Below are 51,262 nucleotides of genomic sequence, written 5' to 3'. Positions count from 1 at the left end.
GGGGCGCGTAGCCCGCCTCGCCCGCCTGCTGGCGCTGGCGCACGGCGTAGAAGGCGTTGGTAAACAGGTTGAGCAGCACCCGGCCCACGTCCTGGCTCACGGCCTCGACCAGCGGCAGCACGGGGGCAAAGTCGGTGTGCAGCGTGGCGTTGAAGCTTTTGTCTTTGGCCCGCAGCCCGTGGTAGGCCAGGCGCAGGTACTCATCGCAGAGCGCGTTCAGGTCGGTCAGGCTGCGCTCGCCGGTGCTGGCGCGCGAGTGCTCGAGCATGCCTCGCACGATGCTCGCTGCTCGCTGCCCATGCTGCGTTATCTTTAGCATGTTCTGCTTTAAATCACCTAGCAGTTCGGCTTCGAGCGGTAAGTCTCGGGTGGGCCGGTTGCGCTCTAGGGCCAGTTCTTGGGCCAGCTCACTACTGACCTCGGCGAAGTTGTTGACGAAGTTGAGCGGGTTCTGAATCTCGTGAGCAATGCCCGCCGTGAGCTCGCCCAGGCTGGCCATCTTCTCGGCCTGTATCAGCTGGCTCTGCGTCGTTTGCAGCTCTTCTAGCGCCTGCTGTAGCTCCTGCGTTTGCTGCCGCAGGGCAGCCGTGCGGGCCAGCACCAGTTGCTCTAGCTCGGCATTGCGGGCCACGATACGCTGCTGGGCCTGCTCTTCCTCGGCCCGGCGCTGCTGCTCAATGGCCAACCGCTTCTTTTGGCTGCGCGCCACCCAAAAGAGCCCTACCATCCAAAAAAACACGAAGGTGCCGACCATGTCGATACCATCATTGTACTCTTTAAACGACCTAGGGGCCAGCTGGCGCCACACTACTGCCAGCAGCAGTGTAGCCGCGTACGGCGCTAATGCCAATGCTACTGTGCGCGCCGGGGGGTAGTCACGCAGTTGCCACACCACTTGCATGAGCTGCGCGATTACTACTAGAATAAAAACGTCGTCTATCAGGTCGCCGTCGAGGTGCAGCTTCTCACCAAATAGCAAATAGCTTACCCACACTACGGCTGCCGGAATCCAGAACCGGGCCAGGCGCCGGTCTAGTGCTGGCAGCCGCATAGGGATGTCTAAAAACCGCCGCAGCATCCACAAAGCCAGGATGGCTACCGGAGTACCGAGCAAGAGGCCGTCGTCTTCCATTTTCTGCTATAGCAACGTGTTTTTCACTAGCATGCCACTACCCTAAATAGGCAGGCGCACCGTAAACTTGGCGCCTTGCCCTTCCTGGCTCGTCACGGTGAGGCTGCCGCCGTGGCCTTGGGTGATGATGTCATGGGCCAGCGAGAGGCCCAGGCCCGTGCCCTCGCCGGCGGGCTTGGTGGTGAAGAAGGGCTGGAATATCTTCTGGCGCACGGCCTCGGCGATGCCCGTACCGTTGTCTTGCACGCTGACCTCTACCTCGTCCCCCACCCGCCGGGTGCGCACGCCCACGCTGGGCGCGTAGCCCGCCTCGCCCGCCTGCTGGCGCTGGCGCACGGCGTAGAAGGCGTTGGTAAACAGGTTGAGCAGCACCCGGCCCACGTCCTGGCTCACGGCCTCGACCAGCGGCAGCACGGGGGCAAAGTCGGTGTGCAGCGTGGCGTTGAAGCTTTTGTCTTTGGCCCGCAGCCCGTGGTAGGCCAGGCGCAGGTACTCATCGCAGAGCGCGTTCAGGTCGGTCAGGCTGCGCTCGCCGGTGCTGGCGCGCGAGTGCTCGAGCATGCCTCGCACGATGCTCGCTGCTCGCTGCCCATGCTGCGTTATCTTTTGTAGGTTTTGCGTCAGGTCGGCCAATAATTCCAACTCGAGCTCAGTATCGGGTGCAGGCTTGGTTTGCTCTTCGGCTAGCTCTTCGAGCAGCTCAGCCGATACCTCGGCGAAGTTATTGACGAAGTTGAGCGGGTTCTGAATCTCGTGGGCGATACCCGCCGTGAGCTCGCCCAGGCTGGCCATCTTCTCGGCCTGTATCAGCTGGCTCTGCGTCATTTGCAGCTCTTCTAGCGCCTGCTGCAGGGTGGCGGCCTGCTGCGTAAGAGTAGCCGAGCGCTCGGCTACTAGTCGTTCCAACTCTGCGTTTTGGGTCGCGATGAGCTGGCGGGCCTGTTCTTCTTCTTGGCGTTGCTGCTGCTCTTTGGCGAGGTTGCGTTTTTGGGAGCGGGCTACTAGTACCAAGCCGATGAGCCACAAGGTGGTAAACTTGCCCAGGCTCGTAAAAATACTGGCATATGGTGCCAGCAAGCGCAAGTCGCCTAGGTCTAGCCCAAACTTGATGAGCCGGTGCAGCAGCAGCGGGGCCAAGGCCAGCAGCACGAGCCGAGCCGGGCGGTAGCTCCACAACAGCAGCAGCGTAACTACCACCAGCGCATACACCCCCAGCATGTAAGCATCGTCGAGCAGAGGATTGCGGTAGCGAAACACCGCCGTTATCCCAAAGCCAAACAGAGCAGGTGCCCACACCCACGACAACACTCGGTTCCAACGCGGCAGCCGCTCGGCTAGGTCGAAGAACCGCCGCAGGACCAGCACTATCAGCATGCACAGCGGACCGGCCACCAGCAAGTCGAAGTTGTAGAGCGCGGACATTTCGCAAGAGCTATGGGTGAAGAACAACTGCGCGGTGCGGCGGCCGAGGAGGACATCGCCCAGCACACGCATTGGCAAGGCGAAGAACGTGCTGCCGCGCCATTCTACCAGCTAGCTCACCTAGTAAAGTTGAAGAGCGGGCCCTAGGGCTGCCCGCTCGCCGCTTAGTTGCGTGCTTGTGCCACTAGCCACAGCCGCAGCGTTTCGAGCAGGGCGGGCGCCACAATGGGCCGTGGCTCGCCATCGAGCACTATCCACTGCGTAGGCGGGGGCTGCAGCCAATGATTGACGCCCGGCAGCCGCTGGCTGCTCACGGTACGGTTGCCGCTGGCGCGCAACTCTTTCTCGAGCACCGCTTGGTGCTCGGCTGGCGGCGCCTGCTCATCGGCAAGGCCGCTCAGCAGCAGCACGGGCACTTGCACAGCCTGCAGCCCGGCCAAGGGGTCAAACGTGAGAAAGGCGCGGTGCCAGGGCATCAGGTGCGCAGCGGCGCGCAACTGCGCTACCTCTGGCAGCAGGCTTGGCTCGTCTTGACGCAGGAGGTTGGCTACCATAGCTTGTGTCTGCCCTAGGTTGGTAGAATAACGCACTAGCTCAGCCAGCGTGGCCTGGCGGCGCAGGCGAATAGCCAACTCGCTAGGCGACAGCTTAAGGGCGCGCAGAGCCGCGGCCTGCTGCGTCAGCAGCGTAGCCAGCCCAGGCTGCCCATAGCCCGCTAGGCTTACCACAAATGCCGGGGGCAGTGGCTGCGCAGCTGCTAGCAGCGCCACATTGGCGCCCTCCCCGTGCCCAATAAGCCCGAGGTGCAGCAAGTCCACCTCGGGCCGCGTGCGTAGGTAATTGAGCGCTGCCTGGGCGTCGCCCACGCGCTGCGTAGTGGTGGTGGTAGCGTTGTGACCTTCCGATTGGCCCATGCCTCGGTCGTCGAGGCGCAGCACGGCTATGCCGTGGCGGGTGAGATAATCGGCGAGTAAGCTTAGCAGTGGGTAAGTAGTTGGCTCCGACTGGTCGGCGGGGCGGCCATCTCGGTCTTGCGCCCCTAGGTCCGATAGTAACACTACTGCCGGGAAGGGCCCCGCGCCCGCTGGCACCGTGAGCGAGCCGGCCAACCTCAGTCGCGCTGCGAAATTTGAAAATATTACTTTTTCTTCGCGGTAAGGCCGGCTCAGCGACGTGACGGTGCTGGCAGCAGCAGGCAGTGGCGCGTGGCGCAGCACCAATGAGGTGTGTAGGCCCGGCTGCGTCCAGGTGCCGCGCAGCAGCAAATTGCCAGAGTCAAGGCGGGCGAGCAGACGGCTTCCCAACTGCGGCAGCAGCACCCGCACCGAATCGGTACCGGGCACCAGTTGCAGCTCGGCTGGCACCCGACTTAGCTTCTGCATGGGCACGTCGAGCGCCGCAAAATACTGGCCACCAGTTAGCGCTATTACGCTCACTGTCAACCCTAGGGCACCACCAGGCAGTGACAGCTGCCCTTGCCACAAGCCTTCGAGCGGCGGGGTAGCACTAGAGGCTAAAGCAGCCCCAGGCGGCGTAGCCGTACTCGCACTAGCAACTGCGCTTTGTGCCCAGCTGCTTGGTACTAAAGCACCCCACCACAATAGAATAGCAAGTAGGTAACTATTTTTCACTTAGCATAGAAATTCAACTCTCATAAAGCCTTCCCGAAAGGTACTTCAAATTTGCATATTATCCGATGAAATTAATGATTTCTGTCATTTATGAATCAACTGATAGAATTATTTATAGTACAAAGATAAATAATTTGACTCATTCAAGCACTTTAAGGTTATTTTTATTCGAAGTCGAGGAACTTCACAAAACATGATGCTAAATTTGTGGACTGAGCCTTTTTTTTAGCTTTTACCAATATGATAAAGCGACTACTATTCATTATATCCGTTATCGGGCTATCGCCATTTATTAGCCGTGCCCAAGAGGGTCGCATCACCGGCCGTGTGGTCGATGCTGAGACCCAGAGCCCCATTCCCTTCGCCTCGATTAACCTGCGCGAAGAGCAAACTGGTGCCCTCACCAATGAATATGGCTATTTCCAGATGGCCATGCCCACAAAGGTGACAGAAGACTCCATTATCGTGATGGCGCTCGGCTACAAGCGCACGGCGCTGTTTGTGAAGCGCGGCACTAATATGGAAGAAGTTATCCTTCAAATTCCCAAGCAACCCATTCAGCTCGCCAACATTGTAGTAGAGGCTAGCAAGGTGCGGCCGCTTACGCTGGGAGCCCACACCAATTCGCCAGGCGCAGGCATGATTCAGGGCATGCCCGGTAGTCAATATGCATTTTTGTGCAAGAATGAGAAGGCAAAAAAACTAGGCTTTATTCGTTCGGTAGCGTTTTACATTGGCGAAAACGGGTTTCCGCGCGAGCCGTTCCGGGTGCGCCTCTACAAAGCCGACGGCAACTACAACGCCCCCAACTCGGATATGCTCGGCGAGAGCGTAATTGTATCAGCGGCCCGCGGTGGCGAGTGGTTCACGGTCGACCTGACGAGCTATAACATCCCAGCACCTGAGGAGGGCTTTTACGTGGCCATGGAGTGGATTGTGAGCGGCGACAAGTTCTACACCACCAACTTTATGGATAACTACACGCCCTACGGCCAGATTCTGCGTCCCACGTTCGAGTTCAAAGACAGCCGCACCTGGAGCTATGCCATCGGCCGCGGCTGGAACTTGGTAACGCTTGCTAACGGCAACTCCCGCTTCAACGCCATGATGCGCGCTGAAGTAGACGAGTATAAATAGACCGCAACTGTAGCAGATTTAAAGAATTGCGCAGCTATACCTACTGCGCAGGGCTACTTACCCAATTTCATTTTTTGCTAAAAAAAGAAAGGCCACCTACCTAGGTGGCCTTTCTCTTTTTAAATCAGCTAGATGCGCTCGCAGTCAATTAGGAGAGTGTCTGGAGCGTAGGTACAGTATACCCAGCTAGTCAAACTGCCGGAGTCCGGCGCCTCTCGCGGTTTGGTTAACCCACTGAGTCTGTGGTCTACTTGACTTTCACCGCAATTTCGACGCGGCGGTTTTCTTGGCGGCCAGCGGCCGTGGCATTGCTAGCAGCCGGCTGCTCCTCACCAAATGCTTCGGTGCTGACATGGTCGGCGGGAAGCTTATTGGTAGTTATTAGGTAGTTTTTCACGGCTTCCGCGCGCTGCTTGCTCAGGTCACGGTTGTAGCTCTTGTCGCCTCGCGAGTCGGCAAAGCCCAGAATGCGCACGTCTTTGCCCGCGTAGCGCTGGTTAATAGAGGCCGTAATCTGCTTGAGAGCTGCGGCGGCGGACGGCTTTACCGTAGCCTTGTCCGTATCGAATAGCACTTTTTCATCGACGCCATATACCTGGTAGTCGTCATTGCCTCGCACAGATACACCCGGCAGATTTACTTCCGGAAATTTAACGTTCGATAGCTTGGCTTTGGTCAGGTCGAAAGCGTTGCTAATGGCCGAGCCGGCTTTGCTAGCAGCGCTGTCTACAGCGTCGGCCGCATTGGCAGCTGCGTCGGCGGCCGTGTTGCCCGTGCGCGCCACTACGGCCGTGTCTTGGGTAGCATCGGAGAGCGAATTTTTGTCGTCCGTCTTTTTCAGGTCGTTGCAGCTAGCGAAAGTTAGGGTAGCTGCGGCTAGAAGGCTAAGAGGTAGCTTATTCATTACAAAACGAGTAAGATGTGAAAGAATGAGCTTCACCTTACGCGCCTAGGCACTACTGCGTTGGCGGGCGCTACGTACGCACCCTACTTCTGCAATACCCCTTAACTGTTTTCGCTTCAGCTCTCACCAGCCTCTTCTACTAGCTATAGCTTGTAGTAATCAGTATACTTAATTTTATCGCTCTTCAGCTAAAAGGAGGCGTCCCAAGACCAGACCGTTTGAATAGCCTTAGTGTCCTAGGGCCGTCTTTTTACTTCACAACTTGCTCAGTTATCCAAGCCCGTACGGCATCCGAAGCGGCGGGCGAGAAGTTTGGCTTGGGCTCGCCGTTGAGGAGTGGCCACTGCGTGCGGTCAGGCTGAAACAAGTGATTAACACCCGTGAACTTGTGCGTGGTCACGCCTTTGTTATTGCGCAGCGCCCTAGTCAGCATCGCGGCGTTGGTTTCCACGTTTAGCATATCATCGGCAGTGCCATAAAGCAGCAAGACGGGGCAAGCTATCTGAGGCAGGCTTTCGAGCGGATTGAAAGACAAGAAATGCCGGTAGCGCGCGCTCACCATATCGGCCGCACTTGCTTTTGCCGCTGCGGGGTCGAGGTTCGCGTTGCTTTGCTGCATCATATTGGCCAAAATGGCCTGCGCCTGCCCATTGTCCTTGGTTTGGCGGATAATCTTAAACATTTCCTGCTGACGATTAATCGACTCCGTAATCTGAGCTTGGTCGGCGTGCAGGCTGCGCAACGCTATCTCTTGCTGCTGCGCCAAGATGACACTGCCTGGTAGTGCATACGGCGCCAAACCGACCACAAACGTAGGGGGCTCGGGCATCGTGGCTGTCAGCAGCGCCACATTGCCCCCCTCGCCGTGGCCTATTAGACCAAGGTTACTGAGCTTTACTTCGGGGCGAGTACGCATATAGCTGAGGCCGGCTTGCGCATCGCTTGCCAACTCTTCGATAGTAGGTTGAATGTCGCCGGTTGACTGGCCCACGCCGCGGTCGTCGAAGCGTAGCACGGCTATTCCGCGCCGGGTGAGGTAATCGGCCAAGCGGCTAAGCGGCGCAAAATCGCCAGCGGTGCCATTGCGGTCGTGGGGCCCGGCATCGCTGAGCAGCACAACCGCTGGGAAGGGGCCTGCGCCAGCGGGCACCGTGAGGGTACCCGCCAGTTGTAGCTTCGCATCGGTGTTGCTGAAACGTACTTCTTCTTCGCGGTAAGGGGGCGTGAGGCGTGGGGTAGCAACAGCTGTCGCGGCTTGCACCTCTGAGTGGCTCAGTACCATAGGCACTTTAAAACCCGGCTGCAGCCAGCTGCCTTGCAACTGACTACCATCGGTGGCTAGCCGGCCTACATAGGTAGCGTTGGCTTCGGTAGAGGTTAGCACCACGGTATCAGCCCGCATGGTTACGGTCACTTTCAGGCGGCTTACCTTTTGCAGGGGTACGTCGAGGGTAGCGAAATATTCGCCATTACTGAGCTTCACCAAGCGAAAGATGACTTCTAGCTTGCCACCAGGCATTTGTAGCGGTCCCTTCCACAACCCATCAAGGGGTTTCTCATCGAGCGGACGCGCTACTGCTTCATGCGACTGACCTAAGGCTAGCAATAAAGCCAAGCAGCTGTAGAAGTATAGTTTAATCACCTTCATTTTTAACTGAATAAGAAAGCACTACCCAATTACTCATCGGGTAGTAGTGCAAGTGGTGCTGAGAGGGATTAGCAGCGGTAGCCTAGCAGGAACCTTAGATATTGGTACCTGCTCGATGCGCCCGGCGGCTTGAGAACTCGTAAGGAATGCAGGGCCTATCGTATTAGGATAGCTGCTACTAAATGTTAAACTCTTATATCGTCTAGCGAATTACTACTTAATTGATTTTTCACTAATTGTATTTTTATTATAAAAAAAATTTTAATATCCTGTAACAGTTATTGCCCAAATAAAAAGGCAAAAGCTATTACATGCTGAAAAGGGCGACAAAAATACTTATAAACTGCTATAAAACACGCTTTCATAGAACATATCTTTGACTCTATTTTAAAATCAATGCTTTAGCACGCTACCTCGGGAGCTTACTAAAACATTGATTCTAGTTGACAATATTTATAAATATTATCATTTCAACGGCATCTCACACAGGTAAGCATCTTGCAGGCTCAATAGCAGCTTTTACTTATTACAAGCATTCTTATTTCCCAACGGCTAACTAGATGAGCTTAAGTAACCTGCGTGCTAATCGGCCACCTAGGGCAGGTAGCCGACCTTTTCTACTTTATCACATCAGTTAGCGAAAAGCCTTTTGTGAAGTGATTCGCGTAGCAAGCACGTTTACTCACTCACAAATACGCGCTTCACGCGCTCGCTCACGTTAGTCAGCAACTCATAGGGAATGGTGCCGATACGTGCGGCTAGCTCATTGATAGTAAGCCCTTCACCAAATAGCATAGCTACGTCGCCGGGCTGCGTTTCGGGAATATCTGTTACATCAACCATCACCATGTCCATGCATACCGAACCTACTACGGGCGCGCGGCGGCCGTGTAGCAGTACTAGTCCTGCCCCAGCGCTAAAGCGCCGGTCATAACCATCGGCGTAGCCAATGGCTAGGGTAGCTACCCGGCGCTCGTGGGCCGTGGCCACACCGCGACGGCCGTAACCCACAGTGGTATCGGCGGGCAGCGTCTTGACTTGCGACACGGTGGTACGTAGCGTACTCACGGGCAACAAGTTGCGGCTACTTTCATCACCGGCCTCCACGCCGTAGAGCCCGACACCTAAGCGCACCATATCGAACTGCGCTTCAGGAAAGCGCCGAATGCCGGCCGAATTAAGCGCGTGCTTCAACACCGAGCGCCCTAGCACGGCCTCGATGGCAGCGGCCATGCGCTGGAAGGTACTGAGCTGCTGTTGGGTAAAGTCGTCATGCGCGGGGTCGTCGGCAGCAGCTAGGTGCGTCATAATGCTAGCTACGGGCAGCTGCACGCGGTGCGCGGCCAGTTGGTCGAGCAGGGCAGGCAGGTCGTTTTCATCAAAGCCTAGTCGGCGCATACCAGTATCGAGCTTGAGGTGCAGTGGTGGTAGCGGTGCGGTGCCCGCCGTGGCTTCGTGGGCGGCTTGCAGGTAATCGTGCAGACGCTCTAGGGAGTAAATTTCAGGCTCTAGACGGTAGCGGCGCAGCTGCTCGAAGCTGTCGGGTCCTGGATTCAAAACCATGATAGGCAGACTGATACCGTTCTCGCGCAATTGCTGGCCCTCGTCAGGGTAGGCCACGGCTAGGTAGTCGGCTCGCTGAAACTGGAGTAGGCTGGCGACCTCATATGAGCCGCTGCCATAGGCAAATGCCTTTACCATAACCATGAGCTTGGTGCCGGGGTGCAGCCGCTGGCGATAATACTGTAGGTTATGCGTCAGCGCGTCTAGGTTCACTTCGAGCACCGTGCCATGCTGGAGCTGCTGCAAGGCCGCTACCACACGCTCAAACCCAAACCGCCGCGCTCCTTTAACAAGGATAGTTTCGTTCTGAAACTCACGGGGACGCAGGTCGGCCAGCAGTGCTTCGGTAGTGGGGTAAAACTGAGTAATGAGTTGGGTTTGCTCAAACTCGGCTTGTAAAACCGCACCGCCCAATTCAGCGCTCACCGCCTCCCCTACCCCAATGAGGCGCGTGACACCGTGGGCCCGCACCAACGCCAGCACGCGGGCATAAAGGGCGGGGCCGCTGAGGCCCGACTCGAGCACGTCGCTCAGAATGAGGGTGCGGCCACCGGGCCGGGCTTGGCGGCTCAAGGCATCGAGGGCGAGGGCGAGGCCGGCTAGGTCATTGTTATAAGTATCGTCGAGCAGGTAGCAACCGTGGCGGCCTTGCTTCATTTCGAGGCGCATGGCCACGGGCTGGAGGCGCAACAGGCGGCGCTGAATCTCCGCAGGGTCGAGCGCCTTGGCGGGGTCGAGCTGCCGCCACAGCAGCACGGCTAAGCAATGCAGGGCGTTCTCGACCGAGGGCTCGTCGGCAAACGGCAGGGTGAAGCGCGTGGCGGCCCGCAAGGCCAAGTGCTCGGCCGGAAAATGGGCAGTGGCGGACGTTTCGCCCAAGCGCACCCGCACAGTGGTGGTGCCGGCGGTAGTGGACTTCAAACGGAAGCGCAGCGCCGCGCCGGGCACCTCGTGGCGCGTCCAGGCCAGGGCAGGCAAGTGGCGCGCCTGCACAGCGGCGTGCACGGCCGGCTGGTCGGCACAGTACACAAGCAGCTCGAAGCCGGATTGCTCAAACAGTTGCAGCTTCTCGGTTAGCTTGTCGGTTTCAGAGGCAAAGCCCGCGTCGTGGGCCGTGCCTAGGGTCGTAAAAATGCCGTGCGTAGGGTGGATGACACGGGCCAGCCGGGCCATCTCGCCTTGCTCCGAAATACCGGCTTCGAAGATACCTAGAGTGTGCCGACCGGGCGCCAATTCCCACACACTCAAGGGCACACCTACTTGTGAGTTGTAACTTTTGGGCGAGCGGCAAATGCCTTCGTCGGGTGCCAGCAGTTGAGCCAGCCACTCCTTCACAATGGTTTTACCATTGGAGCCCGTGATGGCCCACACTGGCTGCTGAAAAGCTGCCCGGTGCTGCGCGGCCAGCGCCTGCAACGCTGCCAGCGTATCGGCCACTTGCACAAAGCCCGCGCCTACAAACGGACCTAGACTGGCTGGCGCGTGGCTCACCACAAACAGACGCACGCCCTTGGCATACAAGGCCGCCAAGTGGTGGTGGCCATCGTGGTTTGGCCCGCGCAACGCGAAAAACAACGCGCCTTCGGTGAGGCCCACGCGGCGGCTATCGAGCAGCAGCGAGGCAATGGTAACGTCGGTGGCGGGAGCTTGGAGCAGGGTGCCACCGAGCAGCGTGGGCAGGTCGAGAAAACGGATAGGCATAACGGCCGCAAAGGTCGGGCGCTCGCTTGGTACGGACGCGGCGCTCGGGGCCGACCTAGGGCCACTTGGGCAGGCTGGGCATAACTTGCCTCGGAATATTGGACCGCTCTTGCTGGCGGCTCACGCAAAAAAAACTCACCTTATGCGCCTGATAATCTGCTTACTGCTCAGCTGCCTTTGTTTCTCCCAATTAGCCGCCGGCAAAGCCCCCGCGCCGCTGCGCATTGCCACCTACAACCTGCGCATGAACAATGCGGGCGATGGACTGGACGCTTGGCCCAATCGTAAAGAAATGGTAAAGAGCCTGGTGCGCTACCACGATTTCGACGTATTTGGCACCCAAGAAGGCTTTCGCGAACAGCTCAAGGGCGTAGCTGAGCTACCGGAATATGCCTTTGTGGGCCACGGGCGCGACGATGGCAAAGAAGCCGGTGAGCACTCGGCCATTTTCTACAAAAAAGCTCGCTTGCAGCTTCTCCAAACCGGCGATTTCTGGCTCAGCCAGACGCCCGACCGCCCCGGCAAGGGCTGGGATGCTACCTGCTGCAACCGTATCTGCACCTGGGCGCAATTCAAGGACCTGCAAACTGGGCAGGCATTCTATTTTTTCAGCGTACACTTTGACCATGAGGGTGTGGAAGCCCGCCGCCAGTCGGGCCTGCTGATGGTGCAGAAAATCAAGGGAATTGCCAAAAACTCGCCCGTAGTCTGCGTAGGCGACCTCAACTCGACGCCCGACACCGAACAGGTCAAAACCATCCAGACGCTGCTCGGCGATGCCCACGCGCTTACCCAGCAGCCTGCCTATGGACCGGTGGGCACCTTCCAGGGTTTCAAGCTCGACGCGCCGCTGCAAGACCGTATCGACTACATCTTTGTGAGCAAGGGTAGCACCGTGCTCAGCTACGCGGTCCTTACAGATTCTATGCATGGGCACTACCCCTCCGACCACTTTCCGGTGCTGGCTGAGGTACTGCTGAAGTAGGTGATATTTCTGAAAATTTGTTTAGGCTGGTCTATTTTCCTATGATGCCAATTCCGCGCAAATAGTCCGCATATTCGTCATTTACCATACTATCAGTGACGTATTTATGCAATGAGGTCCCGTACTTCCTTGCAGCGAAAACTAACACTTCTTCAACAGAATTAAATTCTTCGATTACGGGATAATCGTCCGGGTCTACGGGTGTAAGCTCAACCAAATCAAGAAAATTCTCTGGCCCCTCGTCTATGACTTCATTGTAATAAAGGCTGTATTCCTTTTCCTCGCCGCCTTTGTAGATTGTTAGCCATTTAATAACAGCGTAATCCGTCAGGTCCTGACGAGATAAGAATTGCCCGACAGCCTTACCTAGGTTAAGTCTGGCTGTTAATTGAGCTTCTGAAAGGTACCGAGTCATAAGGTCACATTAGTTGCTAGGACATGCCTCTTATCAGCAAATAGCATGTCTGGTTGACTCAAAGGTAGATGGGCCCCTTCCCCGCCCCGGCGCTACCTTCGGGCCTCATTTGCCCAACTGCTAAAAGCCGCCCGATGGCCGTTTCTCCTTCGTATTCTTCTGCGCCTGCGCCGCTGTGGCAGCGGGCCTGGCCGCACGTGCTGGCCGTGCTATTCTTTGTGGTGCTGGCCGTGGCCTACTTCGCGCCCATCGTGTTCAACCACCAAACGCTGGCGCAGCACGACATCACCCAGTTTCAGGGTGGCGCGCACGAGACCCAGCAGTGGGCCGCCGAGCACGGCCACGAGCCGCTGTGGACCAACTCCATGTTTAGCGGCATGCCCACGTACCTGATTTCGGTACACTTCCCCGGCGACTTGTTTGTGTACGTGCAAAAGGCCGTGGCTCTGGGCCTGCCCGCCGTGGTGAGCAACCTGTTTGTGGCCTTGCTCTGCGGCTACGTGCTACTGGTGGCCCTAGGCGTGCGCCCGCTGGTGGCGGTGGCGGGGGCGGTAGCGCTCGGCTTTTCGAGCTATAACCTCGCCATTCTGGCTGCCGGGCATAATACCAAGTCGTGGGCGCTGGCCTACGCGCCGCTCGTCCTAGGTGGGCTTATGCTGGCGTTGCGCCGCAATAAGTGGCTGGGGGTGGCACTGTTCACGCTGGGCCTGACTCTGAACGTGCGAGCCAACCATCCGCAGATAACTTACTACCTAGGGCTGTTGGTGGTCATTTATGGCATTATCGAGCTGGTGGCGGCTGTGCGGGCCGGGCGCTTGGGCGACTACCTAGGGCGTGCCGTGCTGCTGGGCGTGGGCGCGGCGCTGGCCATCGGCGTCAGCTTCGGCCGCCTCTATACCACCTACGAATACAGCAAGTACAGCAACCGCTCGCCCTCGGAGTTGAAGGCGCTGCCGCCCGCGCCCGGTCAGCCCGCCGCGCCCAGCGCCAAGCAGCAGGACCGCGACTACGCCTTTGCCTACAGCTACGGCATCGGCGAAACCATGACGCTGCTCGTGCCCAACTTCTACGGTGGCAGCAGCGCCATGCCCCTGAGCACCAGTTCGAACATGGCCCGCGAGCTTAACACCATGGGAGCTGGCTCGGATGCGCTCGCCAGTATGCCCACTTACTGGGGCGACCAGAGCTACGTAGCCGGCCCCGTGTACGTGGGCGTGGTGGTGTGCTTCCTGTTTGTGCTGGGCTTGTTTGTGGTGGATAAGCGCACGCGGTACTGGCTGCTGGCGGGTACGCTAGTATCGTTTGTGCTGGCTTGGGGCAAGAACTTTGAGACGATTAACAACCTAATTTTCGACTACCTACCTGGCTACCGCAGCTTCCGCGCCGTGAGCATGGGCTTGGTTATCGCGCAGTTGGCCATGCCGCTGCTGGCGGCGTTGGCGCTTTCGCGCATCCTGCGTCCTCGCGAAGCTGCTCCCCTAGGTGCCGCTCCCGCGCCCACCGAGCCGCTGCACCCGGCCCTGGCTAAGGCGGCCCGGGCGGCGGCTGGTGCACCCACGGTAGTAGTCGATTCGGCCGACAACCAGTACCGCACTCGGCAGCTGCTCTATGCGGGCGCCATCACGGCAGGCTTTCTGCTACTGACGTGGCTGGTGAGCTTCAGCTTCGATTTTGCCTCGCCGCAAGATGCCAACCTTACGCAGGCCGGCTTCACGCCCCAGCTACTGAGCGCCTTGCGCGCCGACCGCGCCGATTTGCTGCGCAGCGACGTGTGGCGCGGGCTGCTCTTCGTAGGCCTCACCCTAGGTGCCCTTTACTTCTACTTGAAAGGTAAAATCCAGGCCACCGTGGCCGCGGGCTTGGTGGTGGCGCTGGTGCTGCTAGACCTCTGGACGGTGGACAAACGCTACCTAGGCGAGAAAAACTACCAGACCGAAACCATTGTGGAGAGCTTCCAGCCCTCGCCCGCCGACCAGCAGATTCTCCAAGATAAAGACTTGAGCTACCGCGTCCTCAACGTGGGTAATCCCTTTAATGAGGCGCGCACCTCGTACTTCCACAAGAGCATTGGGGGCTACCACGGCGCCAAGCTGCGCCGTTACCAGGACCTGATTGAGCGCCAGATTTCGCCCAACAATACTGGCGTGCTCAACATGCTGAACACGCGCTACGTCATCATCCCCGGCCAGCAGCAGGGCCAGGCCGAGCAAGTGCAGCGCAACCCCAGCGCCAACGGCAATGCCTGGTTTGTGCGCGAGCTGCGCGCCGTGCAGAACCCCGATGAGGAGATGGCTGCCCTCACTAGCCTCGATACCAAGCACGTGGCTGTATTCGACGCCACCAAGTTTCCGAGCGTCAAGCCGGCCACGTCTGCCGACTCGTCGGGTACCATCGCCCTCACCGATTACGCGCCCGACGCCCTCACCTACCGCTACACGGCGGCCCAGCCCAGCACGGTTGTGTTCTCCGAAATTTACTACGCCGATGGCTGGCAGGCTTTCCTAGATGGCAAAGAAGTGCCGCATTTCCGTGCCGACTTCGTGCTGCGCGCCATGCAGGTGCCGGCCGGCTCACACGAAATCAAGTTTGTGTTTGAGCCTAAAGAATATAAGATTGGCAATACCGTGTCGCTGATTTCAAGCCTAGGGGTGCTGCTGGCCGTAGTAGCGGCCGGTGTGTTCGGCACACGCCGCCAGAAAGAGCCACTGGCTTAAGCAGCCTCACGTATCCCTATCGTCTGTCATCCTGAGCTTGCGAAGGACCTTTTCACCTTAGAATTGTCTAGGTGGAGTAAGGTCCTTCGCAAGCTCAGGATGACAGTTTTAGTTTAAGCAATAATGCCGGACCAGCTTCTGCAACTCATCCCGCACCCCATTGCCACTAGCCGCGGCGTGCGCCTGCTGCTTTGGCGCGACGACCTCCTGAATCCCGATTTACCCGGCAACAAAGCCCGCAAGCTCAAATACAACTTGGTAGCAGCTCGCGAGCAGGGCCACACGCGCTTGCTCACCTTCGGCGGGGCGTACTCTAACCACCTGGCGGCCGTGGCCACGGCGGGCCGGCTGCACGGCTTCGGAACCGTGGGCCTAGTGCGCGGCGAAGAACACACGCCGCTCAACCCTACCCTAGCTCGCTGCGTGGCCGATGGCATGCAGCTGCACTACCTAGACCGCACTATCTACCGGCGGCGCGCCGAGCCAGAGTTCTTGACTGAAATCCAGCAGCAGTTCGGCCCCGGCTACCTGCTACCCGAAGGCGGTACCAACCCCCTAGCCCTGCGCGGCGTGGCCGAGCTCATTGGCGAATTGCGCCAGCACACCGACTTTGACGCGGTGGCCGTGGCCGCCGGCACGGGTGGCACGCTGGCGGGCCTGGCCCTAGGTCTGGCCGAAGCCGATTACCCCGCCCGGGCCCTAGGAATAGCCGCATTAAAAGGCGCTTCTTTTCTACAAACGGAGGTGAACTCGCTAACGCAAGCCGCCATCGGTCAGACGCTACCTAATTACGAGTTGCACCTCGACTACCACTTTGGCGGCTACGCTAAGCTGCCACCTGAACTGCGCACTTTCATCCAGCAGTTTGAAACGGAGTTTGGCGTACTGCTCGACCCCATTTACACTGGCAAACTGCTAGTTAGCGTACTGGACTTAATAGAGCGCGGACATTTTGCGCCGGGTAGCACGGTGGTGGCCGTGCACACCGGCGGCTTGCAAGCGTGGGTTGGATTTGGCCGATAGCGCCCACTTGTGCATGCAATGGCTGGGCTTACCCCAACGGCGGGCGCTGAGGGCCGTATCTAAGGGTCTATGCCACTCGCCCGTTTGCTTCGTCGTCTGTTTCCACTGGTTTTGCTTGTCGCCCTAGGGGTGTTTTTGTGGCGCAAAATCGGCTCGACGCTCACGGACCTCAACCCGCTGGCTACCCGTGAGCCGCAAGTAACCGTGACGCACAACACAGTGCTCACCCAAGTAGAGGCCCTAGGAAAGCTAGAGCTAGTGCGCTACCGCTTTAAGGATGTGGTGGAGTACAAGAAGTCGTCGAAGTACCCCTTTCTACCCGATGCCAAAGCGGCCCTCGTCGTGGGCGGCGAAGCCGTGGGCTGCCTCGACCTGCGCAAAATCAAGCCCCAGGACGTGGCTTTCGAAGGTGACTCGGTGGTGCGCGTACTGCTGCCCGCGCCCGAACTGTGCACGTTTCAAGTCAACCACAACCAAAGCCGCGTTTTCAGCACCGAGAACGGCTTTTTTCAGGATGCCGCGCTGGTCGATGAAGCCTACCGCTACGCAGAAGCGCAGGTGCGGCGCTCGGCCCTGCAATCAGGCATTCTGGCCGAAACCCAGCGCAATGCCGAGCAAATACTGGTGCCCATGCTGCGCACGCTCACTGGGCGGCGCGTCATCATTGGGCAGCGGCTGGTAGTACCCACCCCAGCCCGCAAAATGTAGCCTAACTCAAAAAGAAAGTCGGCTGTCATGCTGAGCCTGCGAAGCATCTTATCACGCTAGATTATTCCAACTGTGATAAGATGCTTCGCAGGCTCAGTATGACAGCCAACTTTTATCATAGCAAAACCTTACGCAGCCCGGAAGCCCGTGGCTTGACGCACACTGCGCTCGTTGCCGCTAGCGGGGTCGGTGTAGGTGTGGTCGCTTACCTCTACCGAGAGATGCTTACCAACCAGCTCTTTCGTGTCTAGGTCTTTGCCGTCATGCGGCTTGATGCCTACGGCCGAGTACAGCGACAGAATGATAGGGTGGCTAGCCGGCGAATTGTAAAAGCGTTGCGTCACAAAGCCATCTTCGCTTTCCATGCGGGCCGCGAAAAACGGTACGTTTTGATGTTCGCTGGTGCCTTCCTCGATGCTAGTGATGGTGACGGTATGACGGCCATCGGGGAGGAAGCCTTTTTCCTCGCCCTTTTCAACGGAAATTTTCATAGTCTCAGAAAGTTGCTGCTAGTATATTTAGTACTAACGAATTTGACAGACCTAGGTTGCCTCAGCGACCAACTTGCTTATTACTCCTGAGACTATTTAGGCTAGCTTTCGTCTGCCAGCTCACCTAGGGCTTCCTGAATTAGGTCCGATTCGTAGCCTTTTTGCGTGAGGTATGCCATGAGTTTCATCTTGCGCTTTTGAGGGTGGCTTTCCTTTTCGCGAGCGGCGCGCTGGCCCAGCAGCTGCTTCAGCTTATCGTAGTATTCGTCGCCGTCAAGCTCCTTCAGGCCGCTCTTGATGCAATACTCGCTCAAGCCTTTAGCCTTCATTTCCATCTTGATACGGCGGCGCCCCCAGCCGTTGGTGCGGTGCTTACCGCGGGCGTATGCCTGGGCGTAGCGCTCCTCGTCGAGCAGTTTTTCGCGACCTAGGCGAATGATGATTTCACCGGCTTCGTCTTCGTCGAGACCATAGCTTTTGAGCTTATCAGCCACCTCTTTTTGAGTGCGCTCCTGGTAGGCGCAGAAGGCGGCTATCTTGGGCAGGGCCTCGGCAGGCGTATAGCTTTTGGGGGCTTTGTCAGGGTTTTTAAACATAGAAAAGGCAAAGAGCCGCTGCGAAGTACGGAAACGAAGCGGGGCCGGGGCCGTTGTAAGAAGCGAGCCGCAGGTTATTCAACTTTATAACGGCTGGCGGGGGCCAAATGTGCCACTGCGCGGGGACTACTCCCGTCTTTGTGTCCTATGCGCGTTTCGCCCGGAATTTTTTATATGCTGGCCTCCACGGCGTTGCTAGCATTGGTCAACGTGGCCGTGAAGAAGCTGACAGACCTACCGACCGCTGAAATAATCTTCGCCCGCTGTCTCATCTCACTCGTTCTCACCGTGTGGCAATTGCACCGCACCGACACTCCGATATTGGGCCCACCCAAGGCCCGCTTCAACCTGCTAGGGCGGGGCGTATTTGGGGCAGGGTCCATTATCCTAGGGTTTCTGGCCCTCAAAGCGTTGCCCCTAGGTGCCGCCGCCACGCTCAGCTACCTGGCACCGGTGGTCACGGCCGTGGCCGCCATCTGGCTCATTGGCGAGCCGCTCAAGCCCTGGCAGTGGCTCTTTTACGCCATGGCCGTGGGCGGCGTGGTGGTGGCGAAGGGCACGGCAGGGCTGCTGTCGGCGGGCGTGCTGCTGGGCGTCGGGTCGGCGGTTTCATCAGGCGTGAGCAGCGTATTTCTGCGCCGGGCCGGCGATAAAATAGCCCCGCTGGTGCCAGTTTTCTATTTCAACGTGGTGCCACTGGCCATTTCGGCCGTCTGGATGCTGTTTGACCTAAAGCTGCCGCACGGCATCGAATGGGCGTGGCTGCTGCTGGCCGGCGTATTCACGCACGTGGCGCTGTGGTGCGTCACGCACGCCTTTCAAAAGCAGCAAGCCAATTTTGTGGCGGCCCTTGACTACCTAGGGCTGATTTACGCCACAGCGCTCGGCTACTTCGTGTTTGGTGATAAGGTCAAGTTTAGTGTGTACCCCGGCATCGCGCTGCTCCTGGTTGGCGTGGGGCTCAATGCCTGGTACACTTCGCGCCAAGAACAAAAAAAGGAAACGGCTTCCTAAAGCGTCTTGTCTGTCTGTATGACCTAGTGCAACTCTGCTAGTCCAATTGGCTATCTATAAGCTGCGCCTATCTTGCTGGCTCTTGCGTGCCCGATTACGTTTTCTATGCGGATTTTTCTTCGTTTTCAGGCTCACTGGCTGCTGGCCGTCTTGCTCCTAGGGCCAGTTTTTGCTCAGGCGGGCGTCATTAAAGGCAAAGTGAGCGGAGCGGGCGGCGAGAGCCTGGCATTTGCTAACGTATCAGTGCGCGGCTCGGCCACTAGCACTGGCTCCAATGACCAGGGCCAGTACCAACTGCGGCTCGAGGCGGGCAATTACCAGCTTGTCTTTCAATACGTAGGCTACCGCCCCCGCACCGAAACGGTGCGTGTGCCGGCTGGCGACTCCACTGTGGTGCTCAACGTGGCACTGGCGCAAGAGTCGTACAACCTCGCCGAAGTGGCCGTGCGCGGCTCCGACCGCGACCCGGCCTACGCCATCATTCAGCAGGCGCAGCAGTGGCGCAGCTACCACCAGCGCGAGGTGGCTACGTTTCAGGCGCGGCTGTATATCAAGAGCTTAATTCGGCTTAGCGAGACACCTAGCAAGGTATTTGGTCTCTTCAAGATGGGCCCAGATATCAAGCCGGGCATTCTGTATCTATCAGAAAGTCTGTCGGATATCCGCTTCACGCAGCCCAATACCATCAAGGAGCGCATGATTTCGAGCCGGGTGAGCGGCGACTCGCGCGGTATCAGCTTCAACCGGGCACAGGGCGGGCTCAATTTTTATGATAACATCTTGAAGCCCAGTTTTTCGCAGCGCGGCTTCGTGTCGCCCATTGCTGGCAATTCATTTCTATTTTACCAATACGAGTTGGTGGGCACCTCGCAGCAGGGCGGCGAGCTGGTGCACAAGATTAAACTCATTCCGCGCCGCCGCACCGACCCCGTGTTCAACGGGTTCATCTACATCGTGGATGGCTCGTGGCGCATTCACTCCGTCGATTTGCGTTTGAGCAAAGACGCCCAGCTTGACTATGTCGATGACCTGCGCATAGAGCAGCTATTTGCGCCCGCACCGGGCGTGCCGCACGTGTGGTCCTTGCAATCGCAGAAGCTAAGCGTCACGTTTTCAGCTTTTGGTTTTAAAGGCTCGGGCTATGCTACGGCGGTTTTTTCGAACTACAACCACGTAGTAGCCACCTACCCTGCCCCGCCCGAGGTCAAAAAAGCGCCGGTTGCGGCCTCCGCCCCGGCCCAACCAGCCGCGCCACCGGTGGTGGCGCCAGTCACGACCAAGGAGCTGACGCGCCAAATCAAGCGCCAGAAGCCCGACCTCTCGGGCCTGAATAAGCAAGTGCGGCGCCAAGTAAAGCAGGCCCGCCGCGACTCCATTCGCAACGACCCGTTTGCCCAAATGAAATCGGGCGAGGTGATGCTGGTCGAGAAAGGCGTGAACGAGCGCGACAGCTCGTACTGGAGCCAAATACGGCCGGTGCCGCTGACGGCGGAGGAGAAGCTCGACTACCATAAAAAGGACAGCTCAGAGGTTATCCGCAACTCGCGGCCCTACCAGGATTCGCTCGACCGCAAGCGCAACGAGTTTACGCCGGCCAAGCTGCTGCTCAGCGGCTACACCTATCGCAATACGTTTAAGAAACGCAGCCTAGCGGTGCAGCCCATCTTCAATGAGCTGCAATACAACACAGTAGAGGGCTACGTACTGAATGCCGAAGCCACCTACACCCGCCGCACCGACGACCGCCGCTTCGTGACCCTGACACCGACCCTGCGCTACGGCTTCAGCAACTACCAGCTGCAACCCAGCCTGACCATCAACTGGCAGCTCGACCCGGTGAAGCTGCGCCAAGTGGGCTTGATTGCAGGCCGTACCGTCGAGAACTTCGACCGCAACTCGCAGCTCACGCCCTTCATTAACTCGGTGTACTCACTGCTGGCCAACCGCAACTACGCCAAACTCTACCGCCGCGATGGCGCCGAGCTCAGCTACCTCTGGGAACCCGTAAACGGCCTCACGGTGCGCGGCGCGGCCAGCTACTTCGACCGCCGCGAGCTATTCAACACCAGCACCTACCTCTGGCATGACGTGGAGGGCCGCGCCTTCACCAGCAACCAGCCCCTAGCCGAGGAGGCACCCGATGGCACTGGCTTCGGCCGTAGCAAGGCCGCCACCCTGACCTTGAGCGTGAGCTACCGGCCGGGTACCACCTACATCACCCGGCCCGATATGAAGTATAACCTAGGGTCGAAATATCCGCTTTTCAATGCCCAGCTGCGCCAGGGCGTAGGCGGCGTGCTGGGGGCCAATGTGCGCTACACCCTGCTGCAAGGCCGCATAAGCCAGACCCTACAGCTCGGCTTGCTGGGCACCTCGGCCTACGAGGCCGTCCTAGGTGGTTTTGTGGGCAGCCAGGCCAACCTAATGTTTGCCGACTACCGCCATTTCTCGGGCAATCGCACCATCCTAACCGGCAACTTCAGCCAGTTCCAACTGCTCGACTACTACCAGTACAGCACCCGCAGCAGCTACTTCGAGGGCCACTTCAACCACCATTTCAACGGCTTTATCTTCAATAAAATCCCGCTGCTGAAGTCTTTGAAGTGGCAGGAGGTTTTGTCGCTCAACTACCTACAAACGTCGCAGTCGGGTCCTTACTTCGAGCTGGGCGCGGGCATCGAGCACATCTTCAAGCTCGGGCGCATCGACTTTTTCACCTCGCTGCAACGCGGCCAGCACGTGGGTTCAGGCATCCGCCTAGGACTTGGTATTTAGGCTATTATGTTGCACTAACGCGAAACCCCACCCCCGGCCCCTCCCCTCCGGGAGAGGGGAGCCTATCGCAAGCACACATTGGCGAACGTCAGGCTCCCCTCTCCCGGAGGGGAGGGGCCGGGGGTGGGGTCATACAATAGGCGAGCAATACTACGACCTAGGTCAATATTTAAACACCTTACCGCCAACCATCACTTCTTGCGTTTTCTCATCAAACGTGGCCTTGAGGCCCGTGTGGGCGGCGGCCGTGGTCATGATGTTGGCAATCGAGTGGCTATAACCAGCCTCTACGGGGGCGTGGGGCTGCTGGCGGCTGCGCACGCACTCCATCCAGTTGCGCACGTGGTTGGAGGTGAGCACGTCACCGCCCGTGTTGGCCGAGGCGGCCACGGCGGCCGTTTGGGCCAGGCTGAACTCGGGCAGCAGGTTGGCAGGCATGTGCATAGCGTCGGCCGACTGCTTGGTGAGGCCGCCGGTGGGTGATACGCGGTTGGTAATCAGGTTCAACTCGCCGCCGTTGGAGTAGTAGATTTCGGCAGGGTGCTCGTCACCGTTGTGCATGCGCGAGCCAAACGTGACCTGAAAACCGGAACCTAGGTCGTTGGCGGGGCCATAATCGAACACTGCCGTGAGGGTATCCCAGTTGCGCCGGCCATCCTTCCACATGTAGATGCCGCCATTGGCCACCACGCTGCGCGGGTGCGGCAAGCCCGTAAACCAGTGTACGGTATCAATTTGGTGACTCATCCACTGGCCCGGCAGGCCTGAAGAATAAGGCCAGAACAAACGATATTCTAGATACTTGCGCGGGTCGTAGGCCTCGGTGGGGCGGTTCATGAGGTATCGCTTCCAGTCTATGTCAGATTCGCGCAGTTGCGCCACCAGGTCGGGGCGGCGCCAGCGGCCGGGCTGGTTCACGTTCCAGGTTAGCTCCACCATCGTGATGGGGCCAAACTTGCCAGATTTGATAAACTGCTCAGCCGCCATATAATTGGCGCCGCTGCGGCGCTGCGAACCAATCTGAATGATTTGCTTCGACGCCTTCACGGCCTTTAGAGCCGCCCGGTTATCAGCCATCGTCTCAGCAAAAGGTTTCTCGACGTAGGCATCGCAGCCCGCCTGCACCGCCTCGATGGCGTGCAGCGCGTGCTGAAAATCGGCGGTGCCGATGAACACGGCATCCACGTTTTTGCTGGCGTACATCTCATCGTTGTTGCGGTAAGCCGCCACCGAGTGGCCTAGCTTTTCCTTCCACATGGCGGCGCCTTCCTCCCGGCGCTTGCTCCAAATGTCGGATACTCCAACGATGTCAAAATTTAGCTCCTTGTAATGATTTAAAAAGCACGGCATGTGCGTGTTGCGGTGGCGGTCCGAGAACCCGACCACGCCCACGCGCACCCGGTCATTGGCCCCGATGATGCGCTTATAGCTGCTAGCCGACCACGTAACGCGGGGTAGCAATGCGCCCGCGCCCGCCAGGGCTACTTGCTGAAGAAAAAGACGACGCGGCTGCGACATGGCTTAGAAGTATTGGGTGGGGTTAAACATTATTTACTTCAACTCCTTGAGCTTGATGCTGCGGAACGACACCTTGTTGCCGTGGTCTTGCAGCAGCAGGTGGCCGGTCGGTGCCTCACCGAAGTTGGGCCAGATGTGGTATTTGCTCTGGGCCACCAGTTCGCGGAAAGCAGGCGAGCCGCGCTCGTATTCGAGCACTTTGGTGCCGTTGAGGTAGTGCTCGACGTGGTTATTGGGGTACACGACCACGCGGCCCACGTTCCACTCGCCGATGGGGTGCACGAAGCGCGGGGGCTTGTCGGCTTTTATCAGGTCATAAAGCGAGGCCAGCGTGCGGTTGCCATCGCGCCCGAGCTTGGCGTCGGGGTGCAAGGCATCGTCGAGCACCTGGTATTCGAGGCCGATAGCCGACATATCCGTTTTTTCGGCCAGCGTCACGAAGTATTTCAGGCCGCTGTTGGCGCCTGGCGTCAGCTTAAACTCAAACGACAAGTCGAAGGCACGGTACTCAGCATTGGTCACGATGTCGCCGCCGTTGGCGGCCTCTTTGCCCTCAGAAGACAGCACCGTCATGGTGCCATCGGTTATCTGCCAGCCTTGGGCGGGGAAGGCCGTTCCCTTGGCACTGCGCCAGCCCTGGCTGGTTTTGCCGTCGAAAAGTAGTTTCCACCCGTGCTGCTTCTCGTAATCGCTCAGGTAGTTGGGCACGAAGTTGACCACATAGATGTCGGCTGGGAAAGCGCTGGGTTTCAAGTCGGTGGTCTTAATGCGAATGTTTTTGAAGTAGACCTTATGGCCGGCCTGCGCGGCCTCGTTCACAGCGTGCACCTGCAAGCCGATGAAGCCCTTGGGGTCGATAGGGTCGACCACGTAAGCCACCGGCACATTATTGACCCAGGTCTTCATTTCGTTACCTAGGCACTCCACTTTGATGTGGTTGTACTCGCCTACTTTGAAAGCCGTTTTAGCCTGCGGGTGCAGGTCGAGCGGATACAGCCACTGGCGGCGGGCCTCGTCGTAGATGCCGCCCGACCAGCTCCGCGGCGAGGGGTCTATCTCAACCTGCCGGCCGAATACTTTGCCCGGCTGCTCGGGCGAGTCGAAGTGGCTGCGCGTCTGCACGCCCGAGTTGCTCTGTGGACTGTCGATTTTGATGTCCAGCTCCAGCACGTAGTCGCCGTACTCCTTTTCGGTGACCAAGAACGTATTGCCCGAGTTGGCCACGGTGGTGCCCACGATAGCGCCGTTTTCCACTTTATAGTCGGCCGTGCCGGCCAAGCGCTTCCAGCCCTTGAGCGTTTTACCGTCGAATAGGTTCTGCCAAGCATCGGCTTTCGCGGCCTGCGGCCGGGGGCGGGAGGACGTGGCGAGCAGCGTGGTCGCCGCACAAGCAGCCAGCACCAGCGTTTTACTGAGGATGTTCATGGGTGGGAAAAGTAAGCAGCGCACTAGCAAGTCGCGGCTTTAAAAGTAGTAGCCAGGCAACTAGCACGAAAATTATTAGACCTTGGACTGCCCTGGCAACTCAGCCAGTTTGGCCCCGGTATCTTGCCAACTCACTCTTTTTAGCCCACCCTTATGCCTAGGTTACTAGTTGCCGCGCTTGCGCTATTACTGACTATTTGGGGCCACTCGGCCGCCGCCCAAACGCCGCCGCCCCTGCGGGTGGGCGTGGCGGGCCTCACGCATGCTCACGTGCACGGCATCCTAGGCCGCGCTAAGCGCGGCGACATCGTGATTGTAGGCATTGCGGAGGCCAACCGCGAACTGGCCCAGCGCCTCACTAAGCAATACGGCCTGAGCATGGACCTGGTGTATAGCTCACTGCCCGAGATGCTTACTAAAACCAAGCCGCAGGCAGTCACGGCATTTGGCTCTATTTACGAGCACCTAGGGGTGGTGCAGGCGTGCGCGCCCAAGGGCGTCCACGTGATGGTAGAAAAGCCGCTGGCCGTGAGCATGGACCACGCCCGCCAGATGGCAGCGCTGGCCCAAAAGCACCACATCCACCTGCTTACCAACTACGAAACCACATGGTACGGCTCTAACCGCCAAGCCTACCAACTGGTGCAGGACAAGGCCCTAGGTGGCATCCGGCGCATGGTGGCGCATGATGGCCACCAAGGCCCCAAGGAAATAAACGTCAATAAAGAATTTCTGGATTGGCTCACCGACCCAGTGCAGAATGGTGGCGGCGCGATAATCGACTTTGGCTGCTACGGCGCCGACCTCATGACGTGGCTCATGCACGGCGAGCGCCCGCTGTCGGTGACTGCCAACGCCCTGCATATCAAGCCCGATGTGTACCCCAAGGTAGAAGACGACGTGACCATCTTGGTCAATTACGCGAAGGCGCAAGGCGTCATTGAGGCATCCTGGAACTGGCCTTATGCCCGCAAGGACCTAGAAGTGTACGGCCAAACGGGCTCAGTTATCGCCCTCGACCGCGACCACATCCGCGTGCGCCGCACCGAAAAAGACGCCCCCCAAGACCAAACCGTGCCCGCGCCGCCCGCACCCTACGACGAGCCTTTTTCATACCTAGCGGCCGTGGTGCGGGGCACCGCCCCCGAAGACGTACTGTCGTCTTTGGCCACCAATATGCTAGTGGTCGAGATACTGGACGCGGCCAAGCAGTCGGTGAAAGAAGGCAAAACAGTGTACCTGCCTAAGTAGCAAGCGAGAGCTTCTTGTGGGCCAGCCTAAAAATAATAAGGGCGAAGTAAGTAGTATAGCTATGCAACCATTTGGCAGCCTATTAGCTCACCTAGTAGGCTGCCCCTGCAGCTTGTTCTTTTCTCACTTAGCTGCCTATACAGTGAAAATTCTACCCCTACTTGCATCTGCCAGCATCGCGCTTCTAACCATGAGTTTCAGTTGCGACAAGCAAGACAGTGAAGTTCAGCCCTGCGGCGAAGCCCCTAGCGCCGTAGCTACGCAGGCCTATACGCTACCTATCGGCTGCTCGCTCACGGCCCAGCGAGGCCAGTCTAAGAGCTACATTATTAATTCGCCTGGCGAGCTAGCAGCGGTTGTTCAATGTAACAGTACCACCGCGCCCACAGTAGATTTCACCACGTCAACTTTATTGGCGGGCCGCGTTCCTCGCTCTGGTGGCGCTTTTCTGCGCTCGCAGCAGGTAGAACTGGATTGCCAGGGCAACTACGTGCACACAGTAAATGTGACCGATAGCCCCACGCTGAGCCCAGTTGATGTTGACTATACCATAGTGGTGCCAAAGCTGCCGAGCGACAAGCAAGTTAAGGTTGTCGTCAACATCGTGCAGTAAACTACTAGTAGCGCTCGAAGCGCGGAACAATAGCGTAGCTAACCTGGGAGGCTGCCGAATAAAGCTGCCGCCCATGCACGCCCCGTTAAGCTCAAGCCCAGAAACTAAATAGACTTAGCGGCAGCTTCTGCCAAGTCTACTTAGTTTCTGGGCTTAAACTTTGGGCTAAGTAACCCACCCTAGGTAGCCTAGGAAACAAAGGCGCGCCCCCACTTGTGGCACAGAGTTTGGCTTGGTACGGCATTCCTGTCTCCATAACGCTTCCCACCTTATGAGAACCATACTCGCCACGCTTTTGCTTGCCGCAGCGGCGCTAAGCGCCAACGCCCAAAACATTGCCATTAAGAAAGACCTCATCACCGTGGATGGGCAACCCTACGCGCACCTTGAGCAAGGCGAAGCGGGCGAATACTACGTCAGCTCGCCCCAAAAACAGCGCCTCTTTCTTGTGCGGCCGTTGACGCTGCAAGACCCCGCTGGGTGGGCAAGCTACTTACAATTTGTTTTTACTGATTCTCGCAAGGTGGTAGAAACGCCGAAGCCTAGCGAAAACTTTCGCATTTTATCTCCCACTAAGCTGGCTCGTATCATCTATAGTGCACGGCTGCTCAAAGACGGTGCACTTGACCCGAAAGCAGTAGCCGATTTTGAAGTCAATTACGGTGCCCCATATTCGGAGCGCCGCCAAGCGCTCAACCAGTTGCTCACGCAGCCAACAGTAGTAGTGCCAGCGGTCGCACCGCACCCGCAGCCCTAGGGCTATTTTACTTCTTCATAGTCTACGTATTCCCCACCCCGAAATTCGTGCTTGCGCTCGCTGCCAGCCGCTTGGGGCGGCACGTAGTCTACGCGCACCTGGCCGGGCTCGGTAGCAGGCTGGCGTGGCGTCTCAAATCCGCCATTAGGAGCGTAGAAACCACCCTGCTGAGCCTTATGCACCTGCTGCCGCACAAAGCCGCCGAGCGCTGCCCGTAGTACCACGGGCAAGATGTAGCGTACAAGTAAGAAAAACAGCAGCAGTGAAATCCAGAAGCTCATGGATGGAAAGAAAAGACTAGGCCGTACCTACGGCCGATTAAGGTTCAAGTTTAACAACCGCGCGGCGGTTTTTGTGCTACTCAGCCTGCTAAGCAGCCGGTGGGTAGCGGCCCAACCTTCGGAATCGCGCCTCGATTTTGCTAGCTTATACCAGCCCGTAGCCAACAGGCTACTAGTCGAAACTCGCCGCGAAGCTGATAGCCTGCGGCTGCTACTTAATCGACCGGCAGGCCCTGCGGGGCAAGCGCTGCCTACTGTGCGCCTCACCGTATGGGCTAGCTATGAAGCTAGGCAGCCCCTGTGGCAAGGCACCCAGCGCCTACGCTTGTACCCAGGCGCCGACCCGGCCAGCGCGGTGCTAGTGCTCACAGCGGCGCTGCCGCTAGCGCAAGCGCCAGCCGGAGCTGTGCTGCAAGCTTCCCTAGACCAGCCAGCACTCACTAACCAGCCCAGCGGCTCCACTCAAAACCCTGCCACTACGGCGTGGGTTCGCCTCACTACCGAGCGTTTAGCCCGGCCTTTCGTACTGCTCGACTCGATGGGCCTAGTGCTCACACGCCCCTACGTGCGCAGTGGTGAGGCCGTGGCCATTGCGAGCTTTGGCCTAGGGCAGCCCGTGCGGTGGCGGCGCTACGCTGCATCGAGCACGGCTGCTCCCCCACCCTTTGCCGACCCGCGCCGCCAGCCCGCTGCGCCGCGCACCCTAGGGGTGCTCGACTCATCGGCCGCGGCGCTGCCGGCCAGCGACCTGCTGCGCTTGCCGCAGCAGGGGCTGTATGCGCTGCGCGTGGGCGGCACGGGCGGCGAGCCCGTGCGCACGGTGCCGCTGCTGGTGGTACCCTCCGACTTTCCGGGCCAGCGCACGGCGCCCGAGCTCATCGAGCCGCTGCTGTACCTCACCACCGCGGCCGAGCGCCAGCAGCTACAACAGGCCGCCGACCCCAAGCGCGCAGTCGACCAATTTTGGCTGGCTTCGGCGGGAGGCGACCAGGCGCGGGGCCGCGACTATATTCGACGCTACTATGGCTTGGTCACTATTGCTAACGAGTTGTTTACGGGACACAAGGCCGGCTGGCTTACCGACCGCGGCCTGCTGTATGTGGTCTTAGGTGCGCCTAGCAGCGTACGGCGCCTAGGTACCGGCGATGAGCGCTGGATTTATGATGCTCTCGACCGCACGGGCCGCCCTACAAGCTTCACCTTCCGCCCGCGCCCTAGTACCTTAGCGCCTGATAACTACGAACTGGTGCGCCGCCCCGAGTATCAAACGCTCTGGTATGCCGCCGTAGAACGATGGAGAAAGACACTGACCGCCCGGTAAACGGCGGATTCGAAGACGATTATGTGCCGCGCCGCTTCCGCGAAGGCGCCGGCGACAGCCGCCCCGAGCGCCGCGAAAACCGCGATGCGCCCCGCTCCGACCGCCGCCCTGGTGGCAACGAGGCAGGTAGCAATCGCTCCCGGCCCAACCGCCCGTTTTATGATGAGCAAGGGCGCCAAGTGCAGCGCAGCAGGCCCGCTGGCGACGCGCCTTACAAACAGCACAACACCCGGCCCGCTGCCGACCGCAGCATCGACATGCTGTTTGGCCTGCGCCCCATTTTAGAGGCGCTAAATGCGGGCCGCACGCTAGACAAGATTTTCTTGCTGCGCGGCACCAAGAACAGCATGACCCAGGACATCTCGGACCTAGCACGAGCGGCCAACGTGCCCGTATCGATGGTGCCGCTGGAGAAGCTGGAGGGCATGACCCGCAAAAACCACCAAGGCGCGGTGGCCTACGTGTCGCCCATCGACTTTGCCCCGCTCGATACGCTGCTGGCTGGTCTGTTTGAAGAAGGCAAGGTACCCTTCTTGCTACTGCTCGACCGCGTAACCGACGTGCGCAACTTCGGCGCCATTGCCCGCACCGCCGAGTGCCTAGGGGTGCAAGCGCTGGTAGTGCCCGCCCGCGGTGCCGCCCAAATTAATGGCGACGCCGTCAAAACCTCGGCCGGCGCGCTCAATCTGCTGCCCGTGTGCCGCGAGCCCGACCTGCACCGCACCATCGAATTCCTGAAAAATAGCGGCCTCACGGTAGTCGCCTGTACCGAAAAGGCCGATGCCGACCTAGGTCATACCGAGCCCGCCAGCCTCAGCGGCCCCATTGCCGTGGTCATGGGCTCGGAGGAAGATGGCATCTCGCCCGACTTGCTACGCCTCTGCGACCAGCGCCTACGCATCCCGATGAGCGGCCAGATTCAGAGCCTCAACGTGGGTGTGGCCGCCGGCATCATGCTCTTCGAAGTAGCAAAGGCCCGGATTACTTAACAGCCCTAGGCTGACACGAAAGCGCCCCGCTAGCAACATGCTAGCGGGGCGCTTTCGTGTCAGCCTAGGGCTGTTACTGGACTTAGTGGTACCCGCCGCCCTTCTTGGACTTCACATCCGCCACAAAATCTTTTACACGCTGCTCTTCGCTGCGCTGACAGATGAGCAACACGTTGTCGTGCTCGGCCACGATGTACCCTTCGAGCCCTTGCACTACCACCAAGCGCTCAAGCGGCGTCTTGATGATGCAGTCCTGGGTATCGTAGAGCATCACGTCGCCGTCGATAACGTTGTTTTGGGTGTCGCGCTGGCCCACGCGGTGCAGCGAATCCCAGGTGCCTAGGTCGCTCCAGCCAATGTCGGCGGGCAGTACGTACACGTTATCCGCCTTTTCCATGATGCCGTAGTCGATGCTGATGTTGCGGCACCGAGCATAGGCCTCATCGATAAACGCAGCTTCATCGGGGGTGCCGAGCTTGTCTGCGCCCTCGTCAAATACCTCGGCCACGTCGCTGAGCAGGTTGTGGAACGCTCGCAGAATGCTTTCGGCCTGCCAGATAAAGAGGCCCGCATTCCAGAGAAAGTCGCCGCTTTCCAAGAACATGCGCGCCAGCTCACTATTGGGCTTCTCCGTAAAGGTCTTGACTTTGTGTAGGTTGTTGCCCTCCAAACGGTTTTCGGCGCCATCCATGTACTGAATATAGCCGTAGCCCGTGTCAGGGCGCGAGGGCTGAATGCCAAGCGTGATGAGGACATCATGCTGGCGCGCCGCCGTTATCGCCTCGCGGATAAGGCGGCGAAACTCTTCCTCGCGCAGCACGGCATGGTCGGCGGGCGATACGATAATAGTAGCCTTAGGGTCGCGCTGGGCGATGCGGTAGCTGGCGTAAGCCACGCAAGGAGCTGTGTTGCGGCCGATGGGCTCGCCCAGAATCTGGTCGGCGGGCAGGTCGGGCAAGTGGCTCTGCACCAAGTTTACGTAGTCGCGGTTGGTGACCACAAATACGTTTTCGGGTGGGCAGATGCCCCGGAAGCGGTCCACTGTCAACTGCAACATCGAACGGCCTACCCCGAGTACGTCGTGAAACTGCTTAGGGTGCTGGGTACGGCTAAAGGGCCAAAAACGGCTGCCAATGCCACCCGCCATCACAACGAGATAGGTGTTGTTCATTTCAACATGAGCTTGGTGTAACCACAAAGGTAGGAACCTCATCGGTTACGTTACCATTACTATATAGGAACGCCCGGCGTAGCGGCTTGGCTGGCCACTAGTGCCTGGGTGCGGGATAAGGCAGCCGCATAGTCGCCGCGCCGGCTATATTGGCGGAGCGCCCACAGCTCGCGAAAGCCATGCAAGCCGCTGAATATGCCCACTTTACTACCCGCGACATCATTCCATCGCACCGGTTGCTCGCGCAGGCGTAGGCCCGCCTTGTAAGCTAGAAAAAGCAGCTCTACATCGAAGCCAAAACGGTCGAGCCGAGCGCTTTCAATTATTGGCGTGCACACATCGAGTCGAAAGGCCTTGAAGCCGCACTGCGTATCGGCGTAGGGCATGCTGGTAGCCAAGCGCACCATGCGGTTGAAGAACCGGCCGCTTTGCTCGCGCAGCCACGGCTGGTGCTGGCCCACTAGCTCGTCGTTGAGCGCTCGCGAGCCAAATACCACATCGCATTCGCCCGCCAGAATGGGCTCGAGTAGCGCGGGTGTTTCTTCGATAGGGGTCGAAAGGTCGGCGTCGGAAAAGAGGGCGATGGCCCCGCGCGCGGCTAGCAGCCCCTGCCGCACGGCATAGCCCTTGCCCCGATTGGGAGTGTAGCTGAGTACGCGCGTGGCTACCCGGCCGGTATGCGAAGCAAAGTACTCCTCAGCTACGGCTACCGTACCATCGGTCGAGCCATCGTCCACCACAATCAGCTCGCTGGGATAGGGCTGCGCGTGGAGGTAAGCCAGCACCTGGCCTAGGGTAGCACCTAGCCGCGCAGCCTCATTGTAGGCCGGAATTAGAAGCGAGAGAACCGGAGCGGGCAAAACAGCGAGCAGCGACGTAGGAGACTAGAGACGGGTGAAGTTAGCGAGTTTTAATTATACCAATCCTTCGCGCAGTACATCATGGAGATGAATAAAGCCCGCAAATTGACCTTCATCGAGCACAATAAGTTGGGTAATATTACGCTCTTGCATGCGGCGCAACGCCTCAGCCGCAAAGTCGCTTTGCGCGATAGTGGCCGGCTGCGGCGTCAAAATATCCTTGGCAGTCAGCGACTCTAGGTCGGCCAGCGGCCCGCGGCCCAACATACGCCGCAAGTCACCGTCAGTGATAATGCCTGCCAGCTGGCCCGCCGTATCGAGCACAGCCGTGGCTCCCAAGCGCTTGCCAGATATTTCGAGTAACACTTCGCGCAGCGAGGCACCTAGGCCCACTTTCGGGCGCTGATTCTGGCGGCTGAGGTCGCCGACAGTTAGGTAGAGCTTCTTGCCAAGCGTGCCACCGGGGTGTAGGCGTGCGAAGTCCTGGGCCGAAAACTGCCGGCATTCGAGCAGGCACACGGCCAAGGCATCACCTAGGGCCATGGCGGCTGTGGTGCTGGTGGTTGGCGCCAGGTCGTGGGGGCAGGCTTCGCGCCGCACCGGGGCGTGCAACACATAGGCGGCCTGCTTGGCCAGGTATGAGTCGGCGTTGCTGACGAGGGCGGCCAGCGGCACGTCCTTGCGGCGCAGTAGCGGTACCAGCACCTTTATTTCGGGCGTATCGCCGCTCTTACTGATGGCAATGACAAAGTCTTCTGCCTGAATCATGCCTAGGTCGCCGTGGATGGCGTCGGCGGCGTGCATGAATAAGGCAGGCGTGCCGGTGCTGTTGAAAGTAGCTACCAGTTTGCTGGCGATGTGGGCGCTTTTGCCCACACCCGTCACCACCACACGGCCACGTAGGGCTAGTAGCGCGGCCACGCAGTGGGTAAAGTCGGGGGTGGCGGCCACGGCCTGGGCCACGTCGCGCAGGGCGTCGGCTTCTTCCAGCAGCACCTGGCGGGCCACTGCCAGCACATCGACGGGCGCGGGCAACACGGGGAAATCGGAAATCGGATGCACGGCCAAAACTACGGCTTGGCGGCTAAGCCACGACTGTTTAGCCCGGCCCGGCGGGCGTAAGGCGCTGAGAGAAAAGCCGCCAGGGCCTTCCTAAAAAAGTTGCGCTTAAACGCTAATATTTCGCAAAAAATTCACTTTGTCCTTATCTTCGTTTAGCACCTTCACTCTTCTTTATCACCCCGCTACTATTCTATGCCATTGCTTGCTACTGCGGAGCCGCTCGCGCCGGCCGCCCACTTAAAGACCAAACTCAAGGAAGTTTTCGGCTTTGGGCAATTCAGGGGGACGCAAGAAGCTGTTATTCAAAATATTCTAGCCGGGCATAACACCTTCGTTATCATGCCTACGGGGGCGGGAAAAAGCCTCTGCTACCAGCTACCAGCGCTGGTTCTGCCAGGCACGGCCATTGTTATTTCGCCGCTTATCGCGCTCATGAAAAACCAGGTCGACCAATTGGCGGCCTTCGGCGTGAACGCGCAGGTGTACAATTCGACGCTAACTAAGACAGAAATGAATCGCGTCAAAAAAGACGTGATTGCAGGCGATGTGCGGCTTTTATACGTGGCACCCGAGAGCCTGACGAAGGAAGACACTATTGCCTTTCTCCAAAAAGCCAGCATTTCGTTTGTAGCCATCGACGAGGCGCACTGCATCTCGGAGTGGGGCCACGACTTCCGCCCCGAGTATCGCAAGATTCGCGGCATCATTGATAACCTAGGGGGCAAGATTCCGCTCATCGCGCTCACGGCCACGGCCACGCCCAAAGTGCAGCTCGACATCCAGAAAAACCTGCACATGGACGATGCGAGCGTCTTCAAGACCTCGTTTAACCGTACCAACCTCTATTATGAGGTGCGTGCCAAGCGCAATACCAAAAAGCAGCTCATCCAGTATGTGCAGCAGCACAAGGGCAAAGCGGGCATTATCTACTGCCTGAGCCGCAAGAAGGTAGAGGAAGTGGCCGAGCTACTGCGCGTGAATGACGTGCGCGCCCTCCCCTACCACGCCGGCCTCGACCCGCACACCCGTATGCACAACCAAGACGCATTCCTGAATGAGGAATGTGACGTGATTGTGGCCACCATTGCCTTCGGCATGGGCATCGACAAACCCGACGTGCGCTTCGTTATTCACTACGACGCGCCCAAGAGCATCGAAGGCTACTACCAGGAAACCGGCCGCGGTGGCCGCGATGGCTTGGAAGGTAACTGCTTGATGTTCTACAGCTACGACGACATTCTGAAGCTCGAAAAATTCAGCAAAGACAAGCCCGTAACCGAGCGCGATAATGCCCGGCAGCTACTGCTGGAAATGACGAACTACTCGGAGTCGTCAGTGTGCCGGCGCCGCCAGTTGCTGCACTACTTCGGCGAGAGCCTCGATAAGGACTGCGGTTTCTGCGACAATTGCCGCCACCCCAAGGAGAAATTTGACGGTACCGAGCACGTGGGCCTGGCCCTGCGGGCAGTGGTGCAGACCGAGGCTCGCTTTGGCCTCGAACACATTGCGCAGGTACTCCTAGGGCTGCGCAACCCGCACATCGACAGCTACGGGCACGATGGCTTGCCGGTGTATGGACAGGGCAAGACTCTGAGCGGCGACATGCAGCTGTGGCTGTCGGTGTTGCGCCAGTGCCTGCTCAATGGGCTGCTCGAAAAGGATATTGATTCGATAGGCTTGGTGCACATCACCGAGAAAGGCATCGACTTTATCGAGAATCCGCAGCGCATCACGCTCACCAAAGACCACGACTTCGAGGCCGAGAAACAAGAGGAAGAGGACGAGGAGAAGACCCAGCAGGCGGCCGGCCACGACGAGGCTCTCTTTGTGCAACTCAAGGAGTTGCGTAAGCAAGTAGCTAAGCAGAAAAACCTGCCCCCCTACGTGCTCTTCCAAGACCCCAGTCTGAAGGAGATGGCCACCACCTACCCCCAGAGCCTACACGAGCTGACGCACATCTCGGGCGTGGGCCAGGGCAAGGCACAAAAATTTGGGGCGCCCTTCGTGGCTGCAATCAAAAAGTACGTGGAGGATAATGACATCGAGACGGCGGCCGACGTGATTATCAAGTCGACAGTGAACCGCTCGAAACTCAAAATCTATATTATCCAGCAGATTGACAAGAAGATGGACCTGACTGGCATAGCTCGGAGCCAAGGCATCTCGATGACCGAGCTGATGGAAGAAATTGAGCACATCTGCTACTCGGGCACGCGCTTAAACCTAGACTACTACATTCGGGAAGTAGTAGATGAGGACAAGCAGGAAGAGATTTACGACTACTTCATGACGGCCACTACCGACAACATTGCCACGGCCATGCAAGAGCTTGGTGTTGATGATTTTTCGGAAGAGGAAGTGCGCTTAGTGCGTATCAAGTTTTTGAGTGAAGTAGCCAATTAAATCTGGCATTTTTTAAAATCAAAAAGCCTTGCACCATGGTGCAAGGCTTTTTTCATGTGCTACCAGAGACGCATAAGAGTAGGCCATAGCAACCCCCGTTAAGCCACTTTTAACAATGAAATTCCCTATGTAACTGGTGTAAATGTCTTTTTACTAGCAGCCCGATATACTGCGTGGGCACTAGCAAAAAAGTAGACAGTAAGGCACCTGCATTTAACCCCAAAATAGTCGCCTAATAGTAGGGCGCCGCCTCTTGTAAGCGGCGCGTGACAAAGGCGCCGGCCGGCGCCTTTGTCACGCGAGCCAGAAAATGTAAGACCTGCGCCGTGAGCAGGTCTGCTAGCTGGTGCGAATCGGCTGCTGCATGCACGGCCGCATCTGCCTGGGAAAACCACTGCTGGGCTTCCCCTTCTACGACTAAGTGGGGCTGGTAGAGGCCCTCAGCCAAGCCACGCTACAAGTTGAGACGCATGTAATGAAGCACGCTGGCGAGCCGCTCGGTGCGCAGTTTCTGGTACAGGGTGGGATAGTCAGCCTTCAACTCATGCATGAATAGTGAACGCATTTTTTCGGGCAGTGCCTGCAACGTCTGGCGCACGCGCAGCATCTCCTCCACAGCATTGGCGCTGAGCGGGCCGTGCTGAGCCAAACGCTGGCTAAATTGAATGAGGTAGTGCCCCACGACAGCGGCCACCAGCGCGGGCTTACCAGCGGGAAACGCGCGCTCGACAGCATCGAGCGGCAGGCGAAGGGCTAGGGCGACGTCGGCTAAGCTGACGGGGCCGATGCCGCGCTCCAATAGCAAGTCTTGCGCCATGGCGACGAGACGAAGCAGCGGTGGCGACGTGGGGGAGACGGAATTCATACCTAGGACAATACTAAAAGCGTAGCCTAAAATAAGCACGCTGGAATAGTCGCTGTGACGCAGGATGGCGAACAACGAAAACAGTGTAACTATCAGAAAACTGAGCCTTGTGCTGAAAGCTAATCATATTCTTGCATTACGTCAGAATATGTAGTACTTCAAGTGTCCACAAGTGGCTAGCTGTTTTTTATCCACTACTAGACAAGTCTAATGTGCTTCTAATGTAGCCGTTTACTGCTAACCGTATCTTTGTCGTAATTAAAAAATCAGCGGTTGCTGATTTGCTGTCAGGCTTTTCACTGGCCTTTTCCTGCGTTGAGGCGAGGAAAGCTGCTGCTGACTTTATGTAGGAGGGATACACCTAGGCTCTACTGCCGGACCCCTACTAATTTGATACGCTTATGAGAGTTCTGGTGGTAGAAGACGAGTTGAAGGTGATTGCCATTCTCAAACAAGGATTTGAGGAAGAAGGCTTTACAGTAGACGTAGCCTTCGACGGCAAAACTGGCCACCTCATGGCCCTAGGTACCCAGTACGACATCATCCTGCTCGATATCGGGTTGCCACACCTCAACGGCTACGAGCTGTGTACGCTCATTCGGCGGCGCGATGCGCAGGTACCTATTCTGATGCTCACCGCCCTAGGTACTACCGACAACAAGGTAGAGGCCCTGACGCTGGGCGCCGACGACTACCTGGTCAAGCCCTTCGAGTTTCGCGAACTGCTGGCTCGCGTGCGGGCCCTCACGCGCCGCGCTCGGCCCGATTTTGGCCCCGTGGTGCTGCAAGCCGCTGACTTAGAGCTGAACCCCTCCACCAAGCAGGTGACTTGCGACGGCCAGCTCGTGGCGCTCACCGCCCGCGAGTTTGCGCTACTCGAAGTGCTACTGCGCCACAAAAACGAAGTGCTATCCCGCGCCGACTTGATTGAGAAAGTCTGGACCCTGAACTTTGATACCGGCACCAACGTGGTGGATGTGTATATCAACTACTTGCGCAATAAGATAGAGAAGCCCTTCGGCCGCCGCCTCATTCAGACGGTGGTGGGCATGGGCTACGTGCTGCGCGATGAGCCGGTGGCGCTATGACTATTCGCACCCGCCTAGCGTGGCAGTTTACGCTGCTGATGGGGCTACTGCTGACCGCGGGCCTAGGGGCAGTCTACTACCTGTCGTGGCACAACACGCAGCGGCAGTACGAGCAGCGCCTGCGCGAGCGCGCCCACACGGCCGCCGCGCTTTTCCTGGAGGCCGACGAGCAAAGCCTTACCTCTACCAATCGCGCCCGGCAGCGCTTCCTGCGCACGCTGCATGGCGAAGTCATTGGCATCTTTGACGCGGCCGACCGCCTGCGCTTTAATACGCAAGCTGACAATGCTTTTACGCCCGCCCTGCTAGCCCGCGTGCGCCGCGAGGGCGAGGTGCTGTTGCGGCACGGCGCTCAGCAAGTAGTCGGCGTTTACTACCCAGACAACCAAGGCGACTTTTGCATTCTGGTTGCAGCCCAAGACTACGCTGGCCAAACGCGGCTAGCTTATCTGCGCCTCGTGTCGGGAGGCGTGCTGCTGGTGAGTGTAATTATGAGTTTTGTGCTGGGCCGCTGGTTTGCCCGCAGTGCGCTGGCGCCCATCAGCCACTTGGTGCACCAGGCACAACGCGTGAGTGCGGCCGATTTGCACCTGCCCCTACCCGCGGGCGAACCCAACGACGAGGTAGGCGAGCTTTCGGCCACACTGAACCTCATGCTTCAGCGGCTCAAGGAGTCGTTTGAGCGGCAGAAAAGCTTCGTTAGCAACGCTTCGCACGAGCTGCGCACGCCCCTCACCAGCATCATGGCTACGCTGGAAGTTGCGCTCAACCGCCCACGCACGCCCGAAGTCTACGTCGAAACGTTGGAGTCGACGCTGCAAGACGCGCATCGGCTCAAAGAAATCATTAACCGGCTGCTGCAACTTGCGCAACTCGACTCGCACGAAGCGGGTCTACAGCCTGGCAGCACCATGCGCCTCGATGAGGTGCTCTACGCTACGTGCGAAGAAGTAGCCGCGCAGTACGACCCTAGCCGCATCCAGGTGCTGCTAGGCCGCCTGCCCGCCGACGCCGAGCAGCTCGACGTGCCCGGCGACCGCCACCTGTTTCGCCTGGCCCTCGGCAACCTGATTGGTAACGCCTGCAAGTTCTCGACTGCTCCCGTCACGTGCACGCTCGATTGTACCGACGAGCAAGCCATCATCAGCATCGCCGACCAAGGCATTGGCATTGCGCCTACTGAGCTGGCGCAGGTTCGGCAGACGTTTTTCCGAGCTTCTAATGCGCAGGGTATCGGGGGTTACGGCGTAGGGCTGGCCCTTGCCAATCAAATTTTTGAGCTGCACGGGGCCGTGCTCGAAATCGAATCGGTATTGCATCAGGGCACAACGATGCGAGTGCGAATGCCGCTGCGCAAGGTGTAGGCCGGGGCGAGGTACAACGTCCGAAAACCGCTTTCTAATCTCCTTCTAATACTCTTCTAATGAGCCTGTAATTTCTCGCTTAGCGGGCTGCCGGACCTTTGCATAGCTCTTCGGAGCGCCCCTAGGCTATGCAAATTTCACTCATTATCAGCATATTATTTTTCGGTCTAACGCTCGCGCAAAGTCTGCGGGCGCAGCCAGCCACCTTGGGCGGCGCGCTCGCCATTCCGGCCCGGGTCGATACACTGGCGCTCACGCTGCCCGAGGCCGAAGCGGCCTTCCTAGGTACCAATTTCGCCTTGCTGGCCGAGCGATTTAATATCTCGGCCGCGCAGGCCGAGGTAATTCAGGCCCGGCTGTTCGACAACCCCACCATCAGTCTAGAGCGCAACCTGTTCAATCCGAACAATGGGCGCTTTTTTGAGCACAACGAGGAGCGGTTTCAGGTGGTGGGCGGCATTGAGCAGTTGGTGCAGCTGGGGGGCAAGCGCCGCAAGGCCGTCGCCTACGCTCGCACGGGGGTAGAAATCGCCGAATTACAGTTCACCGACCTCGTGCGCACGCTGCGCTACGAGCTGCGCGAGAACTTCGTAACGCTCTACTACCGCCAGCAAACGCAGGCCATGTACGCCCGGCAGATTACGGCCTTACAGCGCACGCTTGCCATCACGCAGGCCCAATACCAGCGCGGCAACGTGCCACTGAAGGAGGTAGTACGGCTTAAAAGCCAGCTGTTTGAGCTGGAAAGCGAGCTGAAAGACCTGCGCAACGAGATTGCCGAAGACCAGTCGGAGCTGAACCTGCTGCTGGGCAGCCGGCAGCCGCGCTACCTGCGCCCGGTGCTGCCGGCCAGCACGCCCGCCAGTTTGAGCCTAAATACCTTGTCCCTAGGCCAGGCCCTGGACACTGCCCGCACCCACCGCCCCGACCTGCGGGTCAGCGTAGCCACCGTGCGCCAACAAAAGCAGAACGTCGGCGTGCAAAAAAGCCTGGCCGTGCCCGACCTCACCCTAGGCACCTTTTACGACCACAACGGAGCCGTAGGCCTGCACTACACCGGCCTCACGGTGGGCATGCCGTTGCCGGTTTTCAACCGCAACCAGGGCAATATCCGCCTGGCGGAAGCCCAGCACCAGGGCAGCCAGCAGGCGCTCGATCAGCAGGAAGCCACCTTGGTAAACGAGGTAACCGAAGCCTACCGTAAGGCCCAGGAGGCCGAGCGCCTCGCCGAAGCCTTTCCGGCCGACTACTTCGCCGATGCCGACCGCTTGCTCGATGGCGTGCTGCGCAGCTACCAGCGCAAGGCCATCACCCTGCTCGAATTTCTGGATTTTCTGGACTCCTACAAAACGGGCGTCATTCAATTCAACCAGAGCCGCGCCGAGCGCCTCAACGCCTTTGACAAGCTCAATGAGCAGATTGGTCAGCAAGTATTTAGCTATTAGAGTCGCTGCTTTACCTACCTATCTATGCAACGCTATTTTCTACCCATACTCCTGCTAGCGGCTGGCTTTTCGGCTTGCTCGGAACGTCCGGCCGAAGCACCGGCTAGCCGCCCCGCTGCGGCCGCGCCAATGCTATCCGACTCGCTACTGGCGCGCATTGCGCTGGATACCGTGCGCCAGCAGCCGGTGGTGAATGAGCTGAAGCTCACGGCCAAAATCGCTTACGACGAGGCGCGGGTGAACAAGGTGTACCCCCTGGTGGGCGGCATCGTGACCAAAGTAAACGTGACGCTGGGCCAGTACGTGCAGGCTGGGCAGGTGCTAGCCGAAATCGAAAGCTCCGACATTGCCACCTTCCGCTCGGAGGCTACTACGGCCAGCGTAGACCTGGCCAAGGCCCGGCAGGAGCTGGCTTCGACCAAAGAGCTGTACACCGACGGGCTGGCGTCGGCGCGCGAGTATAAACTGGCCCAGCAGGAGGTGCGCCGCGCCCAGGCCGAGGTGCAGAAAAACAGCCAGATTGAGGCCATTTATGGCACCCAGGCCGGCCAGTCGGCGGCGCGCTACCTAGTAAAGGCGCCGGCCGCCGGCTACGTAGTCGAAAAAACCGTGAACCCGCGCACCCAGCTGCGCGCTGACAATGACCAACCCAGCTTCGTTATCTCCGACCTGAAAACGGTGTGGGCGCTGGGCAGCGTGTATGAGGACGATATATCGCGGGTGCGGCCCGGCACGCCGGCCATCGTCAAAACCCTGGCCTACCCCAACGAGCCGGTAACCGGCAAAATCGACAACGCCTTCAGCGCCCTCGACCCCGAAAGCCGGGTAATGACCGTGCGGGTGCCGCTGCCCAACCCGGCCAATAAGCTCAAGCCGGAGATGTTTGCCACCATCACGGTGGCGTCGGCCACGGGCGCACGCAAGCTCAGCGTGCCGTCGTCGGCGCTGGTGTTTGAGCGCAGCCGCAGCTACGTGCTGGTCTTCCACGACCGGCAGCACGTGGAAACCCGCCCCGTGGAAACGGCCGGCACCACTGCTGGCCGCACCTACCTCAATGGCGGCGTGGTGCCCGGCGAGCGGGTGGTATCGCGCAATGCGCTGCTGGCTTACCACACGCTGAATCAATAGAATAAGCTGCCCTGATGTGGGCGCCTCACCCCCCGGCCCCCTCTCCGAAAAGGAGAGGGGGAGCTTGACGGCTTTTTGACGGCTGCCTACGTCCGCTAACGGTCGGCTCCCCTCTCCTTTTCGGATAGGGGCCGGGGGGAGGCGCCCCGCCTGTACAGCCCTAGTCCATCAAACTCATGCACAAGTTCATCCACGGCATCCTGGGCTTCTCGCTCCGGAACCGGTTCTTTATTTTTTTCTGCACGGCGCTGGTGGTGGCCGCGGGGCTCTACAGCTACCGCCGCACGGCCATCGACGCGTTTCCGGACGTGACCAACACCCAGGTCACCATTATCACGCAGTGGCCGGGGCGCTCGGCCGAGGAGATTGAGAAATTCATCACCCTGCCCATTGAGGTGGCGCTGAACCCGGCGCAGAAGAAAACCAACATCCGTTCGACCACGCTCTTCGGGCTGTCGGTGGTGAAGGTGGTATTCGACGACGATGTGGACGACGCCTTTGCCCGCGTGCAGGTTAACAACCTGCTGCCCTCGGCTGCGCTGCCCGAGGGCATCGAGCCCGAGGTAGAGCCGCCCTACGGCCCTACGGGCGAGATATTTCGCTACACTCTGGAAAGCGAAAATCACGACGTGCGCGAGCTCAAAACCATCCAGGATTGGGTGATAGAGCGGCGCATTAAGTCGGTGGCGGGCGTGGCCGACGTCAACAGCTTTGGCGGCGAGGTCAAGAGCTACGAAATCAGCATCAACCCGCGCCGGCTGGCCGAGTACGATATCACGCCGCTCGACGTGTACGAGTCGGTGGCGCGCTCCAACATCAACGTGGGCGGCGACATTATCGAGAAAAACGACGAAGCCTACGTGGTGCGCGGCATCGGCCTGCTGGGCACGATGGAGGACATCCGCACCATCATTATTAAGAACGTCAATGGCACGCCCATCCTGGTGCGCAACGTGGCCGAGGTGCGCGAGTCGGCCCTGCCCCGCCTAGGGCAGGTGGGCCTCGACCAAAAGGCCGACGTGGTAGAGGGCATCGTGGTGATGCGCAAGGGCGAAAATCCCTCCGAAGTCATCACCCGCCTCAACGCCAAGGTAGCCGAGCTGAACGACAAAATTCTGCCGGCGGGCGTCAAAATCAAGACCTTCTACAACCGCGAAACCCTCATTGGCTTCGCCGTGGGCACGGTGCAGCACAACCTGGTAGAAGGCATTGTGCTGGTGACGCTGGTGGTGCTGCTGTTTATGGCCGACTGGCGCACCACGGTCGTGGTGTCGGTCGTGATTCCGCTGGCCCTGCTATTTGCCTTTATCTGCCTGCGGCTGCGGGGCATGAGTGCCAACCTGCTCAGCATGGGCGCCATCGACTTCGGCATCATCGTGGATGGGGCCGTGGTGATGGTGGAGGGCATTTTCGTGGCCCTCGACCACTTGGCCCACAAAGTGGGCATGGAGAAATTTAACAAGCTAGCCAAGCTGCGCCTCATCCGCAAAACCGGGGCCGAGATGGGCAAAACCATCTTCACGGCCAAGCTCATCATTATCACGGCCTTGCTGCCCATTTTCTCATTCGAGAAAGTGGAGGGCAAGATGTTCAGTCCGCTGGCCTGGACGCTGGGCTTTGCCCTGCTTGGGGCGCTCATCACCACGCTCACGCTGGTGCCGGTGCTGGCTAGTCTGCTGCTGAACAAGAATGTGCGGGAGAAAAACAACCCGTTTATCAACTTCGTGACGCGCGGCAGTCTGGCAGTTTTTCGGCGCGTGTACGCCCACAAGGCCGTGAGCTTGACCTTCGCAGCGATGTGGCTGGTGGTAGGCATCGGGGCCTTTCGGTTCCTAGGCACCGAGTTTTTGCCCCAGCTTGACGAAGGCTCGCTCTACGTGCGCGCCTCGCTGCCGATGAGTATTTCGCTTACCAAATCGGTGGAGCTGACCCAGCAGATGCGCAGCACCCTAGGCTCGTTCAGCCAGGTGCAGCAGGTGCTGAGCCAGACCGGTCGCCCCAACGATGGCACTGATCCCACGGGCTTCTACAACGTGGAATTTCACGTTGATACCAAGCACATTCCGGAGCTGAAAAACCCGGCTTACCGCGAGGCCCTCATCGACAGCATGCAGCACAAGCTGCACGCGCTGCTGCCCACGGTGGTATTCAATTTTTCGCAGCCCATCCAAGATAACGTGGAGGAGGCCGTGTCGGGCGTGAAGGGCTCCATCGCCGTCAAAATCTACGGCGACGACCTCCCGTTTATTGACCAAAAAGCCGACAGCGTGTACGCCATCCTGAGCCGCATTAAGGGCATCGAAGACCTGGGCGTGGTGCGCAACCTCGGCCAGCCCGAGCTGCACGTGGAGCTGGATGAGCAGCGCATGGCCCGTTACAACGTAAGCAAGGCCGACGCCAACGCCGTGGTCGAGCTAGCCATCGGCGGCAAGGAGGCCTCACAACTCTACGAGGGCGAGCGGCGCTTCAGCATCCGTATTCGCTACCAGGCCGAGTTTCGCAAAACAGAGGAGGAAATCGGCCGCCTCATGGTGCCCACGCTGAATGGTACGCAGATTCCGTTGCGCGAAATCGCCAAAATCAACCTGCTTACTGGCCCCTCGCTCATCTTCCGCGACGATACGCAACGCTTTATCGCCATCAAGTTTTCGGTGCGCGGCCGCGACATGGGCTCGACCATTGAAGAGGCGCAGCAGAAAGTGAATGCGCGGGTGCCGCTACCCAAAGGCTACGCCTACGCCTGGGCCGGCGACTTCGAAAACCAGCAGCGCGCCACCCAGCGCCTGGCCGTGGTGGTACCCATCTCGCTGCTGCTCATTTTTTTCATCCTGTTCGTGCTTTTTGGCAATATGAAGGATGCCGGGCTAGTGCTGCTAAATGTGCCGTTCGCCATCACGGGCGGCATTGCGGCGCTGCTGCTCACGCACACCAACTTCTCGATTTCGGCCGGTATCGGCTTCATCGCCCTGTTTGGCATCTGCATTCAGGATGGCGTGATTCTCATCACCGTTTTCAAGCAGAATATCTTGAAAAAGATGCCGCTCGATTCAGCTATCTACGAAGGCGTTACCTCCCGCATTCGGCCCGTACTGATGACGGCCATGATGGCCGCCATCGGCTTGTTTCCGGCTGCCATCAGCACCGGCATCGGCTCGCAAACGCAGAAGCCGCTCGCCATCGTGGTCATTGGCGGGCTGATAACGTCTACCGTACTCACGCTCTTCATCTTCCCGCTCATTTTTGAGCGCACGCACGGCGAGTACCGGCGGCGTCAGGAAGCCCTAGGGCCAGCGCCCGGCACGCTTTTGCCGTAACGGTAAGTAGCGTGGACTTTTAGCCCGCGAGTAGCAACCCTTATCCACTCGTGGACTAAAAGTCCGCGCTAAAGCATCTAATTCGCTTCTTTCATGAGTCAACCGCCCGCGTCTGCCCCCACTCCTAACCGCTTTGTCGCGCTGCTTTCCCGCGTTGGGCTCGACTGGTTTTTGCTGGCGCTGCTGGGCGTGGTGGGCCTGGCCTACTGGCAGCCTAGCATAGGTAGCAAAGCCAGCCCCGTGCCATGGCACTTGATTACGACGGTGGGAGTAGCACTGGTTTTCTTCTTCTACGGACTAAAGCTGAACCTAGAAAAGCTGCGCGAAGGCATGCGTAATTGGAAGCTACCTATTGTGGTGCAGCTCGCCACTTTCGGTTTGTTTCCGGCGCTGGCGATGCTAGCAAAGCCATTCTTTGGCGCTGAAGGCGAGCCGCTGTGGCAGAGCATTTTCTTTTTGTGCGCCCTGCCCAGCACCGTTTCTACTTCGGTGGTGATGGTGAGCATTGCGGGCGGCAACCTACCGGCGGCCATTTTCAACGCCAGCTTGTCGAGCCTGCTAGGTATCGTGCTCACGCCACTACTCACCAGCTTGTTTCTGCACACTGGCACGGGCGGCAGCCAACTCTGGGGCCTAGCCACGCAGTTGCTCTGGCAAGTGGTGCTGCCGGTGGGCGCGGGTATTTTGCTCAACTCCCGCTTCGGCGCTTTGGTAGACCGCCACAAAGCCGCCCTACGCTACTTCGACCAGTTCACCATTCTGCTCATCGTGTTCACGGCTTTTTGCGAGTCGTTTGCCGAAGGTATTTTCCGCAGCTATGAGCCCGCCGATATTGCGAAGCTAAGCGCGGGCATGATGGGGCTGTATCTGCTGGCTTTTGCCCTTATCTGGGGCCTAGGTCGGGTGCTGAGTTTCTCGCGAGCCGACAACATTGTGGCCGTGTTTTGCGGCTCCAAAAAGTCGTTGGTGCACGGTAGCGTCATGGCTAGCCTGCTTTTTCCGGCCGGCGCTACGGGGCTTATTTTGCTGCCACTCATGCTGTACCACGCCCTGCAAATCATTCTGGCCAGTAGCATGGCTCAGTACATGGGCCGGCAAAATTCATTAGTTGCCATTTAGAAATGACAATTCTACAGGACAGAGCTCAGTTAAAGCAACTGAGTCTATTTACCTAAACAGTCAGTCTTGAAAGCCGCTAGTCTAAGCCGCTTTTACCCGGTTTAACCAGAAAATAGCAGTAGGCAGAAGCCCCAGAAGCCTGGTCTCTTGGCCAGTGCTTTTGGGGCTTTGCTTCGCTGGTGCAGACCTGTTTTCACTTTAGGTAGGGGGCGAGCTGGGCTACCAAATCTTCGCCCGTCAGGTTGCTGGCTACAATTTTGCCCGCGGGGTCAATCAAGAAGTTTTGCGGAATGGCGGTGACGTTGTAGCGCTGGGCAGCCTCATTCTGCGGGCCTAGTAGGTCGGCGACTTGCAGCCAAGGTAGGTGGTCCTCCGCAATGGCCTGCAGCCACTTCTCGCGGGCCTCGTCTAGCGAGATGCTCAGCACCTCGAAGTTGCGGCTCTTGTAAGCTTCATAAGCTTTGAGCACGTTCGGGTTCTCGGCGCGGCAGGGTTTGCACCAACTGGCCCAGAAGTCAACCAGCACATATTTGCCCCGGTAGTCGCGCAGATTCACCGGCTGGCCAGCCGGAGTGGACTGCTGGAAGTCCGGGGCCTGCGCCCCAATGGCGGTTACCTGCTGCTTGGCTAGTTGCTGGGCGTATTCCTGCCCAGCCACGCTGGTGCGCAACGCCGGGCTAAGTGCAGCGTACAGCGGCGCGGTAAGAGTTGTGGGGGTGAGCGGTGGCTGCTGCAGCAGCACTTCGAAGCTGACCCAGGAGGTAGGATGTGCTTTAATGAAGGCCCGGTCGAGCTGGGCCACTGCTTCCCGATGGGCCTTAAAGTCTGGGCGCGGGCCACCCTGCACCATATTGCTCAGCGCCTTGCTGTGAAGGTCGAGCAAGGGCTTGAGGGCGGCTTCGTGCTGCTGAAAGTCGACAGTGAGTGGCCCGCCCTGCACGCGCGCTTTGCGAACCGAGTCGGCACTGGTCACCACGACCGGGCCGGGCTCCAAGAATAGCCTGAGGCGGTCGGGCGATTCGCCATACCAGCGGCGCAGCTTGCCCGCTATCAGCTGCTCGTACGGAAAGTGATTCTGTAAGCGTCCCTCGCGCTCGAGCACTAGGGTAGCCGTTACGGGCTGGGGCGTGGTGCCCCGGAGCTCGAAACGCCCGTGGTGCAGCGTCGCCGAATCGAGGCGCTCCTCCCCCCGCACCAGATACACTTTGGCGGGCGCCTCAAGCGTGCCCAGCTGGCCGCGCAGATGATAGGGATACGAGGCCGGCGCCGGGCGGGGCTGCTGAGCCCAAGCGAACGCAGGCCCCAGCAGGGCCAGCAGCAAACAAGAATTACGCATGAGGTGGGTAGGAAAGGTACTCGGCGAAACTACTGCAAATAATAAAATAACTATATCTAGCACAATTCATTATGTGACCGCTGCAGCTAGCTGGAGACAAGGAAGGACAAGCGAGCAGGTGGAACTTAGTCAGAATAAAATCCAGCGGTCAAACTGAAGCTTTAGATACAAGAATGCGCTAGGTATCGTGGAGGCTTCCTGATAGAAGATGCTGCAACATCAAGTACAAAAAGACGTGCCCGGCTGCTAGCTAGGTAGCCAGGCTACCTAGCTTAGCTACCCATCTTATTTCCAACTTCTCAGCGGGCACCGTAGTAGAGAGTAGCAGATTAAGATACCTCTGCGGCCTAAAAAGCGTGTTGTAACTTCTTATGCAGCTTAGGAAAAGAGACATCGACGGCCACAATGCGGCCCGTGCTATCGACGAGCAGGTTGGCCGGGATGCCCGTGATGGCAAAGCGCTGGATATCCTCCCCATGAGTGCCTTGCAGTTCGGATAGATGAGGTATGCGCAGGCTGTCCTCGGCAATAGCTTTCACCCACTTGTTATAATCTTGGTCAAGTGAGACCCCCACCAGGCCAAAGCCTTTCGTCTTGTACTGTTTATACAGGCCGTAGTACTTGGGCATTTCCATGCGGCAAGGCCCGCACCAGCTGGCCCAAAACTCGACCAGCGTCAGCTTATTCCGCTGAAAGAGTTGTTTGGAGTTTAGCTCTTTGCCCGCTGGTGTCTTGCCGGCTAGGCGCTCGATGCGACGGCCCACGAAGCGCTGGTTCTTCTGGTTGCGGCTTTCGCTAGTAGCCAGCGCCTTATTTAGGAGTTGGCCGTAGAAGCTCTGTTGCAGTTGCGTGGGCATGGCCTGGTAGTGCTGGCGGAAGCGCGCCGCCGAGGGCAGGTCGTGGCGGTTTTCCAGCATGGCCCAGAGCGAGACCTCCGAGGCCGGGTACCGGCGTACGAAGAGTTCTGCCGCGGCGGCCCAGTAGCTGGCAGCGCGGTAGTCGAAGCTGCGAGCCGAGTCGGCCCACTGCTCAATTAGGGCTTTATTACCCGAGCGGAAGGTCTCGCTAAACTTGGCCACCACCACGGCCTTGTCCACGAAGTATTGATGCCAAAGACTGTCTTGCAGCACTAGGTATTGCTCCCACTGCTGTTGCCGAGGGGAGGTGGAAAAGACAATTGTATTCTGTAGATAGGACCCCGCCTCGGGCTGTTGATAGAACTTAGTGCGAATCGGCTGGCCCGTGTTGGTGATATGAATAGAGTCGGTGGGCAGATACACTTGCACAAGCCCAGATACCGTTTTATTGACCCGGCTGAAGTAATACAGGGTATAGAGCCCGGGCTGAGTGATGGTACCTCGCAGGGAAAACTGGCCACGAGGCGCTACTACTGTATCGATATCCTGCAAGGTGGAGTAATCGTTGATGTATAGCTTGGCTTGGCACGAGTCACAGCCTTCGATATCGGCTACGATTAAGTAAGGATATTCTTGCTGGGCGCGCTGCTTGGATTGGCAGCCACTCAGCAGAGCTATCCATAGTAGCACTAGCCAGCCGCACTGCGCGTTCGCCATTGAACCTAGCTTCTTTTGCATTCGCTTTCTCATACCGGGATAGGTTATCAGTGAAAGTGCTAGGGTTCAGACAGGCGCGTTGCGCAGCCGCCTGTTAGAGCAGATGCCGCACGGAAGCTTTTTGCATACCGCTCGCTGAAAAAAAGAGCCTGGTTGATAAAGGGTTGACAAGCGCAAGCGCTGACACCGTAATCAACCAAGCTCTTTTGTGAGAGAAATAAAGAGACGGAGATGATTTTTAATCGTTCTCTCGTGTACTGTCTCGCGCAGTAACATTTATGCTTAGCGCTTCAGGCAGAGGCAAAAGCAGCTATGAGCGTTATTTAGTTGCAGTGGAAACACTACCACTAATCTCTCTACAGGCCACTATCTTGGAGCCAACTCAGCAGTAACTGCTAACTCGCTAAGGGCGCGCTGCTTGAGGCGGTCTCCCCAGGTGCGCAAGCCCTCTAACACGCCGAGCAGTTCCTCGGCTTCTGGCAGTAGTGCATACTCCACGCGCGGCGGCATTTCGGCATAGATGGTGCGGCTCACCAAACCGTCGGCTTCTAGCTCGCGCAGTTGCTGGCTGAGCATTTTGGTGGTTACGGGGTGCAGCAGCTTGCGCAGCACGCCAAAGCGGTTGTAGTGCTGGCTAATATGCCAGAGCAGGGCCACTTTGTAGCGGCCGCTCAACCGCTGCATGCCATAGAGCATGGGGCATGTTTGGAGCAATTCGGCCAGGTTTAGGGCATTCGTAGAAGTAGGCTTTTTCATATTAAATGAGCAATAGTTTCCTTTTGGATACTAAGCTACAATTTAGACGGTAGTTGCTTTAGCTACTACCCTAGCGGGACCTTTGTGCTCTCCCTTGCTCGTCTTTTAGCCGGCCGGCACACCCTAGACAGTGGAGCCCACTTTCTTCCTTCTAGTACATGGAAAATTCAATTAAAACAGCCGTCATTACGGGTATCAGCAGTGGTATTGGCTTGGCCTTGACCAAAAAATTACTCGCCGAACATTACACTGTTATCGGCACCACTCGCTCGGGCAGGCTGCTTGATTTCGACCACCCCCGGCTGCACATTGTGCCGCTCGAAGCCACCGACGAGCAGAGCCGTACGCAAGCCGCCGCGCGCATTCGCTCCTTAACGGATAGCCTCGACCTATTCATCAACAATGCGGGTACGGCCCCCGACGTATTTACGATGGAGCCCACGCACGCGGCCTTCACACAAACGCTCGACACCAACGTGACTGGGGTTGTCTTCCTGACCGAGCTGCTGCTGCCCCACGTGCGACCCGGCGGGCAAATCCTGTTCGTGTCCAGCAATATGGGGCTGCCCCGCAACGCGGCTCCCAACGGCCCGGGCTATCGCCTCTCCAAGGCCGCCATCAACATGTACGCCGCCATGCTGGCGACCCGCCTGGCCGACCAGCATGTCCGGGTGACACCGCTGCACCCAGGCTGGGTGCAAACCAAGCTCGGCGGCGACCAGGCGCCTACCACGCCGGAGCAGGCTGCTACCGGTATCTACCAGGCTGTAGTAAGCGCTCCCGAAACGGGCCAGTTCTACAATGTGGCCCTGTCCGGGGTCGAGTCTTTTTAGTCTTTCCCTCCTTCACATATGGCTACTCCTTCTTCCTTGCAGCCGCTCTCCGCGGCCGAGCTGCAAGCCGTTCAGCTGCTCTACCAAGCCTTTAGCGACAATAATCCTGACCTAGTTGACCAAGCGGTTACCCCTACTTGGCAGGACATTCCGCTAGGACCGGGCCAGGCAACCGGCCCGGACGGCATCAAACCGATTATTGCGCAGTTTCGGCGCGCCTTTCCCGACCTCACCATTGTCATCCATGAGCTAATAGGGTCGGCGGGCCGCGCCGCCGTGCGGGCCGAAATTCGCGGCACGCATCAAGGCGAGTGGTTCGGTATTGCGGCGACCAACCGGCCAATTAGCCTGGCGCTGCACGAGTTTCACCACCTCGAAAACGGTCGTATCACCCACACTTGGCACCTAGAAGACTGGTTTGGGATGTTTCACCAACTAGGCGCCCTGCCCCCAAGCCTATAACCTAGGGCCACTATTTGCACTTTGTTGGCAGGGCGTACTGTTCTAGCTTGGCCTTCCCTAACGCAAAGAAGGTTGCACGCCTCCCATACCCCGTTCAGGTGAGCCAGTTTATACCAGAAAGCCATCCCTAAGCAAACGGGGCTGCACACCGCAAGATTTCAAGTGAGCGATGCCACCTATAGGGCCGAAAACATGTTGCGAGTTTTTACCAGCCGCGTGACGCTGCAATAAATTATCACTCTATCATTCCCATATGCATCGGGGCCCGGTATGTATGGGAATGACTATTCTGCAACTGTTTCTTATGCGGTTATTATATAATGGCACCCGTTACGAATAAGAAAGAAGAAATTTAACAGGACGCAAACGATAGCCTTTTTTTATTCTTTGGTATAACGTTTGTTACCAAGTGGCTTTAATGACCACTTATTTTCTTGCGAGAGGACATTTTGAGGCCTGTTTATTGAA

Annotated in this window: 42 protein-coding genes; 22 read left to right on the top strand and 20 right to left on the bottom strand. The window is 58.5% G+C overall.

Annotated features, from left to right (window positions below; genetic code table 11):
* A partial coding sequence (locus FNT36_RS13910) for a sensor histidine kinase (RefSeq protein ID WP_233635906.1) occupies window positions 1-1,132 on the bottom strand: 1,132 nt, incomplete at its 3' end.
* A 42-nt stretch (window positions 1,133-1,174) separates the two neighbouring features.
* Window positions 1,175-2,554, bottom strand: a complete 1,380-nt coding sequence (locus tag FNT36_RS13905; protein ID WP_233635905.1) for a sensor histidine kinase — start codon at window positions 2,552-2,554, stop codon at window positions 1,175-1,177.
* Between the two features lie 12 nt (window positions 2,555-2,566).
* On the opposite strand from FNT36_RS13905, the gene FNT36_RS25810 reads away from it, so the two are divergent.
* Window positions 2,567-2,701, top strand: a complete 135-nt coding sequence (locus tag FNT36_RS25810; protein ID WP_262712172.1) for a hypothetical protein — start codon at window positions 2,567-2,569, stop codon at window positions 2,699-2,701.
* Between the two features lie 17 nt (window positions 2,702-2,718).
* Here FNT36_RS25810 and FNT36_RS13900 read toward each other — a convergent pair whose 3' ends face one another.
* Entirely contained in the window at window positions 2,719-4,038 is a 1,320-nt protein-coding gene (locus FNT36_RS13900; protein ID WP_144848666.1) for an alpha/beta hydrolase family protein, read from the bottom strand.
* A 387-nt stretch (window positions 4,039-4,425) separates the two neighbouring features.
* Between FNT36_RS13900 and FNT36_RS13895 the strand changes: the two genes are divergently transcribed.
* Window positions 4,426-5,322, top strand: a complete 897-nt coding sequence (locus tag FNT36_RS13895; RefSeq protein ID WP_144848663.1) for a carboxypeptidase-like regulatory domain-containing protein — start codon at window positions 4,426-4,428, stop codon at window positions 5,320-5,322.
* A 247-nt stretch (window positions 5,323-5,569) separates the two neighbouring features.
* Here the strand turns inward: FNT36_RS13895 and FNT36_RS13890 are convergent, their stop codons facing one another.
* From FNT36_RS13890 to FNT36_RS13880, 3 genes are all read right to left on the bottom strand, one after another.
* Complete coding sequence (locus tag FNT36_RS13890) at window positions 5,570-6,226, bottom strand: OmpA family protein (RefSeq protein ID WP_144848660.1); 657 nt, start codon at window positions 6,224-6,226, stop codon at window positions 5,570-5,572.
* A 250-nt stretch (window positions 6,227-6,476) separates the two neighbouring features.
* The gene (locus FNT36_RS13885) at window positions 6,477-7,874 is read right to left on the bottom strand and encodes an alpha/beta hydrolase family protein (RefSeq protein ID WP_144848657.1); all 1,398 of its coding nucleotides are present in this window, start codon (window positions 7,872-7,874) and stop codon (window positions 6,477-6,479) included.
* A gap of 678 nt (window positions 7,875-8,552) precedes the next feature.
* Window positions 8,553-11,138: a bifunctional UDP-N-acetylmuramoyl-tripeptide:D-alanyl-D-alanine ligase/alanine racemase gene (locus FNT36_RS13880; RefSeq protein ID WP_144848654.1), complete on the bottom strand. Its 2,586-nt coding sequence runs from the start codon at window positions 11,136-11,138 to the stop codon at window positions 8,553-8,555.
* 142 nt (window positions 11,139-11,280) lie between these two features.
* On the opposite strand from FNT36_RS13880, the gene FNT36_RS13875 reads away from it, so the two are divergent.
* A complete protein-coding gene (locus FNT36_RS13875) occupies window positions 11,281-12,123 on the top strand; it encodes an endonuclease/exonuclease/phosphatase family protein (RefSeq protein WP_144848652.1) in 843 nt (280 codons plus the stop codon).
* A 31-nt stretch (window positions 12,124-12,154) separates the two neighbouring features.
* On the opposite strand, the gene FNT36_RS13870 is transcribed toward FNT36_RS13875, so the two are convergent.
* Window positions 12,155-12,538, bottom strand: a complete 384-nt coding sequence (locus tag FNT36_RS13870) for a hypothetical protein (RefSeq protein WP_144848649.1) — start codon at window positions 12,536-12,538, stop codon at window positions 12,155-12,157.
* Window positions 12,539-12,672: 134 nt separating this feature from the next.
* Between FNT36_RS13870 and FNT36_RS13865 the strand changes: the two genes are divergently transcribed.
* The 3 genes from FNT36_RS13865 (at window position 12,673) to FNT36_RS13855 (ending at window position 16,983) form a co-directional block, all read left to right on the top strand.
* Window positions 12,673-15,252, top strand: a complete 2,580-nt coding sequence (locus FNT36_RS13865) for a YfhO family protein (protein WP_144848646.1) — start codon at window positions 12,673-12,675, stop codon at window positions 15,250-15,252.
* Window positions 15,253-15,375: 123 nt separating this feature from the next.
* Complete coding sequence (locus tag FNT36_RS13860) at window positions 15,376-16,275, top strand: 1-aminocyclopropane-1-carboxylate deaminase/D-cysteine desulfhydrase (protein WP_144848643.1); 900 nt, start codon at window positions 15,376-15,378, stop codon at window positions 16,273-16,275.
* A gap of 69 nt (window positions 16,276-16,344) precedes the next feature.
* Window positions 16,345-16,983, top strand: coding sequence for a DUF4230 domain-containing protein (locus tag FNT36_RS13855; protein ID WP_144848640.1), 639 nt, complete (start codon window positions 16,345-16,347; stop codon window positions 16,981-16,983).
* Between the two features lie 128 nt (window positions 16,984-17,111).
* Here FNT36_RS13855 and FNT36_RS13850 read toward each other — a convergent pair whose 3' ends face one another.
* Window positions 17,112-17,474, bottom strand: coding sequence for a hypothetical protein (locus FNT36_RS13850; RefSeq protein WP_144848637.1), 363 nt, complete (start codon window positions 17,472-17,474; stop codon window positions 17,112-17,114).
* 101 nt (window positions 17,475-17,575) lie between these two features.
* Window positions 17,576-18,070, bottom strand: a complete 495-nt coding sequence (locus FNT36_RS13845; RefSeq protein ID WP_144848634.1) for a regulatory protein RecX — start codon at window positions 18,068-18,070, stop codon at window positions 17,576-17,578.
* 147 nt (window positions 18,071-18,217) lie between these two features.
* Between FNT36_RS13845 and FNT36_RS13840 the strand changes: the two genes are divergently transcribed.
* The gene (locus FNT36_RS13840) at window positions 18,218-19,084 is read left to right on the top strand and encodes a DMT family transporter (protein WP_144848631.1); all 867 of its coding nucleotides are present in this window, start codon (window positions 18,218-18,220) and stop codon (window positions 19,082-19,084) included.
* 105 nt (window positions 19,085-19,189) lie between these two features.
* A complete protein-coding gene (locus FNT36_RS13835; protein ID WP_144848628.1) occupies window positions 19,190-21,859 on the top strand; it encodes a DUF5686 and carboxypeptidase regulatory-like domain-containing protein in 2,670 nt (889 codons plus the stop codon).
* A gap of 162 nt (window positions 21,860-22,021) precedes the next feature.
* On the opposite strand, the gene FNT36_RS13830 is transcribed toward FNT36_RS13835, so the two are convergent.
* Together FNT36_RS13830 and FNT36_RS13825 are read right to left on the bottom strand one after the other, a co-directional pair.
* The gene (locus FNT36_RS13830; RefSeq protein WP_144848625.1) at window positions 22,022-23,377 is read right to left on the bottom strand and encodes a Gfo/Idh/MocA family protein; all 1,356 of its coding nucleotides are present in this window, start codon (window positions 23,375-23,377) and stop codon (window positions 22,022-22,024) included.
* Between the two features lie 33 nt (window positions 23,378-23,410).
* Entirely contained in the window at window positions 23,411-24,802 is a 1,392-nt protein-coding gene (locus FNT36_RS13825) for a 3-keto-disaccharide hydrolase (RefSeq protein WP_144848622.1), read from the bottom strand.
* A gap of 153 nt (window positions 24,803-24,955) precedes the next feature.
* On the opposite strand from FNT36_RS13825, the gene FNT36_RS13820 reads away from it, so the two are divergent.
* The 3 genes from FNT36_RS13820 to FNT36_RS13810 all read left to right on the top strand — a co-directional run bounded on the left by FNT36_RS13820 (window position 24,956) and on the right by FNT36_RS13810 (window position 27,423).
* Window positions 24,956-26,053 carry a Gfo/Idh/MocA family protein gene (locus FNT36_RS13820; RefSeq protein ID WP_144848619.1) on the top strand — a complete coding sequence of 366 codons (1,098 nt, stop codon included), beginning with the start codon at window positions 24,956-24,958 and terminating at the stop codon, window positions 26,051-26,053.
* A 190-nt stretch (window positions 26,054-26,243) separates the two neighbouring features.
* Window positions 26,244-26,666 (top strand): hypothetical protein, encoded by a 423-nt coding sequence (locus FNT36_RS13815; RefSeq protein ID WP_144848616.1) that lies wholly within the window; start codon window positions 26,244-26,246, stop codon window positions 26,664-26,666.
* Window positions 26,667-26,937: 271 nt separating this feature from the next.
* Complete coding sequence (locus FNT36_RS13810; protein ID WP_144848613.1) at window positions 26,938-27,423, top strand: hypothetical protein; 486 nt, start codon at window positions 26,938-26,940, stop codon at window positions 27,421-27,423.
* A 2-nt stretch (window positions 27,424-27,425) separates the two neighbouring features.
* On the opposite strand, the gene FNT36_RS13805 is transcribed toward FNT36_RS13810, so the two are convergent.
* Entirely contained in the window at window positions 27,426-27,704 is a 279-nt protein-coding gene (locus tag FNT36_RS13805) for a DUF4834 family protein (RefSeq protein WP_144848610.1), read from the bottom strand.
* 73 nt (window positions 27,705-27,777) lie between these two features.
* On the opposite strand from FNT36_RS13805, the gene FNT36_RS13800 reads away from it, so the two are divergent.
* Window positions 27,778-29,025, top strand: coding sequence for a GWxTD domain-containing protein (locus FNT36_RS13800; RefSeq protein WP_144848607.1), 1,248 nt, complete (start codon window positions 27,778-27,780; stop codon window positions 29,023-29,025).
* Complete coding sequence (gene rlmB, locus FNT36_RS13795) at window positions 28,998-30,014, top strand: 23S rRNA (guanosine(2251)-2'-O)-methyltransferase RlmB (RefSeq protein WP_144848604.1); 1,017 nt, start codon at window positions 28,998-29,000, stop codon at window positions 30,012-30,014. The genes FNT36_RS13800 and rlmB overlap by 28 nt, the downstream gene beginning before the upstream one ends.
* A gap of 82 nt (window positions 30,015-30,096) precedes the next feature.
* On the opposite strand, the gene FNT36_RS13790 is transcribed toward rlmB, so the two are convergent.
* Genes FNT36_RS13790 through FNT36_RS13780 form a run of 3 tightly spaced genes read right to left on the bottom strand, consistent with a single transcriptional unit; the run spans window position 30,097 to window position 33,098 of the window.
* Window positions 30,097-31,185: a mannose-1-phosphate guanylyltransferase gene (locus FNT36_RS13790; RefSeq protein WP_144848602.1), complete on the bottom strand. Its 1,089-nt coding sequence runs from the start codon at window positions 31,183-31,185 to the stop codon at window positions 30,097-30,099.
* Window positions 31,186-31,244: 59 nt separating this feature from the next.
* On the bottom strand, window positions 31,245-32,045 hold the full coding sequence (locus FNT36_RS13785) for a dolichyl-phosphate beta-glucosyltransferase (RefSeq protein WP_233635903.1): 801 nt from the start codon (window positions 32,043-32,045) through the stop codon (window positions 31,245-31,247).
* A gap of 54 nt (window positions 32,046-32,099) precedes the next feature.
* On the bottom strand, window positions 32,100-33,098 hold the full coding sequence (locus FNT36_RS13780) for a KpsF/GutQ family sugar-phosphate isomerase (protein WP_233635942.1): 999 nt from the start codon (window positions 33,096-33,098) through the stop codon (window positions 32,100-32,102).
* A 201-nt stretch (window positions 33,099-33,299) separates the two neighbouring features.
* Between FNT36_RS13780 and recQ the strand changes: the two genes are divergently transcribed.
* Entirely contained in the window at window positions 33,300-35,510 is a 2,211-nt protein-coding gene (gene recQ, locus FNT36_RS13775; protein WP_144848595.1) for a DNA helicase RecQ, read from the top strand.
* A gap of 232 nt (window positions 35,511-35,742) precedes the next feature.
* On the opposite strand, the gene FNT36_RS13770 is transcribed toward recQ, so the two are convergent.
* Both FNT36_RS13770 and FNT36_RS13765 read right to left on the bottom strand, forming a co-directional pair.
* Entirely contained in the window at window positions 35,743-35,958 is a 216-nt protein-coding gene (locus FNT36_RS13770; RefSeq protein ID WP_144848592.1) for a hypothetical protein, read from the bottom strand.
* Window positions 35,959-35,964: 6 nt separating this feature from the next.
* Window positions 35,965-36,375 (bottom strand): hypothetical protein, encoded by a 411-nt coding sequence (locus tag FNT36_RS13765; protein ID WP_144848589.1) that lies wholly within the window; start codon window positions 36,373-36,375, stop codon window positions 35,965-35,967.
* A gap of 401 nt (window positions 36,376-36,776) precedes the next feature.
* Here FNT36_RS13765 and FNT36_RS13760 point away from each other — a divergent pair, with 401 nt between their 5' ends.
* The 6 genes from FNT36_RS13760 (at window position 36,777) to FNT36_RS13735 (ending at window position 45,833) form a co-directional block, all read left to right on the top strand.
* Window positions 36,777-37,463: a response regulator transcription factor gene (locus FNT36_RS13760; RefSeq protein ID WP_144848586.1), complete on the top strand. Its 687-nt coding sequence runs from the start codon at window positions 36,777-36,779 to the stop codon at window positions 37,461-37,463.
* Window positions 37,460-38,827: a HAMP domain-containing sensor histidine kinase gene (locus FNT36_RS13755; protein ID WP_144848583.1), complete on the top strand. Its 1,368-nt coding sequence runs from the start codon at window positions 37,460-37,462 to the stop codon at window positions 38,825-38,827. The genes FNT36_RS13760 and FNT36_RS13755 overlap by 4 nt, the downstream gene beginning before the upstream one ends.
* A 128-nt stretch (window positions 38,828-38,955) precedes the next feature.
* Entirely contained in the window at window positions 38,956-40,272 is a 1,317-nt protein-coding gene (locus tag FNT36_RS13750) for a TolC family protein (RefSeq protein WP_144848580.1), read from the top strand.
* A gap of 24 nt (window positions 40,273-40,296) precedes the next feature.
* Entirely contained in the window at window positions 40,297-41,400 is a 1,104-nt protein-coding gene (locus FNT36_RS13745) for an efflux RND transporter periplasmic adaptor subunit (protein ID WP_144848577.1), read from the top strand.
* 176 nt (window positions 41,401-41,576) lie between these two features.
* Window positions 41,577-44,714, top strand: a complete 3,138-nt coding sequence (locus FNT36_RS13740; protein ID WP_144848574.1) for an efflux RND transporter permease subunit — start codon at window positions 41,577-41,579, stop codon at window positions 44,712-44,714.
* 93 nt (window positions 44,715-44,807) lie between these two features.
* Entirely contained in the window at window positions 44,808-45,833 is a 1,026-nt protein-coding gene (locus FNT36_RS13735) for a bile acid:sodium symporter family protein (RefSeq protein WP_144848571.1), read from the top strand.
* Window positions 45,834-46,026: 193 nt separating this feature from the next.
* Here the strand turns inward: FNT36_RS13735 and FNT36_RS13730 are convergent, their stop codons facing one another.
* The 3 genes from FNT36_RS13730 to FNT36_RS13720 all read right to left on the bottom strand — a co-directional run bounded on the left by FNT36_RS13730 (window position 46,027) and on the right by FNT36_RS13720 (window position 49,499).
* Entirely contained in the window at window positions 46,027-47,169 is a 1,143-nt protein-coding gene (locus FNT36_RS13730) for a TlpA disulfide reductase family protein (protein ID WP_144848568.1), read from the bottom strand.
* Between the two features lie 347 nt (window positions 47,170-47,516).
* Window positions 47,517-48,743 (bottom strand): TlpA disulfide reductase family protein, encoded by a 1,227-nt coding sequence (locus tag FNT36_RS13725; RefSeq protein ID WP_233635902.1) that lies wholly within the window; start codon window positions 48,741-48,743, stop codon window positions 47,517-47,519.
* Window positions 48,744-49,109: 366 nt separating this feature from the next.
* The gene (locus tag FNT36_RS13720) at window positions 49,110-49,499 is read right to left on the bottom strand and encodes a winged helix-turn-helix transcriptional regulator (protein WP_144848561.1); all 390 of its coding nucleotides are present in this window, start codon (window positions 49,497-49,499) and stop codon (window positions 49,110-49,112) included.
* Window positions 49,500-49,657: 158 nt separating this feature from the next.
* On the opposite strand from FNT36_RS13720, the gene FNT36_RS13715 reads away from it, so the two are divergent.
* Together FNT36_RS13715 and FNT36_RS13710 are read left to right on the top strand one after the other, a co-directional pair.
* Window positions 49,658-50,332 carry an SDR family NAD(P)-dependent oxidoreductase gene (locus FNT36_RS13715; protein WP_144848558.1) on the top strand — a complete coding sequence of 225 codons (675 nt, stop codon included), beginning with the start codon at window positions 49,658-49,660 and terminating at the stop codon, window positions 50,330-50,332.
* 18 nt (window positions 50,333-50,350) lie between these two features.
* Window positions 50,351-50,794, top strand: coding sequence for an ester cyclase (locus FNT36_RS13710; protein ID WP_144848555.1), 444 nt, complete (start codon window positions 50,351-50,353; stop codon window positions 50,792-50,794).
* Window positions 50,795-51,262: the final 468 nt, after the last annotated feature.

This window comes from Hymenobacter setariae, from assembly GCF_007713685.1.
Classification (GTDB): Bacteria; Bacteroidota; Bacteroidia; order Cytophagales; family Hymenobacteraceae; genus Hymenobacter; species Hymenobacter setariae.
The sequence above is the reverse complement of the archived record's forward strand: the minus strand, read 5'-3'. Positions and strand labels throughout refer to the sequence as shown.

Bases quoted from the DNA above. Each gene is read 5' to 3' on its own strand.
- FNT36_RS13905 (WP_233635905.1), bottom strand. From the start codon at position 2,554: ATGTCCGCGCTCTACAACTTCGACTTGCTGGTGGCCGGTCCGCTGTGC.
- FNT36_RS25810 (WP_262712172.1), top strand. From the start codon at position 2,567: ATGGGTGAAGAACAACTGCGCGGTGCGGCGGCCGAGGAGGACATCGCC.
- FNT36_RS13895 (WP_144848663.1), top strand. From the start codon at position 4,426: ATGATAAAGCGACTACTATTCATTATATCCGTTATCGGGCTATCGCCA.
- FNT36_RS13890 (WP_144848660.1), bottom strand. From the start codon at position 6,226: ATGAATAAGCTACCTCTTAGCCTTCTAGCCGCAGCTACCCTAACTTTC.
- FNT36_RS13885 (WP_144848657.1), bottom strand. From the start codon at position 7,874: ATGAAGGTGATTAAACTATACTTCTACAGCTGCTTGGCTTTATTGCTA.
- FNT36_RS13880 (WP_144848654.1), bottom strand. From the start codon at position 11,138: ATGCCTATCCGTTTTCTCGACCTGCCCACGCTGCTCGGTGGCACCCTG.
- FNT36_RS13875 (WP_144848652.1), top strand. From the start codon at position 11,281: ATGCGCCTGATAATCTGCTTACTGCTCAGCTGCCTTTGTTTCTCCCAA.
- FNT36_RS13870 (WP_144848649.1), bottom strand. From the start codon at position 12,538: ATGACTCGGTACCTTTCAGAAGCTCAATTAACAGCCAGACTTAACCTA.
- FNT36_RS13865 (WP_144848646.1), top strand. From the start codon at position 12,673: ATGGCCGTTTCTCCTTCGTATTCTTCTGCGCCTGCGCCGCTGTGGCAG.
- FNT36_RS13860 (WP_144848643.1), top strand. From the start codon at position 15,376: ATGCCGGACCAGCTTCTGCAACTCATCCCGCACCCCATTGCCACTAGC.
- FNT36_RS13855 (WP_144848640.1), top strand. From the start codon at position 16,345: ATGCCACTCGCCCGTTTGCTTCGTCGTCTGTTTCCACTGGTTTTGCTT.
- FNT36_RS13850 (WP_144848637.1), bottom strand. From the start codon at position 17,474: ATGAAAATTTCCGTTGAAAAGGGCGAGGAAAAAGGCTTCCTCCCCGAT.
- FNT36_RS13845 (WP_144848634.1), bottom strand. From the start codon at position 18,070: ATGTTTAAAAACCCTGACAAAGCCCCCAAAAGCTATACGCCTGCCGAG.
- FNT36_RS13840 (WP_144848631.1), top strand. From the start codon at position 18,218: ATGCGCGTTTCGCCCGGAATTTTTTATATGCTGGCCTCCACGGCGTTG.
- FNT36_RS13835 (WP_144848628.1), top strand. From the start codon at position 19,190: ATGCGGATTTTTCTTCGTTTTCAGGCTCACTGGCTGCTGGCCGTCTTG.
- FNT36_RS13830 (WP_144848625.1), bottom strand. From the start codon at position 23,377: ATGTCGCAGCCGCGTCGTCTTTTTCTTCAGCAAGTAGCCCTGGCGGGC.
- FNT36_RS13825 (WP_144848622.1), bottom strand. From the start codon at position 24,802: ATGAACATCCTCAGTAAAACGCTGGTGCTGGCTGCTTGTGCGGCGACC.
- FNT36_RS13820 (WP_144848619.1), top strand. From the start codon at position 24,956: ATGCCTAGGTTACTAGTTGCCGCGCTTGCGCTATTACTGACTATTTGG.
- FNT36_RS13815 (WP_144848616.1), top strand. From the start codon at position 26,244: ATGAGTTTCAGTTGCGACAAGCAAGACAGTGAAGTTCAGCCCTGCGGC.
- FNT36_RS13810 (WP_144848613.1), top strand. From the start codon at position 26,938: ATGAGAACCATACTCGCCACGCTTTTGCTTGCCGCAGCGGCGCTAAGC.
- FNT36_RS13805 (WP_144848610.1), bottom strand. From the start codon at position 27,704: ATGAGCTTCTGGATTTCACTGCTGCTGTTTTTCTTACTTGTACGCTAC.
- rlmB (WP_144848604.1), top strand. From the start codon at position 28,998: ATGGAGAAAGACACTGACCGCCCGGTAAACGGCGGATTCGAAGACGAT.
- FNT36_RS13790 (WP_144848602.1), bottom strand. From the start codon at position 31,185: ATGAACAACACCTATCTCGTTGTGATGGCGGGTGGCATTGGCAGCCGT.
- recQ (WP_144848595.1), top strand. From the start codon at position 33,300: ATGCCATTGCTTGCTACTGCGGAGCCGCTCGCGCCGGCCGCCCACTTA.
- FNT36_RS13765 (WP_144848589.1), bottom strand. From the start codon at position 36,375: ATGAATTCCGTCTCCCCCACGTCGCCACCGCTGCTTCGTCTCGTCGCC.
- FNT36_RS13760 (WP_144848586.1), top strand. From the start codon at position 36,777: ATGAGAGTTCTGGTGGTAGAAGACGAGTTGAAGGTGATTGCCATTCTC.
- FNT36_RS13755 (WP_144848583.1), top strand. From the start codon at position 37,460: ATGACTATTCGCACCCGCCTAGCGTGGCAGTTTACGCTGCTGATGGGG.
- FNT36_RS13750 (WP_144848580.1), top strand. From the start codon at position 38,956: ATGCAAATTTCACTCATTATCAGCATATTATTTTTCGGTCTAACGCTC.
- FNT36_RS13745 (WP_144848577.1), top strand. From the start codon at position 40,297: ATGCAACGCTATTTTCTACCCATACTCCTGCTAGCGGCTGGCTTTTCG.
- FNT36_RS13740 (WP_144848574.1), top strand. From the start codon at position 41,577: ATGCACAAGTTCATCCACGGCATCCTGGGCTTCTCGCTCCGGAACCGG.
- FNT36_RS13735 (WP_144848571.1), top strand. From the start codon at position 44,808: ATGAGTCAACCGCCCGCGTCTGCCCCCACTCCTAACCGCTTTGTCGCG.
- FNT36_RS13730 (WP_144848568.1), bottom strand. From the start codon at position 47,169: ATGCGTAATTCTTGTTTGCTGCTGGCCCTGCTGGGGCCTGCGTTCGCT.
- FNT36_RS13725 (WP_233635902.1), bottom strand. From the start codon at position 48,743: ATGGCGAACGCGCAGTGCGGCTGGCTAGTGCTACTATGGATAGCTCTG.
- FNT36_RS13720 (WP_144848561.1), bottom strand. From the start codon at position 49,499: ATGAAAAAGCCTACTTCTACGAATGCCCTAAACCTGGCCGAATTGCTC.
- FNT36_RS13715 (WP_144848558.1), top strand. From the start codon at position 49,658: ATGGAAAATTCAATTAAAACAGCCGTCATTACGGGTATCAGCAGTGGT.
- FNT36_RS13710 (WP_144848555.1), top strand. From the start codon at position 50,351: ATGGCTACTCCTTCTTCCTTGCAGCCGCTCTCCGCGGCCGAGCTGCAA.